The organism is Leptothoe sp. EHU-05/26/07-4 (genome assembly GCF_043421015.1).
Classification (GTDB): Bacteria; Cyanobacteriota; Cyanobacteriia; order Phormidesmidales; family Phormidesmidaceae; genus Leptothoe; species Leptothoe turfae.
Genome location: NZ_JAXSQV010000003.1, coordinates 634386 through 692056, shown reverse-complemented (window position 1 = coordinate 692056; position 57671 = coordinate 634386). Strand labels below are relative to the sequence as shown.

General features: G+C 47.3%; 46 protein-coding genes (2 of these 46 cut by a window edge). 16 read left to right on the top strand and 30 right to left on the bottom strand.

Features of this window, described 5'->3' with window-relative positions:
* Window positions 1-991, bottom strand: the 5' portion of a protein-coding gene (gene hcp, locus U2F10_RS10790; protein WP_499056617.1) for a hydroxylamine reductase. 659 nt of this gene lie to the left of the window's left edge; 991 of the gene's 1650 nt are visible here — the first part of the coding sequence; it begins with the start codon at window positions 989-991; the stop codon falls past the left edge of the window.
* Between the two features lie 226 nt (window positions 992-1217).
* On the opposite strand from hcp, the gene U2F10_RS10785 reads away from it, so the two are divergent.
* The gene (locus U2F10_RS10785; protein ID WP_499872016.1) at window positions 1218-1865 is read left to right on the top strand and encodes a Crp/Fnr family transcriptional regulator; all 648 of its coding nucleotides are present in this window, start codon (window positions 1218-1220) and stop codon (window positions 1863-1865) included.
* Window positions 1866-1884: 19 nt separating this feature from the next.
* Here the strand turns inward: U2F10_RS10785 and U2F10_RS10780 are convergent, their stop codons facing one another.
* From U2F10_RS10780 to U2F10_RS10750, 7 genes are all read right to left on the bottom strand, one after another.
* Entirely contained in the window at window positions 1885-3396 is a 1512-nt protein-coding gene (locus U2F10_RS10780) for a GMC oxidoreductase (protein ID WP_163698954.1), read from the bottom strand.
* Between the two features lie 70 nt (window positions 3397-3466).
* A complete protein-coding gene (locus U2F10_RS10775) occupies window positions 3467-3994 on the bottom strand; it encodes a cytochrome c oxidase subunit 3 (protein ID WP_499868699.1) in 528 nt (175 codons plus the stop codon).
* Between the two features lie 64 nt (window positions 3995-4058).
* Window positions 4059-5741 carry a cytochrome c oxidase subunit I gene (gene ctaD / locus U2F10_RS10770; protein ID WP_499056620.1) on the bottom strand — a complete coding sequence of 561 codons (1683 nt, stop codon included), beginning with the start codon at window positions 5739-5741 and terminating at the stop codon, window positions 4059-4061.
* Window positions 5734-6651, bottom strand: coding sequence for a cytochrome c oxidase subunit II (locus tag U2F10_RS10765; protein WP_499872014.1), 918 nt, complete (start codon window positions 6649-6651; stop codon window positions 5734-5736). The genes ctaD and U2F10_RS10765 overlap by 8 nt, the downstream gene beginning before the upstream one ends.
* A gap of 17 nt (window positions 6652-6668) precedes the next feature.
* Window positions 6669-7298: a DUF2231 domain-containing protein gene (locus tag U2F10_RS10760; RefSeq protein ID WP_163659231.1), complete on the bottom strand. Its 630-nt coding sequence runs from the start codon at window positions 7296-7298 to the stop codon at window positions 6669-6671.
* Window positions 7295-7798, bottom strand: a complete 504-nt coding sequence (locus U2F10_RS10755) for a DUF2231 domain-containing protein (RefSeq protein ID WP_006514458.1) — start codon at window positions 7796-7798, stop codon at window positions 7295-7297. Before U2F10_RS10755 ends, U2F10_RS10760 begins: the two co-directional genes overlap by 4 nt.
* Window positions 7799-8217: 419 nt before the next feature.
* Window positions 8218-11010 carry a bifunctional acetate--CoA ligase family protein/GNAT family N-acetyltransferase gene (locus U2F10_RS10750; protein ID WP_499872012.1) on the bottom strand — a complete coding sequence of 931 codons (2793 nt, stop codon included), beginning with the start codon at window positions 11008-11010 and terminating at the stop codon, window positions 8218-8220.
* 869 nt (window positions 11011-11879) lie between these two features.
* Between U2F10_RS10750 and pflB the strand changes: the two genes are divergently transcribed.
* The 7 genes from pflB to U2F10_RS10715 all read left to right on the top strand — a co-directional run bounded on the left by pflB (window position 11880) and on the right by U2F10_RS10715 (window position 23238).
* Window positions 11880-14183, top strand: a complete 2304-nt coding sequence (pflB, locus tag U2F10_RS10745) for a formate C-acetyltransferase (protein WP_499056624.1) — start codon at window positions 11880-11882, stop codon at window positions 14181-14183.
* 179 nt (window positions 14184-14362) lie between these two features.
* On the top strand, window positions 14363-15124 hold the full coding sequence (pflA, locus tag U2F10_RS10740; RefSeq protein ID WP_499872010.1) for a pyruvate formate-lyase-activating protein: 762 nt from the start codon (window positions 14363-14365) through the stop codon (window positions 15122-15124).
* 14 nt (window positions 15125-15138) lie between these two features.
* A complete protein-coding gene (gene adhE, locus U2F10_RS10735; protein ID WP_499872008.1) occupies window positions 15139-17814 on the top strand; it encodes a bifunctional acetaldehyde-CoA/alcohol dehydrogenase in 2676 nt (891 codons plus the stop codon).
* Window positions 17815-17894: 80 nt separating this feature from the next.
* Window positions 17895-19988, top strand: coding sequence for a glycogen debranching protein GlgX (gene glgX, locus U2F10_RS10730; protein ID WP_499872006.1), 2094 nt, complete (start codon window positions 17895-17897; stop codon window positions 19986-19988).
* A gap of 153 nt (window positions 19989-20141) precedes the next feature.
* Window positions 20142-20762, top strand: a complete 621-nt coding sequence (hpf, locus tag U2F10_RS10725) for a ribosome hibernation-promoting factor, HPF/YfiA family (RefSeq protein WP_163659225.1) — start codon at window positions 20142-20144, stop codon at window positions 20760-20762.
* Window positions 20763-21204: 442 nt separating this feature from the next.
* Complete coding sequence (locus U2F10_RS10720; RefSeq protein WP_163701998.1) at window positions 21205-22140, top strand: phytanoyl-CoA dioxygenase family protein; 936 nt, start codon at window positions 21205-21207, stop codon at window positions 22138-22140.
* 336 nt (window positions 22141-22476) lie between these two features.
* Complete coding sequence (locus tag U2F10_RS10715) at window positions 22477-23238, top strand: SDR family NAD(P)-dependent oxidoreductase (RefSeq protein ID WP_006514450.1); 762 nt, start codon at window positions 22477-22479, stop codon at window positions 23236-23238.
* A gap of 73 nt (window positions 23239-23311) precedes the next feature.
* Here U2F10_RS10715 and U2F10_RS10710 read toward each other — a convergent pair whose 3' ends face one another.
* The 6 genes from U2F10_RS10710 to U2F10_RS10685 all read right to left on the bottom strand — a co-directional run bounded on the left by U2F10_RS10710 (window position 23312) and on the right by U2F10_RS10685 (window position 30648).
* The gene (locus tag U2F10_RS10710; protein WP_163659222.1) at window positions 23312-23911 is read right to left on the bottom strand and encodes a helix-turn-helix transcriptional regulator; all 600 of its coding nucleotides are present in this window, start codon (window positions 23909-23911) and stop codon (window positions 23312-23314) included.
* A gap of 341 nt (window positions 23912-24252) precedes the next feature.
* A complete protein-coding gene (locus tag U2F10_RS10705; protein ID WP_163659221.1) occupies window positions 24253-24831 on the bottom strand; it encodes a DUF3887 domain-containing protein in 579 nt (192 codons plus the stop codon).
* A gap of 160 nt (window positions 24832-24991) precedes the next feature.
* The gene (locus tag U2F10_RS10700; RefSeq protein ID WP_499872004.1) at window positions 24992-27418 is read right to left on the bottom strand and encodes a CHASE2 domain-containing protein; all 2427 of its coding nucleotides are present in this window, start codon (window positions 27416-27418) and stop codon (window positions 24992-24994) included.
* A gap of 145 nt (window positions 27419-27563) precedes the next feature.
* Complete coding sequence (locus U2F10_RS10695; protein ID WP_163659219.1) at window positions 27564-28898, bottom strand: DUF1822 family protein; 1335 nt, start codon at window positions 28896-28898, stop codon at window positions 27564-27566.
* Between the two features lie 15 nt (window positions 28899-28913).
* On the bottom strand, window positions 28914-30443 hold the full coding sequence (locus tag U2F10_RS10690; RefSeq protein ID WP_499872002.1) for a hypothetical protein: 1530 nt from the start codon (window positions 30441-30443) through the stop codon (window positions 28914-28916).
* 139 nt (window positions 30444-30582) lie between these two features.
* Complete coding sequence (locus tag U2F10_RS10685; RefSeq protein WP_348917895.1) at window positions 30583-30648, bottom strand: excalibur calcium-binding domain-containing protein; 66 nt, start codon at window positions 30646-30648, stop codon at window positions 30583-30585.
* Here U2F10_RS10685 and U2F10_RS10680 point away from each other — a divergent pair.
* Entirely contained in the window at window positions 30625-30825 is a 201-nt protein-coding gene (locus U2F10_RS10680; protein WP_499056726.1) for a hypothetical protein, read from the top strand. The two genes, U2F10_RS10685 and U2F10_RS10680, sit on opposite strands and share 24 nt — an antisense overlap.
* 608 nt (window positions 30826-31433) lie before the next feature.
* Here U2F10_RS10680 and U2F10_RS10675 read toward each other — a convergent pair.
* A complete protein-coding gene (locus tag U2F10_RS10675; RefSeq protein WP_499872001.1) occupies window positions 31434-34103 on the bottom strand; it encodes a bifunctional diguanylate cyclase/phosphodiesterase in 2670 nt (889 codons plus the stop codon).
* 967 nt (window positions 34104-35070) lie between these two features.
* On the opposite strand from U2F10_RS10675, the gene U2F10_RS10670 reads away from it, so the two are divergent.
* Window positions 35071-38898: a VPS10 domain-containing protein gene (locus U2F10_RS10670; protein WP_499872000.1), complete on the top strand. Its 3828-nt coding sequence runs from the start codon at window positions 35071-35073 to the stop codon at window positions 38896-38898.
* A gap of 42 nt (window positions 38899-38940) precedes the next feature.
* Here the strand turns inward: U2F10_RS10670 and metX are convergent, their stop codons facing one another.
* The 4 genes from metX to U2F10_RS10650 all read right to left on the bottom strand — a co-directional run bounded on the left by metX (window position 38941) and on the right by U2F10_RS10650 (window position 44653).
* Window positions 38941-40062, bottom strand: coding sequence for a homoserine O-acetyltransferase MetX (gene metX, locus U2F10_RS10665; protein ID WP_499871998.1), 1122 nt, complete (start codon window positions 40060-40062; stop codon window positions 38941-38943).
* 520 nt (window positions 40063-40582) lie between these two features.
* Entirely contained in the window at window positions 40583-41866 is a 1284-nt protein-coding gene (locus U2F10_RS10660; RefSeq protein ID WP_499056637.1) for an O-acetylhomoserine aminocarboxypropyltransferase/cysteine synthase family protein, read from the bottom strand.
* 246 nt (window positions 41867-42112) lie between these two features.
* Complete coding sequence (locus U2F10_RS10655; protein ID WP_499871996.1) at window positions 42113-43732, bottom strand: tetratricopeptide repeat protein; 1620 nt, start codon at window positions 43730-43732, stop codon at window positions 42113-42115.
* Between the two features lie 384 nt (window positions 43733-44116).
* Entirely contained in the window at window positions 44117-44653 is a 537-nt protein-coding gene (locus U2F10_RS10650) for a dihydrofolate reductase family protein (protein ID WP_163701984.1), read from the bottom strand.
* Between the two features lie 40 nt (window positions 44654-44693).
* Here U2F10_RS10650 and U2F10_RS10645 point away from each other — a divergent pair, with 40 nt between their 5' ends.
* Window positions 44694-44876 (top strand): hypothetical protein, encoded by a 183-nt coding sequence (locus U2F10_RS10645; protein WP_499871995.1) that lies wholly within the window; start codon window positions 44694-44696, stop codon window positions 44874-44876.
* Window positions 44877-44912: 36 nt separating this feature from the next.
* On the opposite strand, the gene U2F10_RS10640 is transcribed toward U2F10_RS10645, so the two are convergent.
* Both U2F10_RS10640 and U2F10_RS10635 read right to left on the bottom strand, forming a co-directional pair.
* Window positions 44913-45755, bottom strand: coding sequence for a sulfurtransferase (locus tag U2F10_RS10640; RefSeq protein WP_499056639.1), 843 nt, complete (start codon window positions 45753-45755; stop codon window positions 44913-44915).
* 40 nt (window positions 45756-45795) lie between these two features.
* Window positions 45796-46212 (bottom strand): DUF6220 domain-containing protein, encoded by a 417-nt coding sequence (locus U2F10_RS10635; RefSeq protein ID WP_499056722.1) that lies wholly within the window; start codon window positions 46210-46212, stop codon window positions 45796-45798.
* Window positions 46213-46353: 141 nt separating this feature from the next.
* Here U2F10_RS10635 and U2F10_RS10630 point away from each other — a divergent pair, with 141 nt between their 5' ends.
* The gene (locus U2F10_RS10630) at window positions 46354-47028 is read left to right on the top strand and encodes a LuxR C-terminal-related transcriptional regulator (protein WP_499056640.1); all 675 of its coding nucleotides are present in this window, start codon (window positions 46354-46356) and stop codon (window positions 47026-47028) included.
* A 194-nt stretch (window positions 47029-47222) separates the two neighbouring features.
* Entirely contained in the window at window positions 47223-47480 is a 258-nt protein-coding gene (locus U2F10_RS10625; protein WP_163659209.1) for a hypothetical protein, read from the top strand.
* Between the two features lie 18 nt (window positions 47481-47498).
* On the opposite strand, the gene U2F10_RS10620 is transcribed toward U2F10_RS10625, so the two are convergent.
* The 5 genes from U2F10_RS10620 to U2F10_RS10600 all read right to left on the bottom strand — a co-directional run bounded on the left by U2F10_RS10620 (window position 47499) and on the right by U2F10_RS10600 (window position 51332).
* Complete coding sequence (locus U2F10_RS10620) at window positions 47499-48233, bottom strand: SDR family oxidoreductase (protein WP_499872352.1); 735 nt, start codon at window positions 48231-48233, stop codon at window positions 47499-47501.
* 95 nt (window positions 48234-48328) lie between these two features.
* Complete coding sequence (locus tag U2F10_RS10615) at window positions 48329-49522, bottom strand: low temperature requirement protein A (RefSeq protein ID WP_499872351.1); 1194 nt, start codon at window positions 49520-49522, stop codon at window positions 48329-48331.
* Window positions 49523-49629: 107 nt separating this feature from the next.
* Complete coding sequence (locus tag U2F10_RS10610) at window positions 49630-50178, bottom strand: hypothetical protein (protein ID WP_163659208.1); 549 nt, start codon at window positions 50176-50178, stop codon at window positions 49630-49632.
* A gap of 60 nt (window positions 50179-50238) precedes the next feature.
* Window positions 50239-50745 carry a GNAT family N-acetyltransferase gene (locus tag U2F10_RS10605; RefSeq protein ID WP_163659207.1) on the bottom strand — a complete coding sequence of 169 codons (507 nt, stop codon included), beginning with the start codon at window positions 50743-50745 and terminating at the stop codon, window positions 50239-50241.
* A 131-nt stretch (window positions 50746-50876) separates the two neighbouring features.
* Entirely contained in the window at window positions 50877-51332 is a 456-nt protein-coding gene (locus tag U2F10_RS10600; RefSeq protein WP_163659206.1) for a hypothetical protein, read from the bottom strand.
* Between the two features lie 209 nt (window positions 51333-51541).
* Here U2F10_RS10600 and U2F10_RS10595 point away from each other — a divergent pair, with 209 nt between their 5' ends.
* Complete coding sequence (locus U2F10_RS10595; RefSeq protein ID WP_163659205.1) at window positions 51542-52342, top strand: RNA polymerase sigma factor; 801 nt, start codon at window positions 51542-51544, stop codon at window positions 52340-52342.
* Window positions 52343-52454: 112 nt separating this feature from the next.
* On the opposite strand, the gene U2F10_RS10590 is transcribed toward U2F10_RS10595, so the two are convergent.
* The 4 genes from U2F10_RS10590 to thrC form a co-directional block, all read right to left on the bottom strand.
* Window positions 52455-52886, bottom strand: a complete 432-nt coding sequence (locus U2F10_RS10590) for a DUF2267 domain-containing protein (protein ID WP_163659204.1) — start codon at window positions 52884-52886, stop codon at window positions 52455-52457.
* 125 nt (window positions 52887-53011) lie between these two features.
* Window positions 53012-53569 carry a cysteine hydrolase family protein gene (locus tag U2F10_RS10585; protein WP_163659203.1) on the bottom strand — a complete coding sequence of 186 codons (558 nt, stop codon included), beginning with the start codon at window positions 53567-53569 and terminating at the stop codon, window positions 53012-53014.
* 4 nt (window positions 53570-53573) lie between these two features.
* Window positions 53574-53876, bottom strand: a complete 303-nt coding sequence (locus tag U2F10_RS10580; protein ID WP_163659202.1) for a hypothetical protein — start codon at window positions 53874-53876, stop codon at window positions 53574-53576.
* 520 nt (window positions 53877-54396) lie between these two features.
* Window positions 54397-55794: a threonine synthase gene (gene thrC, locus U2F10_RS10575; protein ID WP_163659201.1), complete on the bottom strand. Its 1398-nt coding sequence runs from the start codon at window positions 55792-55794 to the stop codon at window positions 54397-54399.
* Between the two features lie 696 nt (window positions 55795-56490).
* Here thrC and U2F10_RS10570 point away from each other — a divergent pair.
* Both U2F10_RS10570 and hetL read left to right on the top strand, forming a co-directional pair.
* Window positions 56491-57567, top strand: a complete 1077-nt coding sequence (locus U2F10_RS10570) for a potassium channel family protein (protein WP_250564632.1) — start codon at window positions 56491-56493, stop codon at window positions 57565-57567.
* Between the two features lie 87 nt (window positions 57568-57654).
* Window positions 57655-57671 carry the 5' portion of a heterocyst differentiation pentapeptide repeat protein HetL gene (hetL, locus tag U2F10_RS10565; protein ID WP_163659200.1) on the top strand. The gene runs 697 nt beyond the window's last position, so only the first 17 of its 714 coding nucleotides appear in the window; its start codon is at window positions 57655-57657; its stop codon lies off the right edge, out of view.

Below are 57671 nucleotides of genomic sequence, written 5' to 3'. Positions count from 1 at the left end.
CAGGACCAATACTAAACAGCTTGTCCTCATAGTTTTCATGGGGTGGCATCAGACAATTTGTTGTGATCACAATGGCCCCTGGAAATTTGGCAAACTCCCGAGTTTGGTTTTGCCAGGCCGTACCATAATGACCATAGAGATGGGGGTAGGTTTGTTTTAGACGCGGATAGCCATGGGCGGGTAACAATTCTCCATGGGTGTACACTGTGATAGCGGTTCCCATGGTCTGTTTTAGCACCGCTTCCAATTGGGGAATATCATGGCCAGACACGAGAATAGCTTTACCCACTCTGGTGTTGAGGGGCACCGATGTGGGCACCGGATGGCCATAATTACCCGTATGCCCGGCATCTAGCAACTGCATCGCCAGCAAATTGATTTCCCCAACCTTCAAGGCCAGAGTGACCCAGTCTTCCAGACTCAGATCTTGACGCTCCAATGCAGCTAGGGCCTCATAGCAGAATTGATCAACCCGTTCATCGGTTTGACCCAACTCCTGGGCATGGAATGCATAGGAGGCCATCCCCTTAAGACTGTAAAGAACAGTGAGTTTAAGGGAGAAAATATCAACATTGTTTTTCGATTGACCAATAAATTGCAGGGCGATATCCTCTCCCTGAGACGCTAAACTATCCTCAAAGTTGGGTTCATAGCACGTGATATCTGGCCAACTTTGGTCAGATTTTGTAACCTGTTGCACTTGAGTTTTGAGGTGTTCTCGATAGGCCAGCGCTCGACGAATGTAGCTGGTAAATCGTTTTTGATCAAAGTTGACATTGGTCATGGTGGCAAAGATGGCTTCACAGGTGAATCTATCGACCTCATCGGTGGAGATCATCAGATCACGGGCACGGAGAGCAACTGGGGCAAGGCCACGCAGAATATAGATCAGCAGATCTTGCACAGCATTGACCTCTGGACTTTTGCCACAGGCTCCCCATTGATGGCAGCCTTGTCCACTCGCAGTTTGTTCGCATTGTTCACAAAACATTGTCAGATCCTCTTGGGAAGCAGCTGGGTTTACTGTAGGAGAGGAGAACGTTCAATGCTTTGACTTAAGTCAAGGGAAAGGACTAAGGGTAATAAACTTTAGATTTTCTTCTGTATTTCTTGGAAACGGCCCATTAGTCTGAAGTTACAATATATCTCTATCTCTCACTACAAACTGTGACTATCCAATGGTGTTGTCTCCACTCTCAAATTTTTTGAGTCAGACGATGATATTCCAGGATTTACCATTGGATCAGTTGGAAGATCTTGAAGGTTTAGCAGTTACCAAATCCTATGGCAAAGGCGAGGTCCTCTTCCATCAGGGAGATGCTGGAATTGGATTTTTTGTGATCCAATCGGGGCGTGTAAAGGTATTTAAACTATCGCCCCAGGGTAAGGAGCAGATTTTGCATATCTTTGGTCAGGGAGATCATTTTGCTGAAGTGCCCGCTCTGGATGGCAAGTGCTTTCCCGCCTCCGCAGCGGCCCTTGAGTCATCGGAGCTTTTATTCTTTCCACGTCAGCCTTTTTTAAGCCTTTTAGAACAGCGTCCATCCCTTGCCATTAATCTGCTCAAAAGCTTTGCTCGACATCTTCGACGGTTTTCGAACCTGGTGGATAGCCTTGCTCTACAGGATGTTCCAGCTCGCCTAGCTACCTACTTGCTAAATTTGAGTGGGGAATTGAACAACGTAGATATTATCAAGCTTGATCTGCCCAAAAATCAGCTGGCGGCCCGATTAGGGACTATTCCTGAAACTCTATCACGGGCTTTTTCCAAGCTAAATCGCGCTGGTTTAATTTCGATGGATGGCATTGAGATTACATTGTTAGATTTAGAAAACTTAAAGCACCTGGCCAATTGCGATCGCTAGTCTGATCACCTCTTACCCCTTACTGCAACCGCTGTATCAAATGTTCTCCCACTCGCAACGCATTGGCCATTACCGTTAGCGCTGGGCTAACACTGGCGCAAGAGGGGAAAAAGCTGCTGTCTACCACATAGAGATTGTCAATCTCATGGGTGCGGCAGTGGGTGTCTAACACTGAGGTGGCTGAGTCAGTGCCCATGCGACAGGTTCCACTCTGGTAACCCACCACCTGAATTGGCACTTCTCCCCGTGGATATACACCACTGCGCTGCAGACCTTTAGACGTTTTCTCCAGGGCTTTTAACACCTCAATCCATCGGTACACCAGACGATCATGGGCTTCTATATTGTTGGGCGTAAACTCGTAGCGTAGTTTCCCATTTTGAAAATATATTCGATTGTTGGGGTTTGGCAATACTCCCGTTTGGGCTCGCCAGCCAATGGACCGCATTGCTAACTGTTTTAAGCCAGCCCCCGGCATAATCTTGGCAGCCACTGACAGCAATGGCGGAGATTCGGCAAAAATGATGTCTTGCAACAGTCCGCCCGTATTCTCAATGTGTCCCATGGGGTACTCATAGTCACCGTCACCCCAATAAAAATCATTGATGCTAACACTTTGGGGGAATGTCCCTGAATTGTTGGCGGCACTGCGCTCAACAATCATGGTCATCTGGTGCTTCATCAAGTTGCGCCCCACCTGGCCTGAGCTGTTGGCCAATCCCTCGGTGTGTTTGGCATTGGCAGAACTCAGCATCAACGCCGCTGAATTGACTGCACCGCAGGCCAAGACGACGATATCGCCAGCAAATAACATGGCCTGATCGCCAATTTCTGCCTGCACTCCTTTGATTTCAGTACCCGTTGGGTTGGTGTGCAGGCTAACAACTTTTGCCGACGTTTGTAGCGTCACATTGTCATACTTTAAAGCTGGATTGATACCAAAGACTTCAGCATCTCCCGTGGGATCATCATCCTGGCGGGTCAGACTGACGGGTAGGGGAGCCGGGTGCAGTCCCTGCTGTGCGATCGCCTCGACAATTGGCTGCATCAGCGGCTCATGATCCACAGCCCCATGGGGATATGCACTACTGTGGGTAGGCTCTGTTGGGTCTTTACCAGGATCACCATGTACCTGGTAAAGCTGTTCAGCCGCCGTGTAATAAGGTTCTAAATCTGCATACTGGATGGGCCATGCGGGGGCCACACCATCCTGGTATTTGACTGCTCCAAAGTCGCGATCGCGCATTCGCATCAGAGAAGCGCCATAGATTTTAGTATTACCGCCAATGGCATAGTTGGTTTGAGGAGAAAACGGCTCACCGGACTGGTCATACCATTGCTCCGAAGCATGGTATTTTGTCTTTTTCAGCACATCGACCCCTGCGGGATTTTGCTCTTCGAGGGCCATACCGGTTCCCCGCTCCAAAATCAAAATCCGTTTCCCCGTAGGTGCAAGTTTTTGTGCCAGCGTTCCCCCGCCAGCTCCAGTGCCCACAATGATGATGTCGTAGTGCTGGTCATCAATAATCATGGATTTCTCCTCTGCCGGTTACCAATGAGGGTTTTTAAATAATTAAGGTCTTGTATTGTCACGATTAGAGCTATTGCCAGACATAAATCAAGATAAACAGCACAATCCAAATGACATCGACAAAGTGCCAAAATAGTGATGTGGCAGCAACACCATACTCACCGCCAGCATAGTTATTGGGAATAAACGAACGGGCCAGCATAATACTCTGCAGCAGTACCCCAGTTAAAACATGCAGTCCGTGGAAGCCAGTCAACAGATAAAAGGTGCCGCCAAACACCCCTGACTTAAAACCAAAGGGCAGACTCATCCACTCCACAGCTTGACCATAGAGAAAGAAACTCCCCATGGCCATGGTCAACAGCCAAAATGCCCGGAACCCCCACAGGTTATCTCGGTGTAAGTAGCGCTCTGCCAAGTAGATCACAAAACTACTGGATACCAGGACAATCGTATTAATAAATGGCTCTCGTACCTCTAAGCCCTCTACCCCCGCTGGCAACCAGTCGGTGACATTGGTCTTGTAGACAATGTAGCCCGCAAAAAAGCTTAGAAAGATGACGCTTTCAGACAGTAGGAAGACAATGAAGCCAAACATACGATGGTCTTCTTCTTCATGTCCTACACCTTGGACAACCTGGGTATTAACAGTCTGATCAAGCTTAGCTGTGCTCACTGGCCAACTCCTTTGTTGGATTATTTTCAACTAAAGGTTCATTGCTGCCGTAACCATAGGGAGCCGACACAACAACCGGAATCTCATCAAAGTTCTCGTGGGGAGGTGGAGAGGATACCAACCATTCCAAACCAATGGCCCGCCAGGGATTATCTCCAGCTTCCTCACCCTTCACCCAAGCACTCAAAATATTCAAGATAAAGGGCAGTGTTGATACCCCTAATAAAAAGCCACCGAGGCTCGCTAGAACATTCCAGAAGGCAAACTCTGGATCATAGGAAGCCACCCGCCGGGGCATGCCCTGCAAACCCAGGGGATGCATGGGTAAAAAGTTGAGATTGGTGCCAATAAAGGTGAGCACAAAGTGCAATTGACCCAAACCCTCGTAGTACATGCGCCCAGTCATCTTGGGAAACCAGTGGTAAATGGCAGCATAGAAGCCCATCACAACGGCTCCATAGATAACGTAGTGGAAGTGGCCGACCACAAAGTAGGTGTTATTAACGTGGATATCAAAGGGGGCCGACGAGAGCATAATGCCGGTAATTCCGGCAAAGAGAAACATAAATAGGCCGCCTAGGGCAAACAACATGGGTGTTTTTAGCCGGAGCTTACCGCCCCAAATCGTCGCCACCCAGGCAAATACCTTGATCCCCGTGGGTACGGAAATCATCATGGTGGTAAACATAAACAACATGCGCATCCAGCCCGGAGTGCCACTGGCAAACATGTGGTGGACCCAAACAATACCACTCAGCCCAGTGATGATGAGGGACGATAGGACAACAATCTTATAGCCAAAGAGGGGTTTACGGGAATAAACTGGGAAGACCTCTGAGAATATACCAAAAATTGGCAGAATAATGACGTATACCGCCGGATGGGAATAGAACCAGAAGAAATGCTGATAGAGAATTGGGTCACCCCCGCGAGAGGGCTCAAAAAAGCTGGTGCCCACCGTCAGATCCAGCAGTAACATGACGGCACCTGCCGTTAGTGCTGGCAATCCAAACAACTGAATGATCTGAGCCGAAAATACTGTCCAGCAAAAGGCCGGCATTTTGAACCACCCCATCCCCGGAGCGCGCATTCTAAAAATGGTGGTAACAATGTTGACCGCACCCATAATCGACGATACTCCCGACAAGGCTACGGCCAATAGCCATAGGGACTGACCATTGATCAAGTTGCCGGTAGGATTCTGCAAACTGACCGGCGGATAGGCCCACCAACCCGATTGGGACGGTCCACCCGGCACAAAGAAGCTGAGGGTGAGAATGACCCCGAATATCGGCACCAACCAAAACGCAGCAGCGTTTAGCCGGGGAAACGCCATATCCCGTGCCCCAATCATTAACGGCACTAGATAATTGGCCAGGCCGTTGAGCATGGGAAACGTCCACATGAACAGCATAATGGTGCCGTGCATGGTGAACAGTCCGTTATATACGGTGCGATCCACCAGATCCGCTTCGGGAGTAATCAGCTCTCCCCGCATGATCATGGCCAACAAGCCACCAAATAAAAAGAAGACAAACGCAGTGACAATATATTGAATCCCGATGACTTTGTGATCGGTACTAAAACTAAAAAATCTGCGCCAGTTATCCGGGGCTCCCGGTTGGGGTTGGAGATTGGGGGGCGTCACCTCCAAAGATGCATTACTCATGGAAATCGTCCTCTGAACTGGCGTAATTTACAATCGGAGCAGGAGCTGGCTTAACCGTCTTCCACCCTAAACCAATGGGGTTTTGGGTGGTGGTGCGGTTGAACTCTTCATAGGCCACATTCTGGGCTGGCGTGGGGGGCAGAGAGGCCACTGCTGTCAGCCATTGTTCGTAGTCTTCGGCAGACTCCACAACGACGTTGGTTTGATTGGCTGCAAAATAAGTGCCACTATATTCTGAATCTCGCAACCGATAGCGCCCTTCTCGAATGGGGGTAAATTCAAATCCGATCTCCTGGCCTGGGACCACATCCTGTTTGACTCGAAAAGCGGGGACAAAAAAGCCATGGAGAACATCCTCTGAGGACAGCAGTAGCTTAGCCCGCTGATTCACAGGTAAATGCAGCTCGGTACTGCGAATATTTTGGGCTGGATAGTGAAATTCCCAGGCCCATTGCCGCGCATAGACATTAATGGGAGACTGTTCAGCCTCGGGGGATGCAACAGGTGCAGCCTCTGCCATCGACATCCCCATGGCCTTATGCTCCATGGGGCCAAGAATACTCATACGGTCATAGGTTTGATAGCTAAATGTACCAATCCAGATCACCAACAGGATCGGAATCGCCGTCCAAACCACCTCTAGGGGAATGTTGCCTTCAATGGGGGGGCCGTCACTGGCATCATATTTAGCCGCTCGCTGAAACAAAATTGCGTATAGCAGTGCCCCCACTACACCTAAAAAGATGAAGCTACCAATGGTGGTCATAAAGCTAAACAGATTGTCCACTAGTACGGACTCCGCCGAGGCTTGGGGCGGCATCCAGTGATAGGCTTGTTGACCCACCCAAAGGCTAATAAAGAGATCGGCAATGGCTAATCCCATTAAAATTAAAATCGTGCGTCGATTCATCGGTGTCAGGGTTCCTACTATTTGATGGAGAGATTCAGTTGGGTATTGGGATCAAGTCCGGCTCGAATCACCCGATCTGCACTGATGTGAAGACCAAAATCGGCTCCAAGATGTGCTCCTAAGGTGCCATGAACAAACATCAGTACAAAGATGCCAAGACCAGCAATTAAATAGCTCCACTGCACCTGACGTGCTCGATCCTGTCGCCACACATACCGCTGAAATCCACGCCAGACGGTCATGGCAACAATCAGACCTAACAAAAGTACGCCGCCAACACCGTGCCACACCATGGTATCCATTGCGCCCAATCCCCAAGGACTGACCATGTCCTGGGGGGGATCAGCTAACAGAATTTCGTAAAACCCAGCCGCTACCGTAAAAAAGGTAATGATCGCCGCTGCCAGCATGTTGTACCAGCCAACGTCGTAAAGGTTTGAGCTGGTGGCTGGAATGGCGAGAAATTTAAAGATTGCCTTTTCAAGGGGAAATAGGGCAGCCACAATATCAAATGCGATCGCAGCAATAAACAACCCCAACGTCAGATGTACCAGATTAGGATGGATTGGCAAACCATAGGGTAAACCATTGACTCCCATAGCGAACACTGGCGTTACAAGCTCACCGTTGAACAGTTCAAGGGTCATTGCAACAGACCTCCCCGTGCCGCCTCAACCACAGCTTCAGTATGGAGCCCATAGATCCACACCAATTTGTCCCCCAGATAGGTTTGAAATAAGACAATTCCTGTCAGGACAACATTCATCCCCATGTAGGCCATCGGTAATGTATCTGGGGTACGTAGTCGAATGATATAGCGCCAACCCGTAATGGCTGCCAAAATACCAGAAAGGGACCAACCCAGCAGGGTGTGCAGATTTAGATCTCCAGTAGCCACTGTGTAGGGCGTAGCCAAACCAGCTTCAATTTGGCCAAAAATAACGGCAATAAAAATAGAAATCGTCGCAAACATCATATTCCACCAGCTGACCTCATACAGGCGAGTATTTTTGGTGAAATACCCAATCACATCACAAAGAACAGCGAATAACACCATGGCGATAACAAAATGCACCACGATGGGGTGAATAGTATCGGGATAGGGCAGATTGTGATTATTGAGAGGGGGTAATAGATTTTGGAACACTGGTTGCCTCTATGCGAAGAAACGAAGTCAGCTCTTTCTGTATAGAGAATACTCTCTACTTCAAATTAGAATTGTCTATTGAGGAATATCCTCTTATCCATTAGGGCGCACAATTCGTCAATTGAGGCTGAACTTTCAACTCATTTTTATATCTTGGTCAATTGCTACCAAAAGACCCATGGTTTTATGAAAAACGGCTTAGGCACGGAACAACAAATATGAGATTTCTCTCATAAACAACAGTTCTTCTGGAAGGATACGGGCCTGGTTGATCCTTAAAAAAGTCTAAATAAATTCACCTGGATCGGGTGTCAATTCCAGGCGGGACGTTGTTCTAACGAGAGTTATGAGAAGTCAAGAATCAAAAGTCAGGAGGGGATCAGGCCCTCTCTGACGCTTAACTCCTGACTCCTGCACATCTAAAGATCTAGATAGGCTCGCAATTCACCTTGATCTCGCTGAAGGGTAAATCCCAGCTTTTTACAAAGATGCTGCATTGCCTGGTTCTCTGGCAAGATATCGGCTGAAATACGAGTGAGTTCTTCAGCTTGACCGATATTGATTAGCGATCGCAAGAGCTCTGTCCCCAATCCTCGTCCTTGATATTGGTCATTGATCAACATGCCAAATTCTGCTTCATTGAGACCATGAAGTCGGCTGAGGCGAGCTACTCCCAAGATGGTTCTTTGCTGCGTAGCTGGAGCGTGATATTCAGCCACTAGCGCCATTTCCCGGTCATAGTCAATAAAACAGATGCGGGTCAGACGTTCATGGGCAACCCGGGCCTTTAGGTTGATCAAATGAAAATATCGAAAGTAAATACTCTCTTCTGACAGGGTTTTATGGAAATCGACAATTAATGGCTCATCTTCAGGCGAAATGGGTCGAATTGTCACTCCCATGCCATCAGGTAGTGCCCAAGGCTTAATGTATTGTTTGGGATATGGGCGAATTGCAGGCTTGGGCAACTGATCTTCTGGTATATCGGACTCATGGAGCACCACGCGTGCATCCAAAGCCAGTAGCTGCTCTGCAGATGCCAACAGTGGATTGATCTCAATCTCTTTAATTTCAGGATAGGCCACCACCAGCTGGCTAAATCTCACCAGCAGCTGTTCAAGGGCAGCAAGATCAATACTCGGCTGACCACGTACCCCCTTAAGCGCTTTATAGATCTGAGTTTTTTCCATTAGACGCCGAGCCAGGGTGGTATTGAGCGGTGGCAAACCGAGGGCGCGATCGCAATAGACTTCCACCAGCTGTCCACCACTGCCAAATAGCAAAACGGGGCCTAGCTGTTCATCAACGCTACTGCCCAAAATCAGTTCATAGCCATTGCGCAGCACCATGGGCTGTACCGTCACACCCAAACAATCTCCCGGTTGGCCAATGGCCATAATCAACCGATAGGCTGCCCGTACTGCCATTTCGTCTGGCAAATTGAGCTGTACACCGCCCACATCGGTTTTGTGAGTGATGGTATGGGAGTGCAGCTTCAGCACCACTGGATAGCCAATTTGTTCAGCCAGGGTTACCGCCTCATCTACTGAGGTAGCCAGTTTAGTGGTAACAGTGGGAATTCCGTAGGCGTTCAGTAACGCTTTAGACTCCCACTCACTTAACAGCAAACGGTGCTCTGCCCTCGCACGGGTCAATAACTCACTGATGGGGGTGGTATCAAACGTTGGCGTTGTTGTGAGGCTAGGCGTTTCATAGAGAGCATGGAGATTATCACTGTAGCGGGCCATTAACGTAAAGACCTGGGCCGCAGCATCAGGATACGGCAAGGTAAAGATACTACTCTGATTGAGTTGAGCTTCACCTGTAGCCACCACATCTGTGCCCATCCAGCTAGCCAACAAGGGTCTATCTTTCCAATGACCTACCCTTGACTGTAGCTGGGCCGCTGTTTCAGCGGGCTGGGTCATGGCCTGGGGCGTTAGAATAACCAAAAGACCATCACTGTTGCGGTCTTGTGCCAACACATCGAGGGCCGCACCATACCTTTCTGGGGTAGCATCCCCTAAAATATCGATGGGATTCTGACGGCTCCAATGGTCGGGCAACAATGTATCGAGGGTCTCTACGGTTTCAGCACTCAGGGAAGCTAGTTCTCCTCCACTGCGAATCAGGGCATCTGTAGCCAACACCCCCGGTCCTCCAGCATTGGTGAGAATTGTTAGCCGTTTACCCCGAGGACGGGGTTGTTTGCCTAAGACTTCTGCTAAGTTAAACAGCTCGTCAATGGTGTTAACCCGCAACACACCACAGCGCCGAAATGCCGCGTCCAACACCTCATCGCTACCGGCCATAGCACCTGTATGGGAAGCAGCGGCCTGGGCTGCCAACTGGGTACGCCCTGACTTGATCACAATAATCGGTTTACTCAGGGCCACTTCTCGAGCTGCCGAGAGAAACGATCGGGCATTGCCTATGGTTTCCATATAGATAACAATGCTGTGGGTAGCCGGATCGTCACCCAGATAGTAGATTAAATCTCCCCAGTCGATATCCAACATTGATCCGATGGAAACAAAGGCACTAAAGCCAACATTTTCCCGGAGACTCCAATCCAAGATTGAGGTGCACAGAGCGCCACTTTGACTAATAAAACCAACGCTGCCTGGATTGGCCATGGTGCCCGCAAACGTGGCATTGAGACCGCTGATGGGACACATTAGACCTAAACAATTAGGTCCTAGCACTCTGAGTTGGTGACGTCGAGCTGTAGCTAAAACAGCCGCTTCTAAAGCAGCACCTGCTTCACCCACTTCTCTAAAACCTGCAGAAAGAATAATTACGCCTGCAACACCTGCGATCCCACATTGTTCAATAACCGCAGGTACACCTTGAGCAGGGATGGCTATAATGGCTAGATCGACTTGCTCAGGTACATGACCAATGGTGGGATAGGCCTTAATGCCAAGGACATTGGTCCGGGTTGGGTGAACGGGAAAAACAGTGCCTCCAAAAGAACTACTAATGAGGTTCCAGAGCACGGTGCGCCCTACACTACCGGGACGTTCAGTAGCACCGATAACGGCGACAGTTTGCGGCGCAAAAAAAGGTGAGAGTGGCTGATAATCGTAGCGGAGAATATCGTGGGCAGGATCTGGACAAAGAAGCTGATCTAACTGAAGAGAATTTTGATCTGTTTTATGGGGTATCGTTTCTGTTTCACCCATATAACCACTGACATTGAAGCTAGTCATAAATCGATAATGCCCCAAATACATCTAAAGGTTTAGCTGATTTCACGAGCGAGGCATGCTAGTAGCCTATTTCTAGTAGTAATCCCGAATGGTCTTCTTGGACTATCAATAGCTCAAAGTTTTCAAAGTTCTCAACTCTGAAAACTTTATGAAGATAATGTCCCGTGACATTTGAACTTATAAAGTGTATCTTTTTTTTCTATGGATTATATTAAGCAGATATATAAATATTCTTGTTCTTGTTAAAGGTGTTTCTCAACACAAAATTCTTTCGAAATTGGTAACCCCGACAACATTATTCTCCGGCAAGAAGTTTGGAAACAGGCAGGTTGTTTATTAAGAATGTTTCAATACATCATGATGTTTTTTAGAAACGTAACATAACCGTATCAGAAATACCTTTAGCCTCTATTTTTTTTGCTATGATGAACGAGTAAGCAAGATTACTCATTAAGTGTCGTCTGGGGGCCTTTTCAGATTTTACAGGTTGTAGATAGCTAATTTCTTTTCAGTTGTTTTAGACAGTCTTAGGTATGTAGGCATACGTAGTACGTAAGTAGCATTGAGGATTTATAACTAATCATTAGAATCTAGCTATCAGCATCAATCAATCAACCATTGGGAATTCTTGCGTGGTCAAAGGTGGAGATTGTCTATCGTACGTAAATTACTGAAATTCTGATTTTTTAACTTTGTGAATTTAGTTTTTTCCTTAGCGTAAGGATAACAAAGCGTTATGGAGGAATAAGGCCATGATATGGCCAGGGTTGTCATTTCTGACTATTGTTCACAAAATCAAGCATTTCATCATTCCATAACTAACATCAGTTATGGTTCAAAACAGTACTGTTGCGAGGAGATCGTAAATCATGAGTGTAGCAAGCACAGTCAACCCTAAAAAACAGGCGACATCGGGTGTTGAAGCTATTCCTTCTTCGACTGAGCCTAAACAGCCATGGCGTCAGTTTTCCATGGGGCCATGGGGCGATGAGATTAATGTTCGAGATTTTATCCAGAAGAACTATTCTCCCTATGGTGGGGGTGGAGAGTTTCTAGCTGGAATTAGCGATCGCACCCGGCAGCTGTGGGAGAAAGTTACCGTGCTAATGCAGCTGGAGCGTGAGCGCGGTATTTTAGAGGCCGATAACCAATTACCCACCGGAATTACGGCCCATGCACCGGGATATATTGATCAATCCCTGGAACAGATTGTTGGGCTACAAACCGATAAACCCCTGAAGCGGGCCATTATGCCCCTGGGTGGCATTCGGGTGGTGAAAAAGTCTTTAGAAGCCTATGGATATCAGCTTGATCCCCAAACCCACGAGATCTTTACCAAGTATCGCAAGACCCATAATGACGGTGTGTTTGATGCCTACACCACAGAGATGAAACGGGCCCGGCATTCAGGCATCATCACGGGATTGCCCGATGCCTATGGACGGGGGAGAATCATTGGAGACTATCGGCGGGTTGCCTTGTATGGTTGCGATCGCATTATTCTCGATAAGCACCAGCAGCTTCAATCCTTAGAGGTAGATACCCTGGATGAATCGATTATTACGCAACGGGAAGAGATCTCTGAGCAGATTCGTGCCCTACAAGAATTGCGCCGAATGGCGGCAGCCTATGGCTTTGACATTAGCCAGCCAGCTGTCAATGCCAAAGAAGCCGTACAGTGGACTTACTTTGGCTATCTGGGGGCGATTAAAGAACAAAACGGTGCGGCCATGTCCCTGGGGCGGATCTCAACGTTCTTAGACATTTATATTCAACGGGATCTGGCCAATGGCGAGTTAACAGAGCCCGAGGCCCAGGAACTGATCGATCAGTTTGTAATGAAACTGCGAATGGTGCGATTCTTGCGCACGCCGGAGTATAACCAGCTGTTCTCCGGAGATCCGGTGTGGGTAACTGAATCCATTGGTGGCATTGGGTTAGACGGTCGTCCTTTGGTAACAAAGACCAGTTTCCGGTGTCTGCAAACCCTGTATAACCTGGGACCCGCTCCAGAGCCAAACCTGACCGTGCTGTGGTCAGAACGGCTGCCTCTGGAATTTAAGCAGTTCTGTGCCAAAGTCTCGAAAGATACCAGCTCCATCCAGTATGAAAACGACGACCTGATGCGGGCCGACTATGGAGATGACTACGGCATCGCCTGCTGTGTATCAGCCATGCCCATTGGCAAACAGATGCAATTCTTTGGTGCCCGGGTGAATTTAGCCAAAGCCCTCCTATATGCCATCAACGGCGGTAAAGACGAGAAGTCTGGAGAACAGATTACGCCTGCCTATGCCCCTGTGACCGGCGATATTCTGGACTATGACGAGGTCAACGCCAAGTTTGATGTGCTGATGGCCTGGCTGGCAAAACTCTATGTGAACACCCTCAATGTGATTCACTATATGCACGACAAGTACTGCTATGAAAGGCTGGAGATGGCCCTGCACGACAGAAATGTCTATCGCACCATGGCTTGTGGCATTGCTGGCCTATCCGTCGTAGCAGATTCGCTCTCCGCCATCAAATATGGTCAGGTGAAAGTGATTCGTAATGAGGCTGGCTTAGCCGTTGACTATGATGTCCAGGCTAATTATCCTGCCTTTGGCAACAATGATAATCGGGCAGACGATATTGCCTCCGAGCTGGTGCAGCGCTTTATGGATCACATTCGTCAGCACAAGACGTATCGCAACGCTGTTCCCACCCAGTCTATTTTGACCATTACGTCCAACGTGGTCTACGGGAAAAAGACTGGCAGTACCCCCGACGGTCGTAAAGCTGGTGAACCCTTTGCTCCCGGTGCTAACCCCATGCATGGTCGCGACACCAAAGGTGCGATCGCAGCTTGCGAATCAGTGGCTCAGCTACCTTACCAGCATGCTCAGGACGGTATTTCCTACACCTTCTCCATTGTGCCTGCTGCCCTGGGTAAAACCGAGACTGATCAGATTAACAATCTAGTCGGTTTACTGGATGGTTATTTCCACAACACAGGACAGCATATTAATGTCAATGTGCTCAACCGTGAAACGTTGTTGGATGCCATGGATCATCCTGAAAAATATCCTCAGCTAACCATTCGGGTCTCTGGCTATGCGGTGAACTTTATCAAACTCACCCGTGATCAACAGATGGATGTTGTTAATCGGACATTCCATAGTCGGTTCTAATGAGTCGGATGTCTCTCCTTCTCTCTAATGGAGAAGGATTTTAATCCCCCCTTCTCCCATTAAGGAGAAGGGGGGATTAAGGGCTCGAAACCTGGGACTACTCTCCGACTTGCTGGATACACGGTAGCCTTCGCTCGGAGAGGAGGGCTGACAACTCTTTAAAGCCGATATTGCCTGCTATGTTAATTCCTCAACCAGCTACAGTTACATCCACATCCACAGGTCGGATTCACTCTGTTGAAACCTGTGGTACCGTCGACGGGCCGGGGATCCGGTTTGTTGTCTTTACCCAAGGGTGCCCGCTACGGTGTCTGTATTGCCATAACCCCGACTGTCGAACGGTAGAAGGGGGCCGTGAAGTGACTGTCGATGAGCTGGTGACAGAAATTCTGCGCTACCGCACCTACCTGGAACTATCCGGAGGAGGGGTTACGGTCACGGGTGGAGAACCATTGCTACAGCCTGAATTTGTGGCTGAACTGTTACGTCGCTGTCAGGCTGAAGGATTACATACAGCTTTGGATACGTCAGGCTTTTCTGACTTAACAGCGGCTCAACAGGTTTTACCCCATACCAATCTCGTACTGCTTGACATTAAATCCTTTGATCCCGATCTATATCGTCGCGTCACCCACGTTTCCCAAGAACCGACCCTGCGTCTGGCTCGCTATCTCAATGATATTCATAAACTCACCTGGGTGCGGTTTGTTTTAGTGCCAGGATTGACCGATCCACCTGAAAATGTTGAGGGACTTGCTATATTTGTTGCAACCCTTACAAATGTTGAGTGGGTAGAGGTTTTACCATTTCATCAAATGGGGGCCTACAAGTGGGAAGCCCTGGGTTATGACTATCAATTAAAAGACACTCTGCCCCCCAGTCAGGAAAACATTGAACGCGTTAAAGCACAGTTTCAACGCCACGGTTTAAACATTCGCTAGAGGACTGCTCTATTATGACTTCACCATCTTCTCCTGCTAATGTTCGGGTAGATACGCTACAGAGTCTCGAAGAATTGGCACTGCGGGTGAAAAACGCTCAAGAGATTTATGCCAATTTTAATCAGGCTCAGGTTGATTTTATTTTCAAGCAAGCTGCGATCGCAGCCAACAATGCCCGTCTCCCCTTAGCTAAACAAGCGGTGGCAGAAACAAGCATGGGTGTGATTGAAGACAAGGTGATCAAAAATCACTTTGCTTCGGAATATATCTTCAACAAATATAAGCATGCCAAAACCTGTGGCGTCATTTACTCCGATGTTCACTACGGCATTCAAAAAGTGGCTGAGCCCATCGGGGTGATTGCTGGCATTGTGCCCACCACGAACCCCACATCCACAGCTATCTTTAAAGCGTTGCTCAGTCTCAAAACTCGCAACGCTATTATTTTCTCTCCCCACCCCCGCGCTAAAGCCTGCACAATTGCTGCGGCTAAAATTATTCGCAATGCTGCGGTGCAGGCTGGGGCACCCGCAGACTTAATTAGCTGGATTGATGAACCCACCCTGGAACTCTCCCAGGCATTGATGCAGCACCCTGACATTAAGCTAATTTTAGCCACGGGCGGACCCGGCATGGTCAAAGCCGCCTATTCCTCCGGTCATCCTTCACTGGGGGTGGGGGCTGGTAATACCCCCGCTTTAATTGACGAGACCGCCGATATTCAGATGGCGGTCAGCTCTATTTTATTGAGTAAGACGTTTGACAACGGCATGATCTGTGCGTCGGAACAATCCGCCGTGGTGGTCGACGACCTCTATGAAGATGTTAAACAGGAATTTATCAAACGGGGGGCCTATTTCCTCAACCCTGAAGAACAGGCAAGGGTGGGTCAGCTGTTACTGAAAAATGGACGACTCAATGCTGAGATTGTGGGTCAGTCCATTACTCAACTCGCTCAGCTGGCAAACCTGACCGTCCCCGAAGGCACTAAGCTGCTGATTGGTGAAGTTAGCACCATTGGCACTGAGGAACCCTTCTCCTATGAAAAACTCTCACTGATTTTGGCGCTCTATCGGGCCTCAGATTTTGCCGACGGTTTAGACCAGGCAAAACGGTTGGTGAATTTTGCGGGACGGGGCCATACCTCAGTGCTGTATACCCACCCAGATAATCGAGATCGCATCACCCAGTTTGAAGACGAACTTGCCACAGCTCGTGTGTTGATCAACACCCCATCCTCCCAGGGGGCCATTGGTGATTTGTACAACTTCAAACTTGATCCCTCACTGACTTTAGGCTGCGGCACCTGGGGTGGCAACTCTGTTTCCGAGAATGTTGGGGTACAGCATCTCCTCAACATCAAAACGGTGACCGAACGGCGAGAAAATATGCTATGGTTTCGGGTTCCTCCCAAGGTTTACTTTAAGGCGGGCTGCATTCCCGTAGCCCTTGGGGATCTCGCCCATAAGAAACGAGCCTTTATCATCACCGACAAGCCCTTATTTGACATGGGGTTCACCAAAGAGATTACGGACACCCTCGACAGTCTCAAAATTGAGCATCACACCTTCTTTGATGTTGAACCCGATCCCTCCCTCTCCACAGTGCAGCGGGGTTTGGCGATCATTAACAACTTCCAACCCGATGTGATTATTGCCCTGGGCGGTGGTTCACCCATGGATGCCGCCAAGGTGATGTGGCTGATGTATGAGCATCCCGAAGTGAAGTTTGAAGGTTTGGCGATGCGGTTTATGGACATTCGCAAACGGGTCTATGAGCTGCCGCCCCTAGGTGAAAAAGCTGTTCTTGTGGCCATTCCCACCACATCGGGCACCGGTTCTGAAGTCACCCCCTTTGCCGTGGTCACCGACGATCGCGTTGGGATTAAATATCCCTTGGCAGACTATGCCTTGACGCCCACCATGGCCATCATTGACCCGGAACTGGTGCGCCATATGCCCAAAAAACTCACCGCCTACGGTGGCATTGATGCCCTCACCCATGCCTTAGAAGCCTATGTTTCTGTGTTGGCCACTGAGTTTACCGACGGTTTAGCTCTAGAAGCGATCAGCTTGTTGATCAAGTATCTCCCCCGTGCCTATCACAATGGCCCCAACGATCCAGAAGCCCGCGAAAAAGTTCACTATGCGGCCACCATTGCTGGTATGGCTTTTGCCAATGCATTTCTGGGCATTTGTCATTCTTTGGCCCATAAGCTAGGGTCCACCTTCCACGTTCCCCACGGTCTCGCCAATGCGTTAATGATTTCCCATGTGATCCGCTACAACGCTACGGATGCTCCATTTAAACAGGCGATTTTTCCACAGTATGAGTATCCCCAGGCAAAGGCGAGATATGCTGCGATCGCAGATGTACTGAAGCTGGGTGGTGACAGTGATGACGACAAAGTTAATCGGCTCATCGCAGCGATCGAATCGCTCAAACAACAAGTAGATATACCTGGGAGTCTGCGAGCAGTGCTGAGCGATGATGAACATACGTTCTTCGAGCATCTTGATCTGATGGCAGAACAAGCGTTTGATGACCAGTGTACGGGAGCCAATCCTCGATATCCCCTCATTCAAGACCTCAAAGCGTTGTACATAGCCGCTTATCGGGACGATCTCCCACTGTCGCTATCAGAAGACAGCTCCCTATCAACACCCCCCATGCAGGAGGTAGCCCATTAGATCCTTGGCTGGTGGCACGTAACGGTGCCACCAGCCATCATTAGTTAGTTGCGAGTGGTGTTAGGACCGAGCACAATGACATGACCTTCAAAATATTGTTAAATGAGCACCCTCAATTTGGCCTAACTGTTCAGCCAGGAAATAGTTATCCACTGGGTGCCAGGGTACGTGATGGGGGGATTAACTTTTGCCTCTATGCCCGCGAAGCAAGAACGGTGGAGCTGTTGTTATTTGCCACACCCGAAGATCCTCAGCCCCAGACGACAATTCACCTAGATCCAAAAATCCATCACACCTTCCACTTTTGGCATGTCTTTGTCGTAGGGCTAAAAGCGGGGCAAGTATACGCCTATCGAGTTGACGGCCCCTACTATCCAGAAACCGGTCTTCGTTTTAACCGCAACAAGGTGCTACTCGACCCCTATGCACGTTCGGTTGTCGGGTGGCAAAACTATTCTCGCCAAGCTGCCATTGATGGCTCTGATAACTGTGCCCAGGCCCTTAGGGGGGTTGTGGTAGACCCACTCCCCTATGACTGGGAGGGCGATCGCCATCCTAAAACTCCCTACGCTGAGACAATCATTTATGAACTACATGTAGACGGGTTTACCCAGCATGCCAGCTCTGGTCTTGTGCCAGAGAAACGGGGGACCTATGCCGGTCTGATGGAAAAAATTCCATATTTACAGTCCCTGGGGATTACGGCTGTAGAGTTGATGCCCGTGCAACAATTTGACCCCAGCGATGCACCATCTGGAAAAGTAAACTATTGGGGGTATAGCCCGGTAGCCTTTTTTGCCCCACACCGGCAGTACAGTTATCGCCAAGATAACTTAGGGCCAGTGGATGAATTTAGAGATTTGGTTAAAGCTCTCCATCGGGCTGGCATTGAGGTGATATTAGATGTGGTATTTAACCACACCACCGAAGGCAATCACGAGGGACCTACCCTATCGCTGCGGGGGTTAAGCAATGAGTCATACTACATTCTTGAAAACGACAAGGCCTACTATAAAAACTACAGCGGCTGTGGCAATACCCTGAAGACCAGCGCCATCAGCGGATATCTTATCCTAGACTGTCTGCGATACTGGGTCTCCGAGATGCACGTGGACGGCTTTCGCTTTGATCTGGCCTCAGTCCTCTCCCGTGATACCACGGGAGAGCCCTTACATAATCCACCGATTTTATGGATGATCAACACCGATCCAGCCTTAGCAGGGACCAAAATTATTGCGGAGGCCTGGGATGCAGCCGGACTATACCAGGTAGGACATTTTGCCGGGGAGCGCTTTGCTGAATGGAATGGCCCTTACCGTGATGATGTCCGTCGTTTTGTACGGGGGGATAATGGGGTTGTTCGTGCCCTGGCAGATCGCATTGTTGGTAGCCCCGATCTCTATGTGCAGTCACAGCGAGATCCCAACTACAGCGTTCACTTTGTCACCTGCCACGATGGGTTTACACTCTACGATTTGCTCAGCTACGACAGCAAACATAACTGGGCTAATGGGGAAAATAATCGGGATGGGACCGATGCTAACTGGAGCTGGAACTGTGGCGTGGAAGGCCCAACCCAAGATCCAACCATTCAATCACTGCGATTAAAACAGGCAAAGAACTTCTTTACGCTGTGGACCATGTCCCAGGGGACACCCATGATGCTGATGGGGGATGAAGTGTTGCGATCGCAACAGGGAAATAACAATGCCTACTGTCAAAACAATGAACTCAGCTGGTTTGATTGGAATGCCGTCATCACCCAAGGGGATTTTCTACGCTTTGTAAAAGGGTTAATTGGCTTTATTCAATCCCTACAGGTCTTCAAGCACGACCATCCGCTCATTGTCACACCCCAGTCAATCTCAGAGCCAGCTATCATTTGGCATGGAGTGAAGTTGGGGGCACCAGACTGGAGCTATACTTCCCACAGTCTGGCGTTTACCCTATCTCATCAAGAATATGGTGAATCGCTACACGTGATGTTAAACGCCTTTCATCAACCACTGATTTTTGAACTACCCCCTCTGCTTGAGGGACAATACTGGCATCGCATTGTCGATACTGCTTTAGCAGCGCCAGAGGACTTTTGTGAGCCAGACATGGCTCCAAAAGTGAAACAATCTTTTTATCAACTAGAACAATATTCTTCAGTCATCCTAATAGTACAATGAGTAACTAATACCAATTCCTGAAACTGTAGCTACAAATCTCAAGCCAAACCGCCTTTGCACAGGCGGTTTCTATACCTCAGAATTTAAAGCTCAAAACCGAGAACTGGTATAACATCTCCATCTCCAACAATCACTGCAAAGGAGACTTGTCAAATGCAAACAGTTATCCAAGGTAAAAACGTTGATATTACTAATGCCATCCATGACTATGCCCATCAAAAAATCAACAAGGCTGTGCATCATTTTGAGGGGTTGTTGACCAAGATTGATATCACTTTATCTGTTCACAATAGTGCCCGAAAGCAAGATCAACAGACAGCCGAGGTCACCCTTTTTGCAAAGGGGACAGTTATACGGGCCGTTAAAAAACATAGCGATCTTTACACCGCTATTGATTTAGTAACCGATAAAATCACTCGACAATTGAAAAAATATAAGGAGAAGCAACAGCAGCGAATTCCCGTTTCCACTGTTCAAGATGATGGTCTTGAGCCATCTATCAACCCTACAACCATTATCAACGAACAAAGCCCCACGCTGCCTCCCATGGTTGTGCGAAATAAATTCTTTGCCATGCCCCCCATGTCAATTCAGGCGGCTTTGGAACAGCTAGAACTCATTGATCATGACTTTTATATGTTCCACAATTTAAGCACTGGAGAGATTAACGTGCTCTATGAACGCAATCATGGTGGCTATGGCTTGATCCAACCCCATCAAACCTCTGAGCAGACTACCGTCAGCCATCATAAGCGATATATAGCAAGCCACTAATGTCTATCTCCAAAGGAGAGACTGCACCAACAGCCGTTTGCTGCACCATCCTAAACAATAATGCACCTCCTACAGGTATCCATACACTCAGCATTTACCTGTAGGGGAGTTTGGTCGTACCAGAGAGATCTGTATCTGTTGTTACCATTGAATCTTTGAACGTTATTCATCTTTGAGCATTTCAGTATTATTTCAGTAATAATGAATACAGCTTCCCCAGACCTTGCGTTGCATACTCTGGACATCATACGTCGATAGCATAGGTAATCCCTACTTTTAGGGAAAAACCTCACTGACCAAAGATCCCTGAACTACTAAGGAACCAAAATTAGTTAGGCTCCACTATTGGATGCACAGACGTTGCATGCAACGTCTTTTCAGTTCTCTCAATTAATTGGTATGAGGATGGTTATCACACTCCGTTTTTAGAGAATTATTAGCTATGCAGTCTGCAACCCTAAATCCAGATGCCCTAGGGCAATTACTCTCTCCATTAGAAATTACGCCTACTCAGATCAAACAATTTCATCAGCAGGGATATTTTATCTTAGATAATCTATTGACTGCTAAACAAATTGCAACAATTGTTGAACGGTTCGATTCTCTTTTTAACACTCAGTTTGAGACCGGAGCTTCTCCTGACGAATGGTATGGTCGTCCGGGAGTAAGCCAGCCCAATGCGACCCAGCAGATGACTGGCTTATGGCGTTGCGATCGCACCCTTGCCAGCTTTACCCTATCTGCCAAAATTGCCCAACTCAACGCCTCCCTCATGGGTTGGACCTCGGCCCGCTATGGCCTTGATACCTGCTGGATCAAGCCTCCCAATGCTCCCGAAGTTTATTTCCATCGCAATAATACCTACACCACAGCCATTGCTCCACCAGCTACCGTTACCTGCTGGATCGCCTTAAGCGATGTTGCCATGGAAACCGGCTCGTTAGAAATTGTGCCTGGTTCCCATTTTTGGAACTGCACCGATAAGATCCGCGTTCTCCACGCTCCCCGTGAGGATTATCGCGAGCCCCTTTGGCAAGCTGCAAAACAAGCAGGTGTAGAATCCCCCCAGATTGTTCCCATTGTTTTACCCCCTGGCAGTGCCCTCTTTCTCCACGGCAATCTGTGGCGTGGATCGGGTCAAAACCGTAGCGGCAGCAAAACACGCCGCAGTCTGGCCATCAGTTCTCTAGCCGGTCATGCCCGGTTTCAACTACCTGGCATGGGAGATGGCTATATTTTTGAACGCTACCGTCAGCAAGGAAGTTTAGACCTTGACGAAAGCCATTACCCCATATTGTGGTCTCAGGATGGCTATCGCACTCCCTTCTTAGCCGACTATTGTCCAGATGCACTGGTGGAATCCGACAAACAAGCTTAGGTATTTGCTTGTCTCCTGAACAACAGACATTTGAGCCTTGATGGGGTGGGTGGCGACTCACCACACGGCGTCCGCCATGCCTCGCCGTAGGACATTTCATATCCCAAATGTTAAGTTTTCCATTGTTGCCATTGCTGATTTACCCCATGACTCAATCGAAGCATGAGATTTAATCCGCCCCTCTTCAAGACCACACCCGACTGAGACTCAGCAACGCCCTAACGTTAGATCATCGTCAAAACATCAGTGAGTAATCACTGATGTTTAAGCTTGCCAGCCTACGTACCGCATCTGTCTTAAAATTTACCTGGACAGAGCATAAGAAGGGGTGAGTACATGCGACTGTATAAAAAGGTAAGTTTGATTACCGGTGCTGGGTCTGGGATTGGTCGTGCCACCGCTGAATGTTTTGCTCGTGAAGGTGCCACTGTTGTGGCGGTTGATGTGAATGCAGATGCAGCCCAGACAACGCAGGAAGTGATTGAAACAGCTGGGGGTAAATGCCTGGGGCTGGGGGTAGACGTCAGTGACGAAGAGCAGGTGATGGGTGCGATCGCAGCAACAGTTCAGAATTTTGGTCGTCTCGACATTCTCTTCAATAATGCAGGCATCTCTATGCTAAAACCCATTACAGAAACCACCGAAGACGACCTAGACAAACTCTTGGGGGTCAACCTCAAAGGTGTCTTCTTTGGCTGCAAACATGCCATCACTCAAATGTTGACTCAAGATGGAGGAATCATCATTAACATAGCATCAGAGCTAAGTTTAGTGGGTCAACCTCTCTATAGCGGCTACTGTGCCACCAAAGGTGGTGTGCTCGCCTTAACCCGAGCACTATCCACCGAGTGGGCAGCTCAGAATATTCGCGTTAATGCTATTTGTCCGGGTCCCATTGACACACCCATGATCCATACGGAGTTTAATTTGGGTCATGATCCTGCTGCCGAAGAGAAAGCCACCATCGCTACAATTCCTGCCGGACGTTTGGGTAAACCCAGCGATATTGCCCGTGTCGCCTTATTTTTAGCCACCAGCGATGCCGACTTTGTTCATGGTGCTGCCATTGTGGCAGACGGAGGCAAAACTATTATCTAAATGCTAGACATCTAAATGCTAACCAATTACTGATAAATCTCCTCAACAACTGACTGGTGTCAACATCGTACTACTAGCTCGCTATTGAATCTTGTTGAAATTGATAAAACTTGAGTTTGCTGCGGATGCTTTTCACATGCTTTTTAACCGTGTTGAGACTAATGTATAGCTCAGCTGCAATCTCTTTATAGCTACGGTTGGCGCGCCTAAGCAACCAAATCTCAGTTTCGCGAGGTGTTAAACCATACTTTTTTGACTCAGTAGTTGCCAGACTATGGATAGAATGATTTTGGTCTTCTAAGACAATTAAAACCAGAGGTTGTTCATAGGCATCTAACTGCAAGAGTCGCGCTCGAATCCGTAGAATATTGTCATCCCCATCCCTAATTTCAGATTCAATTACCACAGGGTTGTCAGGATATAACTCATAACCATCAACGATAGCCTGATAGATCCGTCGCAGTTCTTGCCCCAGGATTTGAAATTGATTTTGAGTCTGAGTCAACCTCTCGATAATTTTTTGAGCATTGCTGTTGACATGGAGAAATTTGCTCTGCTGAGTCAAAATCAAAACGCCATCCATAAGCCCTTCAAGCACTCCCTTCACCAAAATACTATTGAAATGGCCACCGTGAGCTTTCAGATTTTTAAGTGCTTCTATGAAAGTATCCATCTAGCAGACCCTCTGTTTATATCCGCACAGCTGCTACATCACAGCTCCATATATCAGTAGATGTACGGATTTTGAGGTTATGCAGTTAGCCAGGCCTGAACTATGTGCGTCAAGCTATATTTCTTCGGTTTCAAGCTCCCTCCCATAGGTATAGTCCCTCCCATAAGGAGGGATTGAATAAACGATCAAAAAAGCATACACAACCGTTTATCCCCCAACTAACTTAAGAGAAGTCTTGTGTATACTTTTTTAAAGTAAATAAGCCTTAAAGAGTAATGGTTGGCAAGATTCCAGCTACAGAGTTTAAGGCTACATTTCTCCAGCAGAACATTCTAAGAAGACTACATTTTGAAATCCCATTCGAAGACTCTATTGTATCCTTCATCCATGTTCTTGCTAATCGTTACGATGAAATCCATCTCATTATCAGGATTTTCAAACTTAATGGTAACATGCACAATTTTTCCGTTAACAGTTTGACCCACGAGTTTTGACCCAATTCTCTGTTTGAACCGACCTTTGTTTTTAGTGTGCTCTTCCCATTGTTCCTTAAGTATGTCTGAAGAGAACTCACTTTCTTTAGAGGACACTAAGTTTTTCCAGGCTCTCGTGTAATTACCTTTGCCTAAGTCATCCACAAACTGTTCAGCAACTAATCGAGTAACCCATACATCTTCGTCGTCTTTAAAGATTGGTAGTTTAAACATCCTTTGCTTATCCTTTGATCCATCAACAGGGTCATTGGACTTTCTGTTTCGAGGGACCCATGGCTTCTCCCCATCACGATCATTGTCATGGGATCTTCGCTTCCCCTCTGAGCCATCAACAGAGTCATTGGGTTTTGTGTTTCGAGTGACCCATGGCTTTTCACCATCATGATCATCATCTTGAGATCTTTGATTCATTAAGGACTGAGACATTTTCTAATTCCCTCCCAAGGAACTCACAGAATAGATTGATGATTGAGAATAAGGAATAGCCGGAATACTACTACAATCATATAAGTGTGGGCAGATAATGCTTATGCAGTTTGCCCCCTAGAAAGTAGTAAAAAGTAGCATATTGTTAAGGGGACTTAGGTTACTTTTTCTGAGTAATCCCAACGACATAAATCCAAAATACACTTGATGGAAATAATAGAGGAATCAAAACATTAGCCCAGATATAAGCCTGTAATCCCCAAAATCCATAAAGCCCTGTCGTGATTGATAATGCAAATAGCCATTTTTGACGTTGATGGGCTTGCTGTTGAGTTAACGTTAGGGTTGCCCATTTTCCTAGTAGTGATGCCATAAGAATCATCCATAAGTCTGGGATACGAGCTACTTGATAGGATGACAATAAATGGTGAGTTGTGTAGGCATGAAGTTCGCCACCAGTAAATGATTTAGGGCAATCACTCTGGATATCTGCTTCTCGATATTTTGAGTTACACCAGTAGGTCAGAGCCGGTAATGGAGGATGGTTATCGCTAGCATCCACATATCCACCAGACGCGATAATTGCAATTTTTGGGTTGAACATTTTTGGGTTTTCTGAATAGGTCAAAAACTTCCAAGCCGGAATCAACTGGTAAATCTGATCTGGTGAAATGGAGTAGTCAATAATAAGCGGTAAATTGAAGGGTGAACGAACTATTTTTAAAAAAGCACTGATGTCACTAGGTTCATCGTTCTTGGCTGTATCAAGAAAATCATGTATTTGTTGCTGTAAATCAGCTTTATTCTCTAAATTAGGTTGGGGAGGATTAAGTTGAGAGTTTTCACTTAACGTATCGACGAGTGCCAACGTATAGGCAAAAGGGCATGTTTGAGCGCAGGTTTCATCATCAGGCAGCTTAACTTGCCAGTATCGAGCATAGGCATCACCATGTAAGCTCCACCGAGGGTCTGCGATACTGTCACGTGGCCGCAGGGAATCTCGTTCTCTAGTTGCAAATACAAACCAAGTATTATGGTCCACTATTGCTTGATGGATACTATCCACCAATTTGTCTTCTCTGGGTTCCTGTGTATCTAGAAGATAATCGATACCAATTACTTGGATAGATGAGCCTGATAACTGCTGAATTAATTGAGCAAGGTATTCACGATCCATTGGATGAAGTTGAAAACCGTCTATTTCTTTATCAGCCCTATTAATAGATTCTTGATCAATGGCAATCAGAAGTATAGGCGGAGCGTCATTCTTTTCAGTTTGACCGGTGCGCTCTCGGTACATCGACTGCATCCACAGCCGTCTATCCAGAAGGTCTGACTGAATAGAAGATACGGAACTCAGAAATATGGCGGTTGCAATTAGGAGAGCTTCTCGCTTTGTGGGTAACCATTGCTGAAGTTGACGTTTCCAACCAAACGGCTCAATGCGATAGGCCTCTACTCCAGAAACACCAAATAATGATGGAATCAGATAAGTAGAAGGATAGGCAAATTTTTCAGCTGATTGAAGATGATGACTAGCGGTTAGCAGCGCCCTATGAATATCACTGTGGGCTGCTAACTCTTGACAGAGAGGTTTGAGGAAACTTTGGGCTACATCGTTACGGATGGGTTCGCGCATCACGACGACTTGCAGTCCCAATGTAACCAAGGAATCAGCAATGCTCAGACCGCTACAAGAGTTAAAAATCGCTAGCTGTAGCCCATTTTCCCTTGCTTGAGTCAAGTATTCTTCAATTTCACTAATGGATAAAGAAATATTGGGAGCAATGGCTATACGTCCCCCAGTCACAGTGGTTTCATGACTGTGACCAGCAAAGAATAAGATATCCCAGCCGCGGTTCTCACAGATTTTAGCGGCAAAGTTTTCTTTAATCTTGGTAGCACTATCCTTGGGTTGCCAGAGAAATCGTTCGATAGTGGCAATGGGTGCAAGCGATCTCACTGCCTTCCAGTCCTCCTGCAATGGCAACCCAGGATCATCGCCTAAAACAGTGAGGATACGAGGCTTACCCAATCGTGATGGTTTCACCCAACTGCCGCCAGGCTCATCCATGACTGTACGGATGATGCGCAGTGAGCCAGGGCGAATAATCTCAGAACCCAATGCCCATGCCCATGCCTCCCAAGGCAGCCTAGCCATCTCATCAGATTCACAGGCCAGGAAAATATCCACGCCCGACTGTTCCAAGACTGCTTTTTCGGATTTTGGATGGGCGGGCGTCAGTCGTATTACCTCATCTCGAATCTGCTGCTGAATAGCGCGTAATTCCACCGCGCCTAACCAGCGTTGAAGCGCTTGAACTAATTCTTTTTCTGCTGCCATCAGGTCATGGGCTAGATCACCTGAACCTGGATTAATGCGACCACTATTGCTGGGGTGGGGTGGGGACGTTAACTGATAAAATCTGTAGTACCAGCGTCGCCATCGCTGATAACATTTTTCGATATCTTTAGAGGATGGCAGACTAGCGTTGAGGTGTTTTTTGCGATTATCCCACAGCAATAAAAAAGTACAAGATTGTTTATCTTGCCGATGCCAGATCTTTAATTCAAACGCTGTACGCATTTCACTTTAGATGAGAAATTCAGGAATAAACCAGGAATAAACATAGACGTTATCAATCTGCCAGCATGCTCTATCAAGGGTCAATCCAGGAAAGAGTCGCAAAACAGTAAGCTTCTTAAAATAAGTCACTTATCGTTTTTACTTATTATTCTATGGCAATGGCAGTGGTATCAAAGCTATAGGACTCTGCTGGCAATATTTGCCCGGTCGGTGAAACAATCGTTGCCACAAGTTTTGTGTTTTGGGTAGCATTCACCCGAACGTAGACAAACTCAGTATCTAGGGCATCTTCTTCTTCACCCAGGGTCCCTGTCAGATCGGCAACGCGGAGCTTGAGGCCATCGGGCAAAAAATCCCCCATTTGGTTTCGCAAAATTAATAATAAGGTCCAGTGTGGACTTGGATCGGGGGTGACTGATGCCCAAGTCGCTGCACACAGCTGCAAGAGATCACCGTCACATTCAACCGTTTGGAACATAGGCCGCAACTCAGACGGCATCTCCATACCTTGATATCTGAGTTCGTCTATGGCCACCTTAAATCTATCGGCTGAGCGAAACTCAGGTGCTGCTGCTAACACTTGGTTAGAGAACCAACCCAGGCTCTGGGATAATTCGTCAAACTCTGCACTCAGCCATTGGGCCGTGTTAATCGTCTGCTGGGTCAAAAGGGTAAAGATTTCGGTGATGTGGATACGTTGGGATGTTGGTTGTTCTGGAGATTGTTGCCATTGGTGGAGCATTCTTAGCAACTCAGGTCTTTGTAGAAGTGAAGCGCCTTTTGCCCAGGGGAGGAGTTGCCAGAGGCATTGTTGAGATGAATGGGGTTGGGACAGAATAGTGTTGAGATCGATCTGGGTGATGGTGGGTAAGGGGGGCTTGGGGAGCACACCTGACAATGCCATCGCCGTAGGATCTAGAAGGCGCACATTAAACAACAGGTGATTGGGTTCTGTATCAAACAGAAATAAGGGAAAGGCATAATTCCAGCGCTTGTCAGCCGATAAATTAATAAGGTGTCGGTAACTCACAAGTTGATCATAACGACCATAGCCTCGCACAACAACTTGTTTTTGCTCTTCTTGAACCTCAGTGAGGACATAGAAATGGGCTGAGAATTCAGGCAAATCGATCGCTGCTGCAGGTATTGAGATCGTCTCGTTCAATAAATTCTCAGCGGCAAGTAAGCACAGTTTGAAGCCACCGATCCTCAGATTACAAACAGCTGCGATCGCACCAGCATACTCGGGTTGTAAAAGAGAACAGTTTTCCTGATTGACAACAATACTTGACTCTTGCTCAGCAATCCATTGGATAAATCCTTGGAGTCCTAGAGCATTCAAATAGGTTTGCCACTGACAGCTTTCTCCAAGGACCTGGTCGCTCACATGAACGGCCCGATTAAAATAATCTGGCTCCAGGTCAATGACTTCCGGTGCTACCAGCCTCAAGTCATTAAAATCAATCGAAGAACACGGCATCTTCTGAACTCCTTGCTAGTTTTCTAGGTAGTGACGCAACCGTTGAGCGTACAGACTATTCATTGAACGGTTTTTGGCCGTTTTGATTTCTGCAATCGCTACTTGGAACGCTTCTGCATCGACAAAGGCTTCGATGTGCTGCATTAAATTCTGCAAGTAGTCTGGATCTGTCGATAGGGCTGCCAGATTTAGACTACTGACCTTTGTCGAAAGTACTTTAAAGAAATGATCCACAGTCCAATAACGCACGCGATTGAGCAGTGTGGTGGGATTGAGAACCCGGCTTACTTGTGATTGATTTTTCATGCCTAATAGATCCGCAACTTTACTTTGAGATTGTCCCTGACAGTAAACCAGCTTTAAGATGGCAGTCACCTTGGATGCAAATATGGTGTACCTTGGCCGCTGATGCAAACTTTGAATATGCTCACGAATGCCTTGATTGATGGCCCAGTCCAAACATTCGATCAGTTGCTGAGCACAGAATTCCCTCAGTTCTTGCTGAGCGATATGGTCAAGATCGTTTGTTGAATGAGGATCACAAAACTCTCTTTGCAGACCAGAATACGGATCGGCGGCCTCTAACGATTCTGATTGAGGTGCACCGTTTTTACTCCAGATGGCATACTGACGCAGGGTCTGGGCAATCTGCCTAAGTTCTGTAATCAGCTTTGATAGGTTAATGGTGATTCCCTGGGCTTGCAACTGTTGTTGCATTTCGTTGAGTTGGGTCGGGGTTGGGGCTGGGCAAGATTTATGATTGTGTCGTTGCTGGCGTCGATCGCGACGGTAGACAGCATGAAAAGCATTGATAATGTGGCGTTGGTGTGGGGAAAAACTCTCTAACTGGGGTTGGCGGGCTCGATTGAGTAATGCCCAGTCAGTTAATTTGTAAAATCCTCGCTCTGACAACACAGTCTTCAGGTCTTGATTTTGACGAACTTGCAGGTGAATCCAGTTGTCTAAGCTAGCGACCCGTTGACCATTGGGATTAAACTTGCGCAGGGCTTCGACTGAAAATCGCTGATAAGCAGAGGGCTGGGGCTTACCGCTACCGTTGAGCACCAGTTGATGTTTCGGGTCTTGGTCTAGCACAATTTGAATCTCCCCATCATCATCGAGAACGTAGGGCAGCAGATCCTTATGGGAGAGTTGTCCTGTGGCAGCAAACTTGCTTGCTAGAACTTTGCACTCCGCCACAATGGCATAGGAGACATATCCCCGCAGGCACAGGCCAGCTTTGGCCTGATTCTGTAGGGATACGGCAGAGGACTGGGTTGTAAATTGGCGATGGAGTAACGTCTGAATAGTGCGATGTTTTTGAACCAGGGGTTGCGATCGCACCTGCACTGGCGTATCAGCCAGCACCTGAACTGACGCACTCGTTCGCACGGATCGGTCAGCTGGCACCGCCGATTCGAACAGGTCAGCAAGCTCCGCTTGGAAGAACTCAGACGCTAGAGGCAGCACCTGTTCCTTATATCCACGTCCTTCACCACCAGGATCGATTCTCAAAATTACCCAGTATTTTGATAGAGGCCCCATGATTCATTACCCTGCAGTGGAACCATTTTCCCAGACCTGATTGGGTTGTGTAGTACCCAAGAGGGTACTATTGCTCAGGATTTGCGCCTACATTGCATGGCTAATGCGGCCCTTCATCCTCGTTTTCGCATCTAACCTTCTACCCCTCACACGCCACCCCATCCTTATCGCCGTCCAACCGATGTGGGTCCTCGCCGATGGTCACCACGGTAAAGTTTCTGTCTTCGATCTCCCCACAATCAACGTCATCCGCCCTCGTCTTGTAAACCGGGATGCAGGCACCGGAGTAGTGCGGATCGCATTCTGGTTGCTGTTGATCCGGCTGGAGTTGGGGCTGGTTCTGCGCGATCGCAATCCCCGAAAGCAACTGCGAGGCGATTAATGCGGAAAGGATGAGTCTCATGGGGCCTGTGTACGTAAATGTACTATATATAGTACACGTTGAAATTGTTCGGCCTTCTTTTAAAGAAAGCCGAATAACCATACAAGACCGTACTCACAACCGTGCTACTTTGAAACTTAGCATGTCATTGAGAGGTAGATGCTTCAGGTAAGCAATCGCCGCAAAGTGCAATGCTTTATTCAGTCATGATTCATACCTTTCAAATTCAGGGAAGCCCTTGTCGTCGACCCATAGCATTGGAGTATTAGAAAAAAAGGGCAACTACAAAAATACACAAATCCATTTCAGATACATTGTGTAGTATGCATGATACAAAAAGTTTATGGCATTGAGTTATTACCCATGACCTGCTTAGAACGTCTTGCCATGGACTATCAAGGTGTCTTTGTATTGTTGCCGTTGTTGATTTAGGGGATGAATCGATCTAACAAGATCGATCTAACAAGATTGTCCTACACTGGTATTTTCCAAATTAAATTCTTCCGGAGATCAGCAACACTATATTTTCTATAGAACTCTGGAAAAGGAGTTAGACCATCACAGCCGGGAGCATTGCCAATTATTTCTTTGCAGTCATTGCTAAGTCGTCAAGGGGTGATGGCATCAGGCCACATACTACTTCCATTAAGAATATTACGATTCAGAAGTTTTGATATTTCAGCGGAACTGACGGGTTTGCTAAACAGATAACCTTGTGCAGTCTCACAACCAAATTTTTGAAGTGTATAATATTGCTCCGCAGTCTCCACACCTTCGACAATAATCTTATGTTCTAGGTTGCGGCACATTTCTATCATGGAGCCAATCAAGACCCTTGATTTATTATTGATCAGCATATCATTAATGAAATATTTATCAATTTTCAGACAATCAACCGTCAGGTGTTTGAGAGAGGCAAAGGATGAATACCCCGTCCCAAAATCATCGATTGCCAGTAGTACACCTAGATCTTTCAACTCTCGAAAAATTGAGAGATTCTGCTGATCCGTCTGCACAACACTCTCAGTAACCTCCAGTTCTAGTTCCGATGGTACCATTCCTGTCTCATCAATAACACGCTTAATTAATGACACAAAATCCTTATCAAGAAAATGGATGGGAGAAATATTAACTGCCATGCGAATGGCTGGCAAACCTGCCTTCTTCCAGGCAACTGCTTGATTGCAAGCTGTTGTCAAAACCCATTCGGTCAGGGGCTTAATCATGCCTATTCTTTCGGCTGTGGCAATAAATTCGATGGGCGAAATCTGACCTAATTGTGGATGATTCCAGCGTGATAATGCTTCAACACCAATAATGTTGCCAGTGAGTATCTGAATCTGAGGTTGATAAACCAGTGACAACTGCTGTTTTTCGACTGCCTCCCTTAAATTTTGTTCCACGCGAAACTGATACTCTGCTTTTTGAGTCAGCTTAGACTTATAGAACGCATACTGATTTTTTCCACGTTCCTTTGCAGCATAAAGTGAAGTATCAGCTGCTTTTATTAAGGTTGAGAGGTCTTTTCCATCATTAGGGTAGTGAGCAATTCCAATACTGCAAGCCGGAGTGAATTTCCTAGCCGATAGCTCGACTGGCTTTGAGATCACGTCAAGGCAACGTTGAGCCATATGGGCAGCAGCATAATCATCATCTACATCATGCACAAGAATACAGAATTCATCACCACCAAGGCGTGCAACAAAATCAATTTCACGGGTGACCGCTTGCAGTCGTTTGGCAATTTCCTGCAGCAGTAAGTCGCCAGCATCATGCCCTAAACTGTCATTCACACTCTTAAAATTATCTAAGTCGATATATAGAAGACCCAGACGAGAGATATTTCTATCAGAACGTTGGATCGATGCTTCAAGATTTTGATAGAAGCTAGCACGACTGGCAAGCCCTGTGAGTTCATCAGTATACGCTAATTCTCGTATACGCTTCTGAGCTTGGTCTCGCTCCATAACAATCCCAGCTAGCCTTGCTGCAGACTTAAGATCGTTTGACTCCTCTTCATTGGGCAGCGCGGGATAGTCATAATACATGCCAAATGCTCCTAATACCATGCCTGAGGAATTTTTAATCGGTTCAGACCAACAGCAACGCATGCCATGGGGAAGAGCCACATGTTTGATTTCAGCCCATTTTGGATCTGTTTCAATATTCTCAACAAGAACACGCTTGCCGGTATAGGTCGATGTGCCACACGAGCCTACATTAGGACCGTTTTTTAGACCGTGAACTGCGTCGCAGTATTCCTTTGGCAGACTTGGGGCTCCTCCATGCATGAGTCGACCATCTTGTAATTCAAGCATTGAGCAGCGTAATCCAGGATGACGTGCTTCATACATTAATGCGATTTCTGGATAGATCTCTGATGCGGGTTTTCCGGTGGCGATCATCTCCAGAATTTCGGCATTTTTGTCATCAAATACTTCTGTTTTCTTTCGGGTTGTTATATCAACGTGGGTGCCCACCAGGCGAACTGCTTTTCCATCAGAACTACGATGTACCAGAAATGCACGGGATAGCACAAAAATTTCATGCCCTGCTTTATGCTGCATACGCATTTCAACATCAAATGAATCAACTTTACCGACTAAGTAATCTTGAACCATTGTCAAAACCCTGTCTTTATCATCTGGATGAACCAGGTTTTGCCAAGCATTTAAATCATTGGTCAGTTCATCATTTTGATAACCCAGCATGCTTTTCCAGCGTGGTGAATAATAGACTTCATTTGTTTCTAAGTTCCAATCCCAAAGCCCATCGTTGGCTCCGCGCATAGCCAGGGCAAACCGCTCCTCACTTTTCTGAAGTTTTTCCTCTGATTCTCTACGGGCAGTAATATTGCGTCCAATACCTAGTACGCCGATCAGGTCCCCATTGTTGTCATACATGGGAAGCCTTCTTATTTCCAGAAGCTCGCGGTGTCCATCATTGGCAAAGGTCATCCATTCTTCGTTTATGGATGAGGAGCCTGTCAGCAATACTTCTTTGTCGTACTCTCGCAATAAGTCTGCCAACTTAGTATTCACAAAATCGTAATCGGTTTTATCAAGTATCTCTTGTTCAGAGGCTCCGAAAAAATCTTCGAAACGATGATTGCAGGCTAGATACCTGCCATCAGAATCTTTCAACCATATGAGATCAGGTAGAGTGTGGATAATGGTGCTGTAAAATCCAATGTCTTCTCGGAGTTCTCGTGTTTTTTTTTCTGAAACAGAAACTTCCTCAAAGCCAAGGGCTAGAAACGATTGAATCTTACATCTCATGACAGGTTGTTATATGCCTAATATTTAGATATTTTCTGGGTTATACCTACAATATAGGTTAGAATCATAATCGGAATTCGTACTTTGACTGAATAACAACCATCAGCAATTGTGAGTTCCTGATAAACCATCTCTACAACCAAGCAAAAATACTGAAACCCTAGGTGTGATTTCCTGCACTATGCATGTGCACCACAAGTCCCTTCGTAGCTAACGTTGCCCATCATCCGCAGCGCGGGTAGCCTTTGCCTCACAACCGATCAATTTTTAGCATGTCAAGTGCGCTCGGAGGATCAACAAACTGGAAAATGCATTCGATTAATCTTGTCTCAATGAAGTCTCCCACTATCAATCTGCGTGGCAATACCTCACCATTATCTTGCTGCAATTAACACTGGAGTTGAAATATACCGAGAACAAGGTTATGTCAGATTGTTAGTCACTTTGACTAGATTGTGACATGTTCCATCATGATGACCCCTTCCTGCTTCACCCTGTTTACTGATATTCCTGTTGTACTACATCGTTACAAATGTTTAAATCTTATTCAACTTGTGAGGTGGGGGTAGAGAATTTACGTAGATCTTGTGTGTAATATGAATTTTACGTGAATACACCCACTCATTAGTTTCCATCATCTCAGTAGGCAGTATCCTTCATCGTAAGTACTTTATGAGTACTTTTACATCTTTATAAAGTTTACTCTGTTCTGGATATTACTCGCAGATAGTCCACAGATATCTGACGTAGAAGTCCTGACTGGTCGTTTAGCGGTGAATCTATGGTGCTGAGCCTCTACAGAGTTGAGTAAAGCTGTTAGATAAAGTTTTATAGCTAGTATCGACCTCCTGGTTAGAAGGTCATACTTTTGGGTCTTGACAGTTATTTAACCGTTTGAGGTTTCTCGTAGTTGCTTGATATAGATTCTGACTTGAATGTGATGGGGTTCTCGATAACGAGGTTTGTAATGAAAGAGATGATTACTCGCTGGTCCTCTACGCTTTCAAAAGCTCTGTTTTCTTGGATATTCTGCCTCCTGATAATTCTGGTGGCGTGGAACATGGGGGTGCCACCAGCGTATGCCCATCGGCCCCATGATGTTGTTCCACAGGTCGTTGTTTCGCCCAACTATGAGCAAGACAGTACGGTCTATGCGCTGGTTCGTAAAAATCTACTGCGGTCCAAAGATCAGGGTGAGACCTGGTTTCGTTTGAATAATGGTCTGGATAATCATGAGGCTTTAGTGGCCCTGGCCATTGCCCCTGGCGACCAGTCAACTCTCTACCTGACAACAGCTGGAGATGGCATCTATGGTTCCAAGGATGGTGGTAATACGTGGAAACCCTTTAATGCAGGTCTAGATGATCTGGATTTACAGTGGGTTGAGGCGTCTCCTGTGAATGCCCAGCTAGCTTTTACTCAAAGTCATGATGGTCGTCTCTACCGCACAGACAATGGTGGAGAGCAGTGGTCGATGGTATTGGCCAATGTTGCAGCCACTGAATTGGCGTTTGATCCAGAGAATCAATTCCTGCTGCTTGGGGATGATCAGGGGCAGATTTGGCGCTCGGAAGACAATGGCGTTACCTGGACAACGCTCACTCAAATACCAGACACCGGTATTGTTGAAGCAATTGCCGCTAGCCCATCAGTCATTTACGTTGGTACTGAGTCAGACGGTGTTTATCAATCCACTGATAATGCCAAGTCTTTTTCTCCTGTAAGTGATGGCCTCTTGGATCTGCGCACTCAGGATCTGGCGTTTACTCCTGACGGCAACCTATGGCTATCCACATGGGAAGCGGGTACGTGGCAGTGGGATCCTACAGAGAAGGTGTGGATTACCCTGGCCCAGGGATTGACTCGGGATCAGCAAGCCGACGACATGGAGGTGCCTCATTTTGAGGAGTTGGCTGTTTCCCCTGGCTATGCCAAAGACAGCACGTTGTTTTTGGGTGGGTTTGATGGACTATTTCGCAGTCAAGATAATGGCCAACAGTGGGAGCAGCTAGAGGTGCTGTCCTTGGGCACTGTAGTCAGTATGGCGGTATCACCCACATTTGCTGAGGATCAGACGGTTGCGATCGCAACCTACGTGGGTGAACTTTACATCAGTAATGATGCCGGTAACACCTGGCAAAGCATTAACGAGGGACTACACCTGCCTCTATTTACCAATAGCTTTAAGCCCTTGGATGCAGCCACTAGTGAGCAAGATCCCCGCCGCTTTTTTGACATTGCCCTTTCTAGTAACTACGCCGACGATCAAACCCTCTTTTCATCGATTCTCTACACTAAAATTCTACGGTCAGCCAACGGTGGTCAGAACTGGTCTGTGCATCCATTAAGTCAGGAAGTCCGAGGTGTCAGTTTGGGCGTTTCCCCCAACTTTAAGGCGGATCAAACGGTCTTTAGTACCAACCAGAAGGGACTTGTTTTTCGGTCTCAAGATGCCGGTAAAACCTATGAACGTGTCGGCCAGCTAGACAAGCAACTGGGCAATGATTCCCCATCCCTGGTGATCTCACCTGACTTTGCCAATGATCAGACCCTTTTTAACACGGGAATTCGCGGTGTTTATAAAAGTGAGAATGCCGGTCAGAAGTGGTCGCTGTTAACAGAGAATACTGATTTAGAAGAGCTACCGTTTGCACAGATAGCTGTTTCTCCTAACGTTGCTAGCGATCAGACCCTATTTGTGGCCTCAGGCAAGGGCCTATATCGCACTGAAGACGGAGGCAAAACTTGGGAACATCTAGACGGTAAAGGCTATGGAGCCAATCCCTTTATCGAAGCGGTGGATATCTCCCCCAATTACGTCAACGATAAAACTGTGATCGCTAGCGTTCGCGGACGGGGTCTCTTCAAAAGTGAAGATGGCGGCAATTCATTTAAGGCCATCGGCGATCCCAATCTGGCGTTCTCACGATATACCCATGTTCCCTGTGCGGGTCGGGCGCTTCAGTTTTCTCCAAACTATGCAGAAGATAACACCATCTTTGGTTTTGGGGCCGTTGACACCGCCATCTATCGATCCACTGACGGCGGTGAGAACTGGGATGTATTGTCTGTGCCTCGGCTCAAGATCGCTCAAATTGCGGCCCCCAGTACGCCGGAAACCGTGGGCATGTATCTGCGTCTGAACAAACGTAAGCTAACCGGTTTTGGGGTACTGGCAATCTTGGCAGCCAGCGGCATTGCCCTGTTCAAGCGGATTTCGTTTGAGCGCATCTCCACCCGCAACATTCGCTTAATCATTTGTCTAGCAGGTGTGGTGGGTGCAGTTGGCTGGGTTGCCTTTGAACGGCTGTTTGCACCGCAACAGTCGGCAGAAAATGGCTTCTTTATCTGCCTGGGATTTGCCGCCGTTTCCTGGCTGGTCACCAGTCCCTGGTTTGTCCGACGTTTTGTTCCCGAAACCACTGCCGAATCCTTGGCCGCAATTCGCATTGTTAGCTGCGGCACGCTAGTACTCATGACCCTGTGGATGGAGGATCTGCCTAGCAGCGCCCTCCTGCCAATTGAGATTCGTCATTCCATGGGGGTGATGGATTATTTCTACAATATTCCTGGATTTGAGGCGTTCTCTCGCCATCAGCCCAGCCTCCAGCTTTTTGAGTGGATAACGGCCCTGGTACTGATCTTAGGTACCATTGGCTTGAAGACTCGCTGGGTACTGCCATTGGGAGCCCTTTTCTATCTGGTTTTGGGCGGTATTTTACGACAGTACACCTGGTTTTACCACACTGGGCTGCTCCCCGTTTACCTGCTGGCCGTCCTCTCCTTTGCACCGTGTAATGATGCGCTATCGGTTGATCGCTGGTTAAAACAGCGGCGCGGTGAGCCCGTGCCCGTCGCCGATGAACCCGCGCCCATTTATGCTTGGGCACGCTATGCTTGTTGGCTAATTTTGGGGGTTTCGTATATTCAGGCTGGGCTGAGTAAGATTTACTTCTCTGGATTCTACTGGTGGGCCCCCCAGAATCTCAAGGCCAAACTACTCTCTACCACGTTAGAGCCACTGCAAACTGACTGGACTATTTCCCTACATTTGGTTCATGCCCCTGACATTGTGTTTGGCTTTTTGGGCTTTGTGGGGATATATGGTGAGCTGGCCTATGGTTTAGTTCTCTTCTCCCGCTGGGCCCGCTGGATCATGCCAGCTGCCATGGCTGCCATGCATGTGGGCATTATCTTTCTGCAAAATATTGTCTTCTTTGATTTAATTCTGGTGCAGCTAATCTTTTATGATTACACGGCGATCCGTCGTTGGTTGAATAGGCGTGGCTGGTTTAAGTTTGCCCAGAGTAACTCCCCTAAAGGAGAGACCTTACGTCCCAAGCGGATATTTTTCTATCCGATTTTAGTTTCGGTGCTGATTGTTACCATGTCATTTATCTGGGTGAAGCATCGGGAGTATTACCCACTAACATCTCTCCAAATGTTCTCTGGCTATGACGACTCAGGTATGGTTGGCTACAATAAGCTGATTGCCCATTATGATTCTGGGGAAAAGGTGCATGAGCCGACTCATAAATTTATCTATGCACCCATGAATACTCGCTATCGTTTAACCTTTAGAGACTGTCATCAGGAGGTTACTGCCAAGGTTAAAAAGTGCGACAGCCTACTCCAGGCATTTGGCGATGTTCATAATCAGAAAGCCCAGGGAGAAAATAGGATTACTGCATTTGAAGTGCAACGATGGGTTTGGGATTACTTTAATAATCCATCTGATCCCAACTATGGCAAATTAGAGAAAACGCATTTTTATAAGTACAGACCACGGAGCTGATCAGGTTCTCGCAGCCTATTGCCCTAAAAATGTGGCATGGTCTCAATCCAAAACAAACTGGATATACGGTGCATAGAGATCTGGCTCTAGCAAAAAGGAATCATGGCCTTTATCAGAATGCACTGTAATGTGTTTTACATTCATCTGAGCTGCTTTCAATGCCCTGACAATGACCTTTTGTTCTTCTGGGTAAAAACACACATCAGAATCGACGCTAAAAATCAGATACTGCTGGTGGGCACATTTTTCAAATAAGGCTGGCTGTTGTGCATTGAGGCTAAACCGCTGCCACATATCCATAATGCGCAGATAGCTATTGGCATCAAATCGCTCTGCAAATTTTTTGCCCTGATGGAACATATAGGACTCAATCGGGTTAGATAGTTCGTAAAACTGCCCGATGGGCTGGTCTATGGTAATTTCTTGCCGTGCCCGTTTTTCCATTATGGCCAGTGACACAAAGGTTTTATGGGAAATAATCCGAGCTAATAACAACCCTTCTTTGGGTGGCTCTGTATCGTAGTAGTCGCCGCCTTGAAATTTGGGATCATTACGAATTGATAGAATCTGCTCAAAATTATGGACCCGATGGAGCACAGTGGTTTCTAACCCGGTTGCGATGGGCAAAACATTCTTGACCCGGTGGGGGCAGCGGGTGGCTAACAAAATCGAAAGCATACCGCCCATTGACCCACCAATCACAGCATGCAAACAGTCAATACCCAGAAAATCCAGCAACTGTAGCTGACTGCGGATCACATCCCAGGCACTCACCTGGGGAAACTGGCTGCCGTAGGGCTTACCCGTGCGTGGATTAAGAGAGCGTGGCCCTGTTGACCCATAGCACCCCCCCAAATAGTTAGCACAGATAACAAAATAACGATTTGTATCCAGGGCCTTACCTGGGCCAATAAAGGTGTCCCACCAGCCAACAACACAGTCATCTGTCCACAGGGACTCCGCCCCTGGTAATGTTTTGTTGATACCAGCTGCATGCTGACTACCCGTTAGGGCATGTAGAACCAGGATGGCATTACTGGCATCGCTGTTGAGGGTGCCATAGGTTTCATAGGCCAGGGTGATGGCGTCAAAAGATTCTCCTGAATCTAAAGGAAAAGGTTCGTCTAGGTGGAAAAACTTGGTCTGGACTGAGCCAATACTCATTAGGTAAGCGATGGGAGAGAAGAGTTGAAAGGGGATGGTGGAGGCTTGAAGAGTTGATGTGTTAAGCCATGGGACTAATGTTTAGATTGCGCAGAAGAAACAAGACATTCTTATAAAACTACTTTATTTACATGCTTTCCTGCAAACGGAAAAATGAATCAGCCCTACCTTTAATCCCTTTAATCCCCCCTTCAAGAGCCACGGTGTACACATATCTCGGCAGAGAGTTCAGACTCCTGCATTACCCCCCTTAATTCCCCCTTGGTAAGGGGCTACGGTGTATACACATCTCATGTTGAACCTCAATCTCCTGCACTACCCCCCTCAATCCCCCCTTACCAAGGGGGGAAGCTCCAGTCCTCCCCCTTACCTTAGGCTTTAGCCCATGCCTGGAGGGCTTTAGGGGGAGTTAGAGGGGGTGAGGCAATCTAAAGGCTATTGACGAGCACTTGTGTGTACACCTCCCCTTATGAAGGAGAGGATAGTCCGATGGCACCTTCGTAATCAAGGCGCATGTACTCTATGCGGCTAGGGCTTGTTTGAGGTCATCAATAATGTCATCGATGTCTTCAATGCCAATGGCTAGACGGATTAGCTCGGGAGCGATGCCGGCACTTTGCAGGTCAGACTCTGACAGCTGAGAGTGGGTTGTTGTGGATGGGTGAATGGCCAGACTTTTCGCATCCCCTACATTTGCCAGGTGAGAGAATAACGTCAGCTGCTCAATGAACTTCTTGCCTGCGTCAGCTCCCCCTTTTATGCCAAAGACAACCATGGCTCCAAATCCATTTTTCAGATACCGTTTGGCAGTGGAGTGGGCTTTATCGGTTTCTAGGCCAGGGTAACGCACCCACTCTACAGAGGGATGCTGTTGCAGAAACTCGGCCACGGCCATGGCATTTTCACAATGGCGCTGCATGCGTAAATGCAGGGTTTCTATACCTTGGAGGAATATCCAGGAATTATCTGGGGAAATGCAGGCTCCTAGGTTACGTAGGGGCACAAGCCGCATACGCAGGGTATAGGCGATCGGGGTCAAGGGGCCCAGGTCATGGGCATATCGCAAACCATGGTAGCTGGGGTCTGGCTCACTCATGAGGGGAAACTTGCCGGAGGTCCAGTCAAATTTGCCGGAGTCTACCATGATGCCGCCGATGCCTGTGCCGTGGCCTCCTAACCACTTGGTTAGGGAATGGATCACAATATCGGCACCATGTTCTATGGGGCGAATTAAATAGGGTGTTGTAAAGGTACTGTCAACAACAAGGGGCAGGCCATTTTCATGGGCGATCGCAGCGATCGCATCTAAATCCGATACTTCTAACCCTGGGTTACTGACCGTTTCACAGAACACCAGCTGGGTCTTCTCCGTAATCGCGGACCGGAAATTCTCTGGATTGCGGGGATCGACAAAGTTCACCTTGATGCCAAACTGGGGCAGGATATCCTTGAACATGGTGTAGGTCCCGCCATACAGCGTATTAGCGGAAACAATTTCATCCCCAGCCTGGCAAATGTTAATAATGCTATAAAAAATAGCGCTGGTTCCAGAAGCCACGGCCAGGGCTGCAGCTCCACCTTCAATGGCAGCAACCCGCTTTTCTAAAACATCCTGGGTAGGATTCATCAACCGCGTGTAGATATTGCCCAGTTCTTTCAGGGCAAACAAGTTAGCTGCGTGTTCAGTATCCCGAAAGGCATAGGCGGTAGTGCGATAGACGGGCACAGCGCGAGCCATGGTGGTGGGATCAGGCTCTTGACCTGCATGTAGACACTTTGTCCCCAATCCGTGTTCTGCACTCATGAAAAACCCTCTTTACAGTGATAAATCGTCATGAAATTCTAGCTCAGGCAAGATAATCCCATGAAAGTCGTCGGTGGATTCTTTACGACCTGACTGCAGTTAATCACAAAACATCTCAAAACATTTCAGACTGACAATAATATTAGAGGGGACCTGGGCAAGAACTGTTACGGTACAGCTAGAACAGCGACGCGACAAAGGTTGTCACGGTCAAAGACCTGTCATCGTCGGCATACTGGTTAAGAACTAGGAATCTGTTTGAATTAGAGCCAGGGCCTGGTCAAGTATGTCAACGGCTTCCTGGGTTTCAGCAGGGCTTAACCAGGCGCGCAGGGGATAGGGCAACCGTTGTACAAACCGACCCCAGGCTGAATGGTTGGATGGGTTGGTATGTTGGGCTGCGATCGCAACCAGCACAGCAGCCTTAGTCTCCGGTCCGGTCACGGTCTGCGCCACTTCCATGGCCTGATCAAACTGTCCTTGTTTAGCAAATGCAGTGGCCGTACACTGACGGAGCCAAGTTACAGGGTGAGAGTTTGTTTCGCTCAAGTACTCAAACAAAGGCACCACACGCTCCGGTAGTTCCATCCTACAATAGGCGCTGCCAACCTGGGGCAGGAAATCTAATATGTCAGATTGCTTGGCCAGCCGTTCAGCCTCAGCATACTGTTCAGTTTCTAAATAGGTACGGATCACATCTTGTATAGCAAAGTCAGGCGTCCCTATGGACTCCACAAGGCTATTGGCATCCTCCACCAATCCAGCTTTAGCATAGGCCACCGCAATGGCCCCATAGGCCCGTTGTCGTGCACTAACATTCTCTATGGTCTCTGCCAAAGCCAGGGCTCGCTCAAAGTCTTCTGACTCTGAGTATGCTTGTACCAGCGCACGCTGCGCCGATGACTTAGTAGAGGCATTAGGCATTTGCTCTACAATTGCTCTGGCTTTTTCCCAGGTACTCTCGGCCTGATCACTGCCCAGCCTGCTATATAACTGTGCTAAATCGATCCAGCTATGGGCCTCATCTAAAGGAAACCTTGGCGAAGGCTGAATAGTCGGTCTCGTTGCGTCTAAAACAGCGAGTGCTTGTTGCGTCTTGTCAATTTCGATTAACAGTCTTGCTAAACCTAGCACCTGGTAGGTTTCAAAGTCATCTTCAAGAACATCGGTACCCTTATCTTCGAGGAAAGAGAGTATTTCACTCTTTTCTATGACCAATTTTGCCAGATCTTTCTGCTCTTCAAGGATCAACAGACCTGTTGCTGCCAAAAATAGTTGGTTAGCAGTGACGACATCCACCAAGTCTTCATTTTCATACTTCTTCATCTCAGCAACAGCCTGGGCAATCATTTGTTGTGCTTGCCGTGGTTGACCGGCTCGCTCATACTCTGCCGCAATCTCTGCCATTGCCAGGGGGTGTGACCAAGCCTGCACCTGTTGAACCAGGTGCACAGCTAACTCTAAATGGCCCGCTTCAGCATATTCAACCGTCCGGTTAAGCATTGATTCACTGGGCGATGTACCACTAGAGGCGCATTTTCCTTCGGTGTGATCGATAGCAGTCTCCACTGCCCGAGTTAGAAATGTTTCGGCTTTACTGGACTGGTTTACGGCTCGATAACCCACCCCGATTTTTAACCATGCGTTGCTTTCAAAGCAGTCTCCTCCTGCGTATGTAGCAGCTTGCTCCAGCAGGGGAATAGCTTTGTTGGGCTGGTTTGCGATCGCATAGCCAAATGCAATATCTGCCAGCTGTTTAGCCTGGCTAAAATCGGTCGATTGTGCCAGGGCAGAGTGGCCAGACGAAAGCAAAGCAATGGAAGCAATGCCACTACTCAAGAGCGATTTCAAAAAAAGAGTTGACATAATAAGGTATTTAGTAAGGGAATGATCTATTGACAAATAAAGGAGTTATCTATTGACAAGGGTTTTATGGTTGAAAACCATAGCTATAAACTGTTGATTTGCACTCAAGCTAACAACACCTAATTTGTGTATGTGTTTGTTATACGGATCTTTTTCTAAATTTAAAGGTTGTAAAATATCGATCTCGACAGAAATAGAGATATTTGTGGAAACGCTCCTAAATACTCGTCTCAACCCGAAAAGATGGCAAGTTTACAAAACGAATATATGCTTGGAAAGCAAAATCAATTAACTTCCAAATTTTGAATGTACAGACGTTCCAGGGAACGTCTCTTCAACAGTTACGTTTGGATGTTATTTATGGTTTGCTCCTTACTACAAAAATCATGCTCTAATGCGACTGTAAGCACTCTTCACCAGCATATTGTTAAATAGCTCAGTCTTGTTATGCCTAAATTGCAGTTTATTTATAAGTTTGTCAAATAGTGGAATGCCATCGCCTAGTAAGACAGGGACTCTGGTGATAATCATTTCATCAATCATGTCCTCCGCCAGGAAACTTTGGATGGTGCGACCGCCATCAATATACAAATTGTGGTACCCACGTTTATCCAACTGTCCAACCAGTGTTTTGAGATCGTTGCCACTGACAATTTCCACACTGTCTACTAAGTTATCAGGAACATGCTTTAAGCGATTACTCAAAACAAAAACCAGCTTTTCATAGGGCCAAGTACCAAATGAGAGAACCTTCTCAAAACTGTTTCGTCCCATTAAAATGGCATCGACACGCTTGATAAACTCACCGTAGCCAAAGTCACTCTGATCAGGATTGGGGATGTCGTCAAGCCAATCAACACCACCGTCGGGTGTAGCGATAAATCCGTCGAGGCTGGTTGCAATATAGACGTAGTTGGCCATCGCTTAAAAATCTCCATCAATCTCTGGGATTTGGGCTAAATTGCCGATTATCAAGCTCAGTCAACCAGCAACAGCTCAGCTCCAGCTCCAGCTTCCATGGTTAGAGGCTAACTGCCTGGTAGCTGAATACTGCCACCTTACCGTAGCCCATGGCCATTGTGCAGAACCATCCCTCTTGCCCACCGAATCCAGCCGAATCGGTGGGCAGCAAGATCATCGTTGATCGGATCTCCAACCTCAAGTATAGATATATAGAGGTCTACATCAGGGTCGGCTCTGTTGGCATACCCGGCAAGCGGCTCCACTCATTCCATGAGCCATCGTAATTACGTACATTTGGATACCCCAACAAGTATTTCAACACAAACCAGATAAACGCCGAACGCCCACCAATGGCACAGTAGGGAAACACCTCTTTATCCGGTGTAATGCCCCGTTGGCTATAGAGATGCTTGAGATCATTAAATGATTTAAATGTGCCGTCATCATTAACCGTATCGGTATGTTCCACATGCACAGCCCCAGGAATATGCCCTGCCCGTTCCTGTCCCTCCGGAGGCTTCATTATAAAGATCTCACCACGATACTCTTCAGGTGTGCGCACATCCAACAAGACTTGATCAGACTTCTTTAAAGAGGTTTCTACTTCGGCTTGTAAAACACGCAATTTAGAATTCAGGGGTTTAGCCTGATACCGAGTAGGTGCAAACGTAGAGAACTCAGTCGTAACTGGGCGAGATTCTGCTATCCATTTCTGATGACCACCGTTTAAAACCTTGACATTTTCATGGCCGAATAGGGTCAGTAACCAGAAAACAACGCCACCTATGGCGATGTCACTGCCATAGGCAACAACTGTTGTCTCAGGGCTAATGCCAGAGCGTGAGAGTACGTTTTCAATGGTTTCTTGATCCAGCTGGATACTCATGTCTGGCTGGCTTAAATCAGGAAAAATACTCCAAAATACAGCTCCTGGAATATGGGCGTTTTCCAGCAGATCTGGGCCCATGGCAAGTTCAACAATGCGCACGTTGGGATCATCCAGGTGATCGGCTAGCCATTGGGTATCGACAAGAGTATCAGGACAGGCGTAATCAGTCATGGTTTTCTCCTAGAAACTATCTGACAATCTTCTACCTAGCCTAAATTTCAGCTATTTTTCTCGGTGAGACAATTCGCCATGCCCGATGCACCAGCGTAGAGGAAACAGAAACTAAAAAGAACCCCACTAAGGGATGTACAATGGCTAATGAAACTGGCAAAAATGGTGGATGCCAATGAATTGTCAAAAACTGAACTCCTAACAAAATAGGCATACTCACTGTCAGGATACGAATACGCCTTGAAAAAGCGGCCCCATAGGCCCACATGACTAGCACCAGGGATAAACCACTGTATCCCCTCACCAGCCATACATGGGCTTGCCACCAGCTAGGATTCTCAAAATAGGCTACACCCGCTGTCAACAGTTGCACCCCCAAAAGGAGGTTAAACACAACAGTTACGACATAAAACCCAACAACACTAAATCTTGGATTCGGAGTTGTGTCAACAGCCATTGGCAGCGCATCTATCGTCTTAGATAAAGAGGATGAAGGCATAATTATTTTGCTTGCTACCCTCCTACCCTAAGGCGGCTATTTTCTGACGCCTAGACCTCGATCGGGTACACTTTTGGCTAGCGGCAAAAAGTGAGTGCCATGGAACCCCTCATCAAAGCTCCTCTACAAAGCTTGTTTCAGACAATTGCCCAGGCACAGACGGAAGCTGAGCTGAGCCAGGTATTTATGGCAGAGGTTGGGCAGTATTTTGCAGCTAAGCGATGGAACCTGTATTTTCTAGACCAATTGCCAACCCTTGATGACCGTACGCCACCATTGCTAAAAAAGGCTTTATCCTTGGATCATAATCCTGTGCTGCGCTACTTGATGCAAAATCATGCAGCGGTTCATGATGAAGTGATCTTGCCCCCTGGTGTATGGCAAACGATTTGCCCTCGCGCCGATCATGGTCATGTTATGGTTGGCCCCATTGTCAGCCAGGGGCATCTGGTGGGCGGCATCGCTGTGACTCGCCATCGCCAGGACCCCAAGTTTACGACTGAAAATCTAGCGGATTTAAGTGCTCTCTGTTTACATGTGTCTACACGATTGGCTGTTTTACAGGCTAAGCCCGCGCCTATTGTGTTTCACAACAACTGCCTCACCCCACGGGAAGCTCAAATCGCAGAGCTGGTTGCCCGAGGGATGACTAATAAAGAAATTGGTACTGAACTGTGGATTACGGAGAACTCAGTGAAACAGGCATTAAAGCGGATGTTTCGAAAGTTAAAGGTTTCATCTCGAGCTGAGATGGTGGCACAGTTGGTGTCTTGATTTAGTCTTTGGTGTTTCGAGGCTTTTGCTGCTTTGCAGAAAACTACAAAGCTACATCGCGCTTTTTAGTCAGAAAGTTGGTGCATTTGATCATTTCAAAAATATTTGTAGGAATTTAAAGTGAGGACATTGAAGCATACAGAGACTTCAATAAACGTCGGTTATTTTTCTGCCACCCTTACGAGGAAAAGCCAATGTCACCTGCAGTTCTTGTTTTTCTACCGTTTGCATTACTGCTTCTGATGGCCAAGGGAGCCGGTGCTAATTCAGAAACTCCAAAGAAAGAGAAAACGTCCTCCGGCAAAATCATGGGCATTTTGACAGAGCAAGGCGATTTCATCCCTTTTTCAGCACTAACTGACCACAACGTTCTTGATTCTGACAACAATGGTATTGTGCTGGAACAGAATGGCAAGCGCTACTTTTTAGCCGCTGCTAGCAAGCAAAATTAGGTTTACAAGGGGGCAGAGCTATCTTCCCCCGGCTACTTCAATAAACGTACCGGTTGTATAGGACGCTTCGTTTGATAACAGCCACAGAATAGCCTGGGCCACTTCCACCGCTTTCCCACCCCGTTTCATGGGTAAAAATTCTTTCACTCGATCCACACGTCCTGGCTCGCCACCATCGCCATGAATGTCCGTATAAATAAATCCTGGACGCACGGCATTGACTCGAATCCCTTCTTCGGCTACTTCTTTAGCCAACCCTAGGGTCATAGCATCTATCGCCCCTTTAGATGCAGCGTAATCTACATATTCACCTGCCGCCCCTAGACGGGCGGCGACTGAAGAGATATTGACAATGGCCCCTCCTGGGCCGCCGCGCTTGGTAGACATGCGTTTGATGGCTTCTCTGGCACATAGAAATGCCCCGGTGACATTGGTTGCCAAAACTCGATTGAGGCGAGCGGCATCTAGATTCTCTACGCGGGTTTGTTGTTCTAAAATTCCTGCATTGTTGACCAGGGCTGTGATTGTACCTAGCTGATGATCTACTGCATTGAAGAGGGCGATCACCTCGGCTTCTATTGCGATGTCAGCTGCGATCGCAACTCCCTTACCCCCTTGTTGTTGAATCTTCTCAACAACCGCATTTGCCGCCTGATGGTTCCGACGATAGTTTACACACACCGCATAGCCACGTTCTGCGGCTAAAGACGCCGTTGCCGCCCCAATGCCACGGCTGCCTCCAGTAATGACCATAACCTTGTCTGTGTTCACGACATGTACGCCCTAATAACAAATACCCCGTCGGGATGCACGGCGAGGCATCCCTGCATTCTGTGTGCCCCAACATCCTACGCTGCCTTTAAGGACCCAGGTTTACCCTGATAGAGATCAAGACCCACTTGCACAATTCCCATCAGGGCAACAAAACTCATTACCCCCATGGCGGAGAGCTCAGTCCCCACGAGTCCTACCCCTAGCATAGCGGCCATACCCACTAATCGATGGCGGGTTCGGGCCTTACACATGAAAATCACCCCCATGCGATGTAGTACGGCTAATGAGCCATAACAAAGTGCTACTGAACCACACAACAGCCATCGTTCTGGAGTGGGTAAAACTCCAGCATGGCCAGCCGATAAAATACCTTTTTCCACACCGATACCGGTTGCTGCTAATCCAATCACCAGGGGTAAATGGATATAAAGCCACAGCTGTAAAATTTGGACGCGGCCAGAGGTGCGGGCAGTTTCTAGGGCAGAGCCGGACACATTTTCAAAGTATAGCCACCAGAGAGAAAAGGCGATGATGAAACCTGCGATCGCACATAGCGTACTGGCAAACTCCCAATGCATCTCAGACACGCCGTTGACCACCGCAATAATAGCCTCGCCCAACACAATGATGGTAAACAAACCAAAACGCTCAGGCAGGTGCTCCGGATGTGGCGGCAGCTGTTGCACCATGGTCCTCGCTAACATGGGTGTGATAAAATCCACCGCCAGGCCAACCGTCCAGAGCACGAAGCGAAGCGACAGCGGTACAAAGGCCGAAATTAGCCATAGCAGTGCGCCTACACTAAACCCCACAGCGTAGCGATTCGTTAAACCTCGCGCTTGCGGAATATGCCAGCCAGCCCAGAGGTATTCCAGCACCAACATCAGTCTAGACGCAACATAGGCCAGGGCAAAGCTACTGGAACTGTCATCCAGGCCATGGTGCACATTGACGGCCAGGGCCGCCACCGCCAGCATTTGCAGCCCCATTAAAATACGCCGGACCACATCGTCATTATCAAACCGGTTGGCATAGAAAGTTGTGCCAATCCAGACCCACCATAGGGGCACAAACAGGGCTGCAAAACTTAGAAATCCATAGACTGAAACATCTACACTGAGTTTGTGTGCCAGCTGAGAAATGGCTACCACAAACACCAGATCGTAAAATAGCTCTAGCCAAGTAGCATGGCGGGGCTGTTCGTCGCGGGGCTGTTCGTCTGCGGTCTCACCTACCCAGAGGCGAGGGGGGCGGAGCCAGGATTTCATCATGGTGGGTTCGAGTAAAACAGAACTGTGATACAAGCATCTTAGATCTGATTCAAATCAGTTTGAATTCTGATATATCCCCCAGGTACACTGTGCTCACCAATGGCTCAATAGCCAAAGCGATTACGAATCTTTTGAGAACTCCGCTGTAGCTGATCGATAATGGCTTTAACATGGGGTCTCTCCAGTTCAGGAATGCCGGCTGCTGTGGTATCAAACACGCCAATTTCTGCCCGTAAAAATTTACCAATAACAATCTGAATATTTCGTATTTCGATCCATTGTTCCAGAGGGATGGAACCTTCGTAATTTTCTTCTAGCAGCTCAATAAGATAGTTGTGATATCCCCAAATCACCTTGGCTGTCGTGGGTGTTAGCAAAATGGCATGGGCAGAAATCCACTCATCATATTGGCGTTGAAATTCGATGAGCTGTTGTTTGTCGGGCGAACTATATTCAATTTTATGGTTGAGCTGATTCAGGGCCTTAAACAGAACAGGATAGACCTCTAAGCGTTTGTCAAAGAGTGACGTTGTGTAGGTCTGTTCTAATTGTTTCGTCAGCTTGCGGAATTCAGTACGGGATTGATAAACCGCGATTAAGGACGATGCCAACAATGTAATTAGCCCCGATACGATAGCTATTACCAATTGCATAATTCTTGCTTATCTATCCTTTCTGATGGCAGCGTTAGTGAGGCTAACATAACTCGAACACTACTCCCGATTCAAACTGTCCCAACCCTCTCGATTGAGGCGATAAACAAAACAGTCACTGCCTCCAAACTGACGACGCTCGATTTGCTGAAAGCCTAGCCGTTCATAAAAACGATGGGCTCGGGTATTGCTAACCAATGGATCAATCAGCACAGCCACCACAGCTGAGTCGGTAAAACAGCGGGTCAGTGCCAGACGCATCATCTGTGTTCCATAGCCTTTGCCCAGGTCAGAAGCCGCACCAATCCAAAGGTCGATAGCCCTCAAATTGGCAGGCACATCGCCCCAATAGTGACTCTCTTCCAGGGCTGGATCAATAATCTGAATACAGCCAATGGGTCGCCCATCTAGTTCAGCAATCAACTGCTCACGCCAGGTCGGTGAGCGGCTGAGTTCTATCTCCCACTGCCAGTCATCATCAGGATCGGAGGCGATTACATGGGGCTGTTCGTCCCAGTGACGCAGTACAGCTAAATCGTCAGATGTGGCAGGACGTAGAGTAATCATTGGGATAACCTTGGCAAAGTGGATCAGCTCCTGGGTACTTGGCGGGGGCAGGCCATCGCCTATCGCCCAGACTGAGTTGACGACTGTTACAAAAGCGCACCATCTCCATCACTGGATGCTAGAGCCCTCGATTAACTCCATGAGACCGTGAAATAAATCATATTGCCTTGGGGATCAAGATCGACTGAGCCAAAGCCAGCTCCACCGTTGGGGCTAATGGTATAGCGAAATTTGCCCGACTCCAATCGGGTCCCTTCGTCTAAATTCAATCCTGGCGAGTCTTGAATCCACTTTTCTAGAATCGAACGCTCAGCGGAAAATGAGCCCTTAAAGGTTCTAGAAAATGAGCTACCCGACGTCATAATCTGCAAATCCGTCGCCTCGGGTGGGATAGGCGCAAAATTTCCCCATTCCCAGGCCACATCGATCATATGTTGCTGCATGAACGGGTTATGGTTTTCGACCCAGTTAGGAGCCAAGAGCCATAGACTGCCGAGGCCGATGATAATTGCAAGCATGCCAGCACACCCCAAGCATCCTAGCTTTAGTCCATGACTTTTGGGATTAGGCTGATTCAGAACAGTCATTGGGCTATCAACAAATGGGCTGCTACTCTCGACGTGCTGACTAGAGCTTTGATTCAAACACATCAAAATCCATAAAAACTTACCACTAACTGCCTTATCCTCCTAACTAAAATATTTCATTCGATTTGGCAACTCACTGGCCATGGCGAAGTAACCTTTTTGGACTACCCTGCCACTATTTATTAGCCAGTTAGTGTTATAGAACAGACATGCCTGAGCAAAACGATCAGGAATTAATTTTTCTAGTACGGCAGGGAAATAAGGCCGCATTCGGTCAGTTGGTATTGCGTTACCAACCGATGGCCCAACGTCTGGCAAAACGTTTAGTGGGCAATGATGATTTAGCTCAAGAGTTAGTGCAAGAGGCCATGTTACAGGCCTATCTGTCTCTAGAGAAGCTGCGGGAGCCAACCCGTTTTAAGAGCTGGCTTTACGGCATTGTGTTAAACATCTGCCGCAATCACCTCAAACGCCATAAAGTTATCTGTTTTTCCCTTGAAACCATGGTTCAAAAGCTAATGGATGAGCCATTGATTGGTAGTTCAGCCTCTCCTCAGAAAATTGTTGAACAAGAGGAACTGCGCATTACTGTTCTGAATGCAGTTGAGCAACTATCTGAAAAAAATCGATTAGCCACGTTGCTGTTCTATGAAGAGCAACTCAGCTTAAAAGAAGTGGCGGCTCACTTAAATATTTCAGTGGGTGCTGTCAAAGGACGGTTGCATAAATCACGTCATCAACTCAAAGAAAAATTATCGTTGCTACAGCCCCAATCTGTTTTCAATATGGAGAATAAAACAATGTCCACTAATCATGCTGCTCAGATACCCACAAAATTTTGCTGCTCATTTTGTGGCAAGAATCAGACTGAAGTTAATTTACTGATTGCAGGATCAGCATTAGATGCAATACCTGCTTATATTTGCAACGAGTGTATTGATATATGCAATCAAATTATCAGTTCCCATACAGATTCAGAAGGTGTTTCTACATCAAAAATATCTGGCTAAAGGGTTGCTCTGATAAAATCTACAGAGATGTTAAACCATGGTTTTGTTCTTTTGTAAAAGGAGAGAACTAGCGCAAGACAAAGGGCAGGCGGCGAGGCCCGATTTTAGTAGCCTATAGCTGTTCCCACAAAACCTTAACTCCGTCTGGGAGGTAACCAGAAATTTCTTGCACAATTTCTGTGGGCAGTTCATTTCTTACGGTTGAAAAAACAGCGATAGTCACCCCCTGTGGAGTGACATCTTTGGGAACACTGCCTTCTTGGGTAATGCGACGCATAAAGATTTCGGAATCAATTTTAAGTGGGGGGCGCAATCGACTAATTAATCTCACAATCGGATTGTCGTCTCGCCAGAGCTTAGCAATCTCTTGATTGCTAAAGGCCGCCTCAATACGATCAGATGCTTCAGTCGTCATCATGTCACGCATGGTTCGAAACACAACAACAGTGGTGTCACGAGCATCATAGATGTCGGGGAAATTAGCCTTTTGCATTATCTGCTCTAAAAAGCCCTTCTGAGATTCGTTGATAGCTGCTCCCGCCATGACATCCTCCTGATATTATCGATTTTAATTTTCGATAATACTCACTAGCTATTGCTAATAACATCTATTTGATTATAACGAAACTTTTGGCGATTGATTGTATGGAAGATTTCAAACAACAAGCACTATACGCTATCTAGTATGGTGAGGGTGTCGACTACTGTTGCGTACTCTTGATGCATATTGGCTAAGGCAAGGGCGTGTACTCGCTCAGCTGGGTGCAGATTTTGCTCTAAATCGAGTTTGTCAAACGTCGCTGTGGCATCTGAAACAACATAGGTATCAAAATTAAGGTTACCTGCAACTCTAACAGTTGCCTCAACGGAATTGTTTGTGATGACTCCTGTGACTATTAGGGTCTGATAGTTATTTTGTCTTAGCCACTGTTCTAAATCGGTACCAATAAAGGCACAATTTACGTGTTTGCTAACAATCTTCTCACCACGGTTAGGAATCACAATATCCTTAAAATCGCACCCTTGCTGTCCTGGACGGTAGGTGGAGTTAGGATCAGTTGAAAGATGACGAACATGAACAATTGGACGCTGAGTAGCCCGCCAGGCACTTAGCAGTTTTGCAATATTTGCCTCAGCTTGTTGATTATTGCGTCGTCCCCAACTGGAATGATCAATAGCCTTTTGCACATCAATAATAATGAGGACGCTATTGGACGGAATCTGCATCAACTTAACCTCCGTAGGGCTCTAGGTGACGCCAACTATGAAAACACCATGGGCATTGCTTGGCTGTGGGGGTACGGGGTACTTTTGCGCAATTGGGGCATCGATTTAGCAAGGTAGGATATTCTCTGACAATGCGATCTCGCAATAATTCTGAAAAAGCTTGCTCGCCCAGCTCAATCAATGCTAAAGCGTTGGGTGCAGTTACTTGACTTTTTTGTTCTAGAATAGTGGCTATTTTTCCACCATAGAGTTGGGCTTTTTTCCTAAGGCGAAAGTGTGACAGTGTCGCCAATTCAGTTGTTGTCATTACGGATGTACAATGCTGTGAGACATATCCTAAAAGGTGCTCTTGTTCGTTGTATTCCATAGAGCTTATTAAGTAAGCTTGGCTAAGGCTCAACGATAGCGTAACTATCGATTAAAGCCATGCTCCAGGGGGGGATAGGTGAGCAAGTTGGTGCCTAGCTTACAGCGACGGGCCGCCATCGGGTTTCGGGGTCTCGGCTCTAGAGGTTGTATTTGGTTTGCCGCATGGCAATGGGATGATCCTAGCGGCTCGAGGTCGGGGGGGCGAGCCCGGCTTTGAGTAGGCCTATACAGCGGACTTTGCCTGCTGGGATTTTGGGTGCGATCGCGCCAACGCTGACCTGTCAGGTCGCACCCAAAATCCGATTAAAAATGGACAATCCTGTAGGGGCATTCCCTTGTGGATGCCCTTCGATACCGAAGGCTATCAATCCTGATTGCGTATCAGAAGTCAGTAAGGGGCTAGATTCTAACCCCTGATTCCTCTTTTTGGAAAACGTCCCGATTTAAACTGTTACCCCTTATCTTGCTCCCAACGTTTCTTCTACAAACGCTTTGACGGTTGCCCGGTCATTGTCTAGCACCGTAAATTGCTCTTCTCGCTCAAACAAATCACTGAGGAAGTCGGGCAGATGGGGGAAAACATCTACGGCCCCCTTAATGGCATCGGGGAATTTAGCTGGGTGGGCGCAGGCGAGGGAAACATGGACGGCATCATCGGGTAACTCCTGCAATAAGTCGGGGGCGCAGGCAATGGCCGTGTGGGGATCAATCAGCTCACCCGTGGCGTGGTAGATTTTCTGAATGATTTGAGCGATACTGTCATCATCAAATCGTCTACCGGCAAAGGTTTTGCGCAATTCTGTCAGCACATCGGGCGATACGCTAAAAATGCCGGTTTTCTTAAACTCAGCCATGGTTTTCATGACATGGTCTGCGTCATTTCCATAGGTATGAAACAGTAGCCGCTCAAAATTGCTGGATATTTGGATATCCATACTGGGTGCGATGGATGGGGAAACGGCATCGGTGCTCATTTTGCCAGAATCGAAGAAGCGGGCCAGAATATCGTTTTTGTTGGTCCCTATGGCTAGCTTACTAATGGGCAATCCCATACGCTTTGCGACATAGGCAGCGAATACATTGCCAAAGTTACCGGTGGGTACGGCAAAGGATAGGGTGCGCTCAGGGGCACCTAGATTCAGTGCGGCATACACGTAGTAGACGACCTGCGCCATGATGCGCGCCCAATTGATGGAGTTTACTGCTGACAGTTTATATTTGTCGCGAAAGTCTAAATCGTTAAATAGCTCCTTGACAATTGTCTGGCAATCATCAAATGGTGCGTTTAGTGCAATGTTATGGACGTTTGTCGAGAGCACCGTCGTCATTTGCTTACGCTGAATCTCGGAGGTGCGATTGTGGGGATGGAGAATAAAGATGTCAATGGTATCTTTGTCGCGGCAGGCTTCAATGGCAGCGGAGCCAGTGTCTCCAGAGGTTGCACCAAGGATGGTAACGCGTTCGCCTCGTTCTTGTAACAGGTGGTCGAATAGCTTACCGAGAAACTGTAGTGCGTAGTCTTTGAATGCTAGCGTTGGGCCGTGGAATAGTTCCAGTAGAAAATGGTTGGTGTCTAGTTGCTTGATGGGGGCAATTGCTTTGTGGTGGAAGCCTGCATAGGCTTCATCAATCAGCGTTTTGAGTGCATCTGGCTGGATGGCATCGCCGACAAAGGGCTTCATTACTTCGTACGCCACCACTTGGTAGGGCTTGCCGCGTAGTTGTCGCCATTGCTCTACGGAGAACTGTGGATAGCTCTCTGGCACATATAGACCACCGTCTCTGGCTAGACCGGTGAGGACTACATCGGCGAAATCAAGAACGGGGGCTTGACCACGGGTGGAGTGGTATTTCATTTATTCTCCTGGAAAAGTGATATTTGTGTATCTCGCTAGCATATTTTATATGTTGAGCGTGAACATCAGTGGTTTAGTTCAAAACCATCAACAGGGCAATGGGTTAAGGAGTTGCCGTAATGGGGATTGCACAAAAATAGAGCCCCAGCTTTGGGTTGTGGATGAGTGATGGGGAAATTGGGTGATGGGGGAATCGGTTGATTAGTTAAGCGCAGCGTGTAACTAATGACGCCTATGGGTAGGATCGTTCCGCCGCCCCATGTATGACCCAACGTACTAGATTATTCCTACTCACCACTCACTTACACAACCAGACTGTATTCAGTTGCTCCCGAAGTGTTCTTTACTCTTGAGCAGCAGTACGATGGTCAAACTGCCAATGAGTTTGAATGTTTCAACAGAATTGGCCTGGTACTCTCGCAAAATCTGGGGGCCTAAATTGTCAAAGATCTGAAAATTGTTTAGTTCGGGATAGTGGGGTGAAACAACTTTTTTTGATTGTCGAGCATCTTTTCAAGACAACAAGTTAATAGACTAGATTCTCTCTTGATTTATGAGAGAATCTTCATCAAGCTAAGGCCGTCCCAAATTTGATAGAAAAAATGCATCGTGATGATAGAAATGTGCGTGGCTTGTTAGGACCTTATGGGTTGCAGCTCTTAGTTTAGGCTGGTTAAATTAAGTAAAAAAAGCTTTATGCCAGCGCGTTTACCCCGCTCATCCCTGTCGGATGCATTTATTGAAGAAACCTATCAACGGACACGGCGACATTTATTGGGAGGTGCGATCGCACTAGGCTGTGTTGTCTTATCAGGTGTGCTTTGGTACCGGGTGATTGAGGGCTGGACCTGGCTAGATGCGACCTATATGTCTGTCATTACCCTGGCAACGGTAGGGTTTGCAGAAATTCAACCGTTAGGGGCCAGAGGTAGACTATTTACTATTATCTTAATTTTAATGGGCGTTGTTGTCATCGCCTATATCTTAAATTGTTTTACAGAGGCTCTAATTCAAGGTCACCTACAAGCCGGTATTCGTTTGAGACAACGGCGTAAACTTATGAAATCTTTGGCAGGTCATTATATTATCTGTGGGTTTGGCCGCACAGGTCGGCAAGTCGCAACAGAATTTGCGTTCGAGGCTATCCCCTTCATTGTGGTTGATTCCCATGAAGCATCTGTACAAGCCGCTCAGCAGATGGGATTCATCACCTTTCAAGGGGATGCTACCCTAGACCAGGTTCTCTTTCATGTGGGTATCGACCGAGCCCATGGTTTGGTGGCCGCGCTCCCATCCGATGCCGAGAATCTATATGCCGTCCTCTCAGCCAAAACTCTGGCCCCCGGCATTCGCACCATTGCTAGGGCCAGTACTGAAGAAGCTGTCCAAAAACTCCAGCGCGGTGGCGCAGATGTGGTGGTTTCTCCTTATATTACAGGAGGCAAACGAATGGCGGCTGCGGCTATTCGTCCCCAGGTGGTTGACTTTTTAGATGGTATTCTCACCGGAGCAGATCGCACTGTTTATATAGAAGAGTTTCTGATTTCTCCAAAACACTGTCCTCAAATTGGCAGAACCTTAGAAGAGGCCCAGTTAAGAGTAAAATCTGGAGCTTTGATCCTGGCAATTCGTCGCGCGGATAGCTCACTCATTGTTGGCCCCAATGGTGATACTTTACTTTGTTCTGGAGATTTGGTAATTGTCATGGGCTCATCCGATGAACTGCGGCGACTTAATCAAATTCTTGGCCCCATCCATCGAAAATATCGATAAATCTGAATTGATACACCAAAAACAATCTAATCTTCATTTAAAGGCATAGAATAGATATAAATCTATCAGAGTCCCCTTACAGGTTTAATGAATAATAAAGAACT

Excerpts from the sequence above, each read along its gene's own strand:
- U2F10_RS10785 (WP_499872016.1), top strand. The coding sequence starts at position 1,218 with ATGATATTCCAGGATTTACCATTGGATCAGTTGGAAGATCTTGAAGGT.
- U2F10_RS10780 (WP_163698954.1), bottom strand. The coding sequence starts at position 3,396 with ATGATTATTGATGACCAGCACTACGACATCATCATTGTGGGCACTGGA.
- U2F10_RS10775 (WP_499868699.1), bottom strand. The coding sequence starts at position 3,994 with ATGTTTGGCTTCATTGTCTTCCTACTGTCTGAAAGCGTCATCTTTCTA.
- ctaD (WP_499056620.1), bottom strand. The coding sequence starts at position 5,741 with ATGAGTAATGCATCTTTGGAGGTGACGCCCCCCAATCTCCAACCCCAA.
- U2F10_RS10765 (WP_499872014.1), bottom strand. The coding sequence starts at position 6,651 with ATGAATCGACGCACGATTTTAATTTTAATGGGATTAGCCATTGCCGAT.
- U2F10_RS10760 (WP_163659231.1), bottom strand. The coding sequence starts at position 7,298 with ATGACCCTTGAACTGTTCAACGGTGAGCTTGTAACGCCAGTGTTCGCT.
- U2F10_RS10750 (WP_499872012.1), bottom strand. The coding sequence starts at position 11,010 with ATGACTAGCTTCAATGTCAGTGGTTATATGGGTGAAACAGAAACGATA.
- pflB (WP_499056624.1), top strand. The coding sequence starts at position 11,880 with ATGAGTGTAGCAAGCACAGTCAACCCTAAAAAACAGGCGACATCGGGT.
- pflA (WP_499872010.1), top strand. The coding sequence starts at position 14,363 with ATGTTAATTCCTCAACCAGCTACAGTTACATCCACATCCACAGGTCGG.
- adhE (WP_499872008.1), top strand. The coding sequence starts at position 15,139 with ATGACTTCACCATCTTCTCCTGCTAATGTTCGGGTAGATACGCTACAG.
- glgX (WP_499872006.1), top strand. The coding sequence starts at position 17,895 with ATGACCTTCAAAATATTGTTAAATGAGCACCCTCAATTTGGCCTAACT.
- hpf (WP_163659225.1), top strand. The coding sequence starts at position 20,142 with ATGCAAACAGTTATCCAAGGTAAAAACGTTGATATTACTAATGCCATC.
- U2F10_RS10720 (WP_163701998.1), top strand. The coding sequence starts at position 21,205 with ATGCAGTCTGCAACCCTAAATCCAGATGCCCTAGGGCAATTACTCTCT.
- U2F10_RS10715 (WP_006514450.1), top strand. The coding sequence starts at position 22,477 with ATGCGACTGTATAAAAAGGTAAGTTTGATTACCGGTGCTGGGTCTGGG.
- U2F10_RS10710 (WP_163659222.1), bottom strand. The coding sequence starts at position 23,911 with ATGGATACTTTCATAGAAGCACTTAAAAATCTGAAAGCTCACGGTGGC.
- U2F10_RS10705 (WP_163659221.1), bottom strand. The coding sequence starts at position 24,831 with ATGTCTCAGTCCTTAATGAATCAAAGATCTCAAGATGATGATCATGAT.
- U2F10_RS10700 (WP_499872004.1), bottom strand. The coding sequence starts at position 27,418 with ATGCGTACAGCGTTTGAATTAAAGATCTGGCATCGGCAAGATAAACAA.
- U2F10_RS10695 (WP_163659219.1), bottom strand. The coding sequence starts at position 28,898 with ATGCCGTGTTCTTCGATTGATTTTAATGACTTGAGGCTGGTAGCACCG.
- U2F10_RS10690 (WP_499872002.1), bottom strand. The coding sequence starts at position 30,443 with ATGGGGCCTCTATCAAAATACTGGGTAATTTTGAGAATCGATCCTGGT.
- U2F10_RS10680 (WP_499056726.1), top strand. The coding sequence starts at position 30,625 with ATGTGGGTCCTCGCCGATGGTCACCACGGTAAAGTTTCTGTCTTCGAT.
- U2F10_RS10675 (WP_499872001.1), bottom strand. The coding sequence starts at position 34,103 with ATGAGATGTAAGATTCAATCGTTTCTAGCCCTTGGCTTTGAGGAAGTT.
- U2F10_RS10670 (WP_499872000.1), top strand. The coding sequence starts at position 35,071 with ATGAAAGAGATGATTACTCGCTGGTCCTCTACGCTTTCAAAAGCTCTG.
- metX (WP_499871998.1), bottom strand. The coding sequence starts at position 40,062 with ATGAGTATTGGCTCAGTCCAGACCAAGTTTTTCCACCTAGACGAACCT.
- U2F10_RS10660 (WP_499056637.1), bottom strand. The coding sequence starts at position 41,866 with ATGAGTGCAGAACACGGATTGGGGACAAAGTGTCTACATGCAGGTCAA.
- U2F10_RS10655 (WP_499871996.1), bottom strand. The coding sequence starts at position 43,732 with ATGTCAACTCTTTTTTTGAAATCGCTCTTGAGTAGTGGCATTGCTTCC.
- U2F10_RS10650 (WP_163701984.1), bottom strand. The coding sequence starts at position 44,653 with ATGGCCAACTACGTCTATATTGCAACCAGCCTCGACGGATTTATCGCT.
- U2F10_RS10640 (WP_499056639.1), bottom strand. The coding sequence starts at position 45,755 with ATGACTGATTACGCCTGTCCTGATACTCTTGTCGATACCCAATGGCTA.
- U2F10_RS10635 (WP_499056722.1), bottom strand. The coding sequence starts at position 46,212 with ATGGCTGTTGACACAACTCCGAATCCAAGATTTAGTGTTGTTGGGTTT.
- U2F10_RS10630 (WP_499056640.1), top strand. The coding sequence starts at position 46,354 with ATGGAACCCCTCATCAAAGCTCCTCTACAAAGCTTGTTTCAGACAATT.
- U2F10_RS10625 (WP_163659209.1), top strand. The coding sequence starts at position 47,223 with ATGTCACCTGCAGTTCTTGTTTTTCTACCGTTTGCATTACTGCTTCTG.
- U2F10_RS10620 (WP_499872352.1), bottom strand. The coding sequence starts at position 48,233 with ATGGTCATTACTGGAGGCAGCCGTGGCATTGGGGCGGCAACGGCGTCT.
- U2F10_RS10615 (WP_499872351.1), bottom strand. The coding sequence starts at position 49,522 with ATGAAATCCTGGCTCCGCCCCCCTCGCCTCTGGGTAGGTGAGACCGCA.
- U2F10_RS10610 (WP_163659208.1), bottom strand. The coding sequence starts at position 50,178 with ATGCAATTGGTAATAGCTATCGTATCGGGGCTAATTACATTGTTGGCA.
- U2F10_RS10605 (WP_163659207.1), bottom strand. The coding sequence starts at position 50,745 with ATGATTACTCTACGTCCTGCCACATCTGACGATTTAGCTGTACTGCGT.
- U2F10_RS10600 (WP_163659206.1), bottom strand. The coding sequence starts at position 51,332 with ATGACTGTTCTGAATCAGCCTAATCCCAAAAGTCATGGACTAAAGCTA.
- U2F10_RS10595 (WP_163659205.1), top strand. The coding sequence starts at position 51,542 with ATGCCTGAGCAAAACGATCAGGAATTAATTTTTCTAGTACGGCAGGGA.
- U2F10_RS10590 (WP_163659204.1), bottom strand. The coding sequence starts at position 52,886 with ATGGCGGGAGCAGCTATCAACGAATCTCAGAAGGGCTTTTTAGAGCAG.
- U2F10_RS10585 (WP_163659203.1), bottom strand. The coding sequence starts at position 53,569 with ATGCAGATTCCGTCCAATAGCGTCCTCATTATTATTGATGTGCAAAAG.
- U2F10_RS10580 (WP_163659202.1), bottom strand. The coding sequence starts at position 53,876 with ATGACAACAACTGAATTGGCGACACTGTCACACTTTCGCCTTAGGAAA.
- thrC (WP_163659201.1), bottom strand. The coding sequence starts at position 55,794 with ATGAAATACCACTCCACCCGTGGTCAAGCCCCCGTTCTTGATTTCGCC.
- U2F10_RS10570 (WP_250564632.1), top strand. The coding sequence starts at position 56,491 with ATGCCAGCGCGTTTACCCCGCTCATCCCTGTCGGATGCATTTATTGAA.